At 41.3% G+C, this 57,671-nt stretch carries 48 protein-coding genes and 1 pseudogene; 27 read left to right on the forward strand and 22 right to left on the reverse strand.

The window, feature by feature from the left end:
* Nucleotides 1-246 precede the first annotated feature (246 nt).
* The 5 genes from CDG79_RS08865 to CDG79_RS08880 all read left to right on the forward strand — a co-directional run bounded on the left by CDG79_RS08865 (nucleotide 247) and on the right by CDG79_RS08880 (nucleotide 5,461).
* Nucleotides 247-2,118 (forward strand): iron uptake porin, encoded by a 1,872-nt coding sequence (locus CDG79_RS08865; protein WP_094341807.1) that lies wholly within the window; start codon nucleotides 247-249, stop codon nucleotides 2,116-2,118.
* Between the two features lie 139 nt (nucleotides 2,119-2,257).
* The gene (locus CDG79_RS08870) at nucleotides 2,258-3,412 is read left to right on the forward strand and encodes a hypothetical protein (protein WP_094341808.1); all 1,155 of its coding nucleotides are present in this window, start codon (nucleotides 2,258-2,260) and stop codon (nucleotides 3,410-3,412) included.
* A 385-nt stretch (nucleotides 3,413-3,797) separates the two neighbouring features.
* Complete coding sequence (locus CDG79_RS08875) at nucleotides 3,798-4,454, forward strand: DUF1361 domain-containing protein (protein WP_094341809.1); 657 nt, start codon at nucleotides 3,798-3,800, stop codon at nucleotides 4,452-4,454.
* Nucleotides 4,454-4,591 (forward strand): hypothetical protein, encoded by a 138-nt coding sequence (locus CDG79_RS42190; RefSeq protein ID WP_189524932.1) that lies wholly within the window; start codon nucleotides 4,454-4,456, stop codon nucleotides 4,589-4,591. Before CDG79_RS08875 ends, CDG79_RS42190 begins: the two co-directional genes overlap by 1 nt.
* Nucleotides 4,592-4,642: 51 nt before the next feature.
* Nucleotides 4,643-5,461: a hypothetical protein gene (locus CDG79_RS08880; RefSeq protein WP_094341810.1), complete on the forward strand. Its 819-nt coding sequence runs from the start codon at nucleotides 4,643-4,645 to the stop codon at nucleotides 5,459-5,461.
* A 2-nt stretch (nucleotides 5,462-5,463) separates the two neighbouring features.
* On the opposite strand, the gene CDG79_RS08885 is transcribed toward CDG79_RS08880, so the two are convergent.
* On the reverse strand, nucleotides 5,464-7,848 hold the full coding sequence (locus CDG79_RS08885) for a putative PEP-binding protein (protein ID WP_094341811.1): 2,385 nt from the start codon (nucleotides 7,846-7,848) through the stop codon (nucleotides 5,464-5,466).
* Nucleotides 7,849-8,356: 508 nt separating this feature from the next.
* Between CDG79_RS08885 and CDG79_RS08890 the strand changes: the two genes are divergently transcribed.
* The gene (locus tag CDG79_RS08890) at nucleotides 8,357-8,815 is read left to right on the forward strand and encodes an MgtC/SapB family protein (RefSeq protein ID WP_094331357.1); all 459 of its coding nucleotides are present in this window, start codon (nucleotides 8,357-8,359) and stop codon (nucleotides 8,813-8,815) included.
* An 11-nt stretch (nucleotides 8,816-8,826) separates the two neighbouring features.
* Here the strand turns inward: CDG79_RS08890 and CDG79_RS08895 are convergent, their stop codons facing one another.
* The 3 genes from CDG79_RS08895 to CDG79_RS08905 form a co-directional block, all read right to left on the reverse strand.
* A complete protein-coding gene (locus CDG79_RS08895) occupies nucleotides 8,827-9,942 on the reverse strand; it encodes an acyltransferase family protein (protein WP_094341812.1) in 1,116 nt (371 codons plus the stop codon).
* Nucleotides 9,943-10,451: 509 nt separating this feature from the next.
* The gene (recF, locus tag CDG79_RS08900; protein ID WP_094341813.1) at nucleotides 10,452-11,576 is read right to left on the reverse strand and encodes a DNA replication/repair protein RecF; all 1,125 of its coding nucleotides are present in this window, start codon (nucleotides 11,574-11,576) and stop codon (nucleotides 10,452-10,454) included.
* 104 nt (nucleotides 11,577-11,680) lie between these two features.
* Nucleotides 11,681-14,539, reverse strand: coding sequence for a cation-translocating P-type ATPase (locus tag CDG79_RS08905; protein ID WP_094341814.1), 2,859 nt, complete (start codon nucleotides 14,537-14,539; stop codon nucleotides 11,681-11,683).
* Between the two features lie 619 nt (nucleotides 14,540-15,158).
* Here CDG79_RS08905 and CDG79_RS08910 point away from each other — a divergent pair.
* Nucleotides 15,159-16,829, forward strand: coding sequence for a transglutaminase domain-containing protein (locus CDG79_RS08910; protein WP_094341815.1), 1,671 nt, complete (start codon nucleotides 15,159-15,161; stop codon nucleotides 16,827-16,829).
* A gap of 263 nt (nucleotides 16,830-17,092) precedes the next feature.
* On the opposite strand, the gene CDG79_RS08915 is transcribed toward CDG79_RS08910, so the two are convergent.
* The 3 genes from CDG79_RS08915 to CDG79_RS08925 all read right to left on the reverse strand — a co-directional run bounded on the left by CDG79_RS08915 (nucleotide 17,093) and on the right by CDG79_RS08925 (nucleotide 19,856).
* Entirely contained in the window at nucleotides 17,093-17,602 is a 510-nt protein-coding gene (locus CDG79_RS08915; RefSeq protein ID WP_223278066.1) for a hypothetical protein, read from the reverse strand.
* Between the two features lie 175 nt (nucleotides 17,603-17,777).
* On the reverse strand, nucleotides 17,778-18,542 hold the full coding sequence (locus CDG79_RS08920) for a hypothetical protein (protein WP_094341816.1): 765 nt from the start codon (nucleotides 18,540-18,542) through the stop codon (nucleotides 17,778-17,780).
* Nucleotides 18,543-19,001: 459 nt separating this feature from the next.
* The gene (locus CDG79_RS08925) at nucleotides 19,002-19,856 is read right to left on the reverse strand and encodes a PD-(D/E)XK nuclease family protein (protein WP_094341817.1); all 855 of its coding nucleotides are present in this window, start codon (nucleotides 19,854-19,856) and stop codon (nucleotides 19,002-19,004) included.
* A gap of 148 nt (nucleotides 19,857-20,004) precedes the next feature.
* Here CDG79_RS08925 and CDG79_RS08930 point away from each other — a divergent pair, with 148 nt between their 5' ends.
* Nucleotides 20,005-21,420, forward strand: a complete 1,416-nt coding sequence (locus CDG79_RS08930) for a phosphoglucomutase/phosphomannomutase family protein (RefSeq protein ID WP_094341818.1) — start codon at nucleotides 20,005-20,007, stop codon at nucleotides 21,418-21,420.
* A 120-nt stretch (nucleotides 21,421-21,540) separates the two neighbouring features.
* Entirely contained in the window at nucleotides 21,541-21,819 is a 279-nt protein-coding gene (locus CDG79_RS08935; RefSeq protein ID WP_094341819.1) for a LapA family protein, read from the forward strand.
* Nucleotides 21,820-21,892: 73 nt separating this feature from the next.
* Here CDG79_RS08935 and hrcA read toward each other — a convergent pair whose 3' ends face one another.
* Nucleotides 21,893-23,044: a heat-inducible transcriptional repressor HrcA gene (gene hrcA / locus CDG79_RS08940; protein ID WP_094341820.1), complete on the reverse strand. Its 1,152-nt coding sequence runs from the start codon at nucleotides 23,042-23,044 to the stop codon at nucleotides 21,893-21,895.
* A 432-nt stretch (nucleotides 23,045-23,476) separates the two neighbouring features.
* Nucleotides 23,477-23,809: a rhodanese-like domain-containing protein gene (locus CDG79_RS08945; protein WP_094331388.1), complete on the reverse strand. Its 333-nt coding sequence runs from the start codon at nucleotides 23,807-23,809 to the stop codon at nucleotides 23,477-23,479.
* A 157-nt stretch (nucleotides 23,810-23,966) separates the two neighbouring features.
* Here CDG79_RS08945 and CDG79_RS08950 point away from each other — a divergent pair, with 157 nt between their 5' ends.
* The 3 genes from CDG79_RS08950 to cysE all read left to right on the forward strand — a co-directional run bounded on the left by CDG79_RS08950 (nucleotide 23,967) and on the right by cysE (nucleotide 27,625).
* On the forward strand, nucleotides 23,967-25,634 hold the full coding sequence (locus tag CDG79_RS08950) for a DUF3352 domain-containing protein (RefSeq protein WP_094341821.1): 1,668 nt from the start codon (nucleotides 23,967-23,969) through the stop codon (nucleotides 25,632-25,634).
* 581 nt (nucleotides 25,635-26,215) lie between these two features.
* On the forward strand, nucleotides 26,216-26,707 hold the full coding sequence (locus CDG79_RS08955; protein WP_094341822.1) for a hypothetical protein: 492 nt from the start codon (nucleotides 26,216-26,218) through the stop codon (nucleotides 26,705-26,707).
* Nucleotides 26,708-26,860: 153 nt separating this feature from the next.
* A complete protein-coding gene (cysE, locus tag CDG79_RS08960) occupies nucleotides 26,861-27,625 on the forward strand; it encodes a serine O-acetyltransferase (RefSeq protein WP_094341823.1) in 765 nt (254 codons plus the stop codon).
* 196 nt (nucleotides 27,626-27,821) lie between these two features.
* Here cysE and CDG79_RS08965 read toward each other — a convergent pair whose 3' ends face one another.
* Nucleotides 27,822-28,406, reverse strand: a complete 585-nt coding sequence (locus CDG79_RS08965) for an Npun_F5749 family FMN-dependent PPOX-type flavoprotein (protein ID WP_094341824.1) — start codon at nucleotides 28,404-28,406, stop codon at nucleotides 27,822-27,824.
* A gap of 149 nt (nucleotides 28,407-28,555) precedes the next feature.
* Here CDG79_RS08965 and CDG79_RS08970 point away from each other — a divergent pair, with 149 nt between their 5' ends.
* Both CDG79_RS08970 and CDG79_RS08980 read left to right on the forward strand, forming a co-directional pair.
* Nucleotides 28,556-29,908 (forward strand): ATP-binding protein, encoded by a 1,353-nt coding sequence (locus CDG79_RS08970; RefSeq protein WP_094341825.1) that lies wholly within the window; start codon nucleotides 28,556-28,558, stop codon nucleotides 29,906-29,908.
* Entirely contained in the window at nucleotides 29,865-31,724 is a 1,860-nt protein-coding gene (locus CDG79_RS08980; RefSeq protein WP_223278067.1) for a tetratricopeptide repeat protein, read from the forward strand. Before CDG79_RS08970 ends, CDG79_RS08980 begins: the two co-directional genes overlap by 44 nt.
* Before the next feature lie 190 nt (nucleotides 31,725-31,914).
* Here the strand turns inward: CDG79_RS08980 and CDG79_RS08985 are convergent.
* Nucleotides 31,915-32,591: pseudogene (locus CDG79_RS08985) on the reverse strand (Uma2 family endonuclease).
* 281 nt (nucleotides 32,592-32,872) lie between these two features.
* On the opposite strand from CDG79_RS08985, the gene CDG79_RS08990 reads away from it, so the two are divergent.
* The 5 genes from CDG79_RS08990 (at nucleotide 32,873) to urtD (ending at nucleotide 38,765) form a co-directional block, all read left to right on the forward strand.
* Complete coding sequence (locus tag CDG79_RS08990; RefSeq protein WP_094341826.1) at nucleotides 32,873-34,018, forward strand: NAD(P)/FAD-dependent oxidoreductase; 1,146 nt, start codon at nucleotides 32,873-32,875, stop codon at nucleotides 34,016-34,018.
* Nucleotides 34,019-34,211: 193 nt separating this feature from the next.
* Nucleotides 34,212-35,528 (forward strand): urea ABC transporter substrate-binding protein, encoded by a 1,317-nt coding sequence (urtA, locus tag CDG79_RS08995; protein WP_094341827.1) that lies wholly within the window; start codon nucleotides 34,212-34,214, stop codon nucleotides 35,526-35,528.
* A gap of 205 nt (nucleotides 35,529-35,733) precedes the next feature.
* On the forward strand, nucleotides 35,734-36,894 hold the full coding sequence (urtB, locus tag CDG79_RS09000; protein ID WP_094341828.1) for an urea ABC transporter permease subunit UrtB: 1,161 nt from the start codon (nucleotides 35,734-35,736) through the stop codon (nucleotides 36,892-36,894).
* 31 nt (nucleotides 36,895-36,925) lie between these two features.
* Entirely contained in the window at nucleotides 36,926-38,044 is a 1,119-nt protein-coding gene (gene urtC, locus CDG79_RS09005) for an urea ABC transporter permease subunit UrtC (protein WP_094341829.1), read from the forward strand.
* Nucleotides 38,019-38,765, forward strand: coding sequence for an urea ABC transporter ATP-binding protein UrtD (gene urtD, locus CDG79_RS09010; RefSeq protein WP_094341830.1), 747 nt, complete (start codon nucleotides 38,019-38,021; stop codon nucleotides 38,763-38,765). The genes urtC and urtD overlap by 26 nt, the downstream gene beginning before the upstream one ends.
* A gap of 33 nt (nucleotides 38,766-38,798) precedes the next feature.
* Here the strand turns inward: urtD and CDG79_RS09015 are convergent, their stop codons facing one another.
* Complete coding sequence (locus tag CDG79_RS09015; protein WP_094341831.1) at nucleotides 38,799-39,392, reverse strand: Uma2 family endonuclease; 594 nt, start codon at nucleotides 39,390-39,392, stop codon at nucleotides 38,799-38,801.
* 291 nt (nucleotides 39,393-39,683) lie between these two features.
* Here CDG79_RS09015 and CDG79_RS09020 point away from each other — a divergent pair, with 291 nt between their 5' ends.
* The 4 genes from CDG79_RS09020 to urtE are packed head-to-tail and all read left to right on the forward strand — an operon-like array spanning nucleotide 39,684 to nucleotide 42,465.
* Nucleotides 39,684-40,472, forward strand: coding sequence for a hypothetical protein (locus CDG79_RS09020; protein WP_143855449.1), 789 nt, complete (start codon nucleotides 39,684-39,686; stop codon nucleotides 40,470-40,472).
* The gene (locus CDG79_RS09025; RefSeq protein WP_094341833.1) at nucleotides 40,469-41,176 is read left to right on the forward strand and encodes a HEAT repeat domain-containing protein; all 708 of its coding nucleotides are present in this window, start codon (nucleotides 40,469-40,471) and stop codon (nucleotides 41,174-41,176) included. Before CDG79_RS09020 ends, CDG79_RS09025 begins: the two co-directional genes overlap by 4 nt.
* Nucleotides 41,176-41,709, forward strand: a complete 534-nt coding sequence (locus CDG79_RS09030) for a hypothetical protein (protein ID WP_094341834.1) — start codon at nucleotides 41,176-41,178, stop codon at nucleotides 41,707-41,709. The genes CDG79_RS09025 and CDG79_RS09030 overlap by 1 nt, the downstream gene beginning before the upstream one ends.
* 57 nt (nucleotides 41,710-41,766) lie before the next feature.
* Complete coding sequence (urtE, locus tag CDG79_RS09035) at nucleotides 41,767-42,465, forward strand: urea ABC transporter ATP-binding subunit UrtE (RefSeq protein WP_094341835.1); 699 nt, start codon at nucleotides 41,767-41,769, stop codon at nucleotides 42,463-42,465.
* On the opposite strand, the gene CDG79_RS09040 is transcribed toward urtE, so the two are convergent.
* Nucleotides 42,428-43,156: a hypothetical protein gene (locus CDG79_RS09040; protein ID WP_094341836.1), complete on the reverse strand. Its 729-nt coding sequence runs from the start codon at nucleotides 43,154-43,156 to the stop codon at nucleotides 42,428-42,430. The two genes, urtE and CDG79_RS09040, sit on opposite strands and share 38 nt — an antisense overlap.
* A gap of 104 nt (nucleotides 43,157-43,260) precedes the next feature.
* On the reverse strand, nucleotides 43,261-44,043 hold the full coding sequence (locus tag CDG79_RS09045; RefSeq protein ID WP_094341837.1) for an ABC transporter permease: 783 nt from the start codon (nucleotides 44,041-44,043) through the stop codon (nucleotides 43,261-43,263).
* Between the two features lie 149 nt (nucleotides 44,044-44,192).
* On the opposite strand from CDG79_RS09045, the gene CDG79_RS09050 reads away from it, so the two are divergent.
* On the forward strand, nucleotides 44,193-44,804 hold the full coding sequence (locus CDG79_RS09050) for a DedA family protein (RefSeq protein ID WP_094341838.1): 612 nt from the start codon (nucleotides 44,193-44,195) through the stop codon (nucleotides 44,802-44,804).
* 107 nt (nucleotides 44,805-44,911) lie between these two features.
* Here the strand turns inward: CDG79_RS09050 and CDG79_RS09055 are convergent, their stop codons facing one another.
* A complete protein-coding gene (locus tag CDG79_RS09055; RefSeq protein ID WP_094341839.1) occupies nucleotides 44,912-45,469 on the reverse strand; it encodes a hypothetical protein in 558 nt (185 codons plus the stop codon).
* 131 nt (nucleotides 45,470-45,600) lie between these two features.
* Here CDG79_RS09055 and CDG79_RS09060 point away from each other — a divergent pair, with 131 nt between their 5' ends.
* Together CDG79_RS09060 and CDG79_RS09065 are read left to right on the forward strand one after the other, a co-directional pair.
* A complete protein-coding gene (locus CDG79_RS09060) occupies nucleotides 45,601-46,191 on the forward strand; it encodes a thioredoxin family protein (RefSeq protein ID WP_094341840.1) in 591 nt (196 codons plus the stop codon).
* 181 nt (nucleotides 46,192-46,372) lie between these two features.
* Nucleotides 46,373-48,559 carry a tetratricopeptide repeat protein gene (locus tag CDG79_RS09065; protein ID WP_094341841.1) on the forward strand — a complete coding sequence of 729 codons (2,187 nt, stop codon included), beginning with the start codon at nucleotides 46,373-46,375 and terminating at the stop codon, nucleotides 48,557-48,559.
* A 71-nt stretch (nucleotides 48,560-48,630) separates the two neighbouring features.
* On the opposite strand, the gene CDG79_RS09070 is transcribed toward CDG79_RS09065, so the two are convergent.
* The 3 genes from CDG79_RS09070 to CDG79_RS09080 all read right to left on the reverse strand — a co-directional run bounded on the left by CDG79_RS09070 (nucleotide 48,631) and on the right by CDG79_RS09080 (nucleotide 50,585).
* The gene (locus CDG79_RS09070) at nucleotides 48,631-49,842 is read right to left on the reverse strand and encodes a sensor domain-containing diguanylate cyclase (RefSeq protein ID WP_094341842.1); all 1,212 of its coding nucleotides are present in this window, start codon (nucleotides 49,840-49,842) and stop codon (nucleotides 48,631-48,633) included.
* A gap of 154 nt (nucleotides 49,843-49,996) precedes the next feature.
* Entirely contained in the window at nucleotides 49,997-50,311 is a 315-nt protein-coding gene (locus CDG79_RS09075) for a DUF4347 domain-containing protein (RefSeq protein WP_094341843.1), read from the reverse strand.
* Between the two features lie 43 nt (nucleotides 50,312-50,354).
* Nucleotides 50,355-50,585 carry a DUF6737 family protein gene (locus tag CDG79_RS09080; protein WP_094341844.1) on the reverse strand — a complete coding sequence of 77 codons (231 nt, stop codon included), beginning with the start codon at nucleotides 50,583-50,585 and terminating at the stop codon, nucleotides 50,355-50,357.
* Nucleotides 50,586-51,186: 601 nt separating this feature from the next.
* Here CDG79_RS09080 and cobO point away from each other — a divergent pair.
* Nucleotides 51,187-51,864 carry a cob(I)yrinic acid a,c-diamide adenosyltransferase gene (gene cobO, locus CDG79_RS09085; RefSeq protein ID WP_094341845.1) on the forward strand — a complete coding sequence of 226 codons (678 nt, stop codon included), beginning with the start codon at nucleotides 51,187-51,189 and terminating at the stop codon, nucleotides 51,862-51,864.
* Between the two features lie 8 nt (nucleotides 51,865-51,872).
* Here cobO and CDG79_RS09090 read toward each other — a convergent pair whose 3' ends face one another.
* From CDG79_RS09090 to CDG79_RS09105, 4 genes are all read right to left on the reverse strand, one after another.
* On the reverse strand, nucleotides 51,873-52,577 hold the full coding sequence (locus CDG79_RS09090) for a hypothetical protein (RefSeq protein ID WP_094341846.1): 705 nt from the start codon (nucleotides 52,575-52,577) through the stop codon (nucleotides 51,873-51,875).
* Nucleotides 52,578-53,293: 716 nt separating this feature from the next.
* Entirely contained in the window at nucleotides 53,294-54,277 is a 984-nt protein-coding gene (locus CDG79_RS09095) for an RNA polymerase sigma factor, RpoD/SigA family (protein ID WP_094341847.1), read from the reverse strand.
* Between the two features lie 555 nt (nucleotides 54,278-54,832).
* Entirely contained in the window at nucleotides 54,833-56,563 is a 1,731-nt protein-coding gene (locus CDG79_RS09100; RefSeq protein ID WP_094341866.1) for a helicase HerA domain-containing protein, read from the reverse strand.
* Between the two features lie 132 nt (nucleotides 56,564-56,695).
* Nucleotides 56,696-57,490, reverse strand: coding sequence for a glutathione S-transferase family protein (locus tag CDG79_RS09105; protein WP_094341848.1), 795 nt, complete (start codon nucleotides 57,488-57,490; stop codon nucleotides 56,696-56,698).
* Between the last annotated feature and the right edge of the window lie 181 nt (nucleotides 57,491-57,671).

Below are 57,671 nucleotides of genomic sequence, written 5' to 3' on the forward strand. Positions count from 1 at the left end.
GGGGTGCAGGGGTGCAGAGGGGAATTTCTAAATATCTGAACGCAATGCCTAAAATTTCTTCTTTCTCCCCTGCTCCTCCGCTCCTCTGCAATGCTGCTTAACTTAGTGCTATTCGGGTATGGGTTATTCCCTTCATCTTACACCCCTCAATGCAGTAACTTTTATCACTCTTTTTTCATAAATCTTCCTGATATACACCAACTTTATCTGTCAAAAGAAATATTGGTGCAAGTCAAATGAAATACCATGAGTGATATTAGTCTACTGATGGTGAGTGTGATAGCAACAGCGCCAATCTCCGCGCTCAATTTACCAGAACAGCCTGTAATTCCTACAGATAATCTGGTGCAGCAGTCAATGCCAGAAAATTTATCTGAAGTTGTCTCACCTGCTGAGATTACACCGCCTGAATTTGTGCAGCCAGATATAACTACCTCACCAGCAATCAAGCATAAGTACGAAAATATACTTAAAAAAAGTAGAGAGAAAATTCAATTCATAAGTTCCCCTAACTTACCTGAATTAAAAAAGATTCAGCCTGTAACAGAAGTTGCACAGAACCAGGAAAACATAGAAGAATTCTCTTTATCTCCTCAGTCTCCAGATTCAGACAACCCAATGTCTCAAGTCACTTCGGTGTCGCAACTTAAGGACGTGCAACCTTCCGACTGGGCTTTTGCTGCTTTGCAATCTCTAGGAGAACGCTATGGCTGCATTGCGGGATATCATGATGGGACTTATCTAGGAAACCGCAATATCAGCCGTTATGAATTTGCGGGTGGTTTAAACGCTTGCTTAGAGAAGATTAACGAAGCGATTGCAAATAATAAAATTAATACTGTTAAGAATGAAGATTTAGTCCTGCTACAAAGGTTACAGGGCGAATTCAAAGCAGAGTTGCTGCAATTACAGCAGCGTGTTGAGGCTGTAGAAGAACGAACTACTGAATTACAAGCCAATCGCTTTTCCACAACTACCAGATTATTTGGTCAAGCCATTTTTAGCGTCCAGGGAACCAATAGCCCCGATGTCGATTTGTTTCCTAGAGATGGAGTCCCTGAACGCCAGGGAAAAACCAATCTGACTTTCACAAGTAGCGCCCAACTAACCTTAGCAACTTCATTTACAGGGCGAGATTTACTCTTAACAGGGCTGTCTGCTGGTAATTTAGGTTCTAATGCCTCGTTGCTATCTACCAATATGGGGCGGTTGGGTTTCGAGTCAAATACAGACAACAATCTAGTTGTTAGTGAACTATCTTATCGATTTCTCGTCTCGGAACGCTTGGGAATTGTCGTCGGTACGGCGGGAGTGAACCCCATCAACACCTTTCGCGGTATTAGCCCTTTAGAAGGTTCTAGCGACGGCGCAATTTCTCTATTTGGTCAGCGTAACCCGATTTTAAGTATTGGCAATGGCACTAGTGGTATAGGCTTTGATTGGCAGATTAGCGATCGCATCAGTTTGCAAGGCGTTTATAGTGCAGAAATAGCCAATTATTCTGGCAACATCAACCAGGGCGGATTATTTGGCGGTAGATTTACTGCTGGCGCTCAGTTAAGTTTAGCACCCACCAACAACATCGATATCGGCGTACATTATCTTTATTCTCACTCCCCAGATGGCTTACTGGGAAGTGGTATTGGCGATTCTCAATTGATTTCGCCTTTTGCAGATGCTACAGCTTTCAATACCCAAGCCATTGGTGCTACCGTTGCTTGGCGAATTAATCCTAACTTGCAGTTAGGCGGTTGGGGTGGCTTTACTTCTTCCAAAGCATTAAACCTTCCTGGAAGTGTAGAAACTACAAATTGGATGGTGTTTGCAGCCTTTCCCAACTTGCTGCGTCCTGGAAATTTAGGAGGCGTTCTCGTCGGACAACCGCCCAAAATTACTTCGAGTACCTTACCAAATGGTTTCAATTTTCCCAACTTTTCTGATGGAGGAACAGCAGGCGGACGTAGTGACACATCAATTCACGTAGAACTTTTTTACCGCGCTCAATTAAGCGACAATATCGCCTTGACTCCAGGCTTATTCGTTATTTTCAATCCCGATCACAATGCGGCTAACGATGCATTAGTTGTTGGAGCATTAAGAGCAACCTTCCGGTTTTAATTTTGTACTGATGTAGATGTAATCAAATACGCTATTTTCATACTGGCTTATTCAGTATTAAATGCTTTTATTGCCCAATGAGAGCAAGAAAAACCCGTGCGTATTTTTTTTGATATGTGATTAAAGGAGCAAATTTTTCATGAAATTACATTCATCAACTAAATTAGGTTGTGTTGTTCTTAGCAGCAGCAGTTTAGCCGCAGTCATCATCGCTTCATCTGGAACAAGTGCTTTTGCTCAAATCACCATTCAAAGCACTGGTACATTATCAGGGACTATCCAACTTCCCAGTATTAATCCTAATTTCAATGGCAGCACGACTCGCGTTGATACAGACGACACGGGCACTTACTCGCGGAACTTAGGAACTAAAAACAATCCTAATTACGTTCCTGTATACAAGTCAGGCTATGTAAAAATAGAAACACGCAAGGATGGTAGTTTGCATTATTTTGTTGACTTTAAAGGCATTCCGATTATCTCCTTTAATGGCGTTCTGGCTTCGCCGATTCTCTCTGGCGGTGAGTTGACACCCTATAAATACCAGGGAAAATTAGCGGGAACCACATTTCAAGGAGTGGTTCAGGATGAATTTAATCTCACAAAAGCCTTATACACTGGTATTGTCACCGATCCAAACACTGGAAATCAGTATCAGGGTACTTTTGAAGTGAGTGGATATGGAGTCAGATATAGCGATCGCAATGGTGGTGCAACTCCCACAGTCTTTGATTTCAAATCGGATATCCCAGGTTCGCCAAAGGTGACATCTTTGGAAATGACTAACTCCCCCCTAGCAAGAATAACAATTAAAGTACCTGCAACTGCAACCCTCATAACTCCCACGCCAGTTGGTGGTAGTACGCCCACTCCCGCACCCGTAGTTACTGGTGGTAGTACGACTACTCCCCCGCCAGTAATTAGCGCTGGTAGTATGCCCACTCCCGCAGCCGTAGTTACTGGTAGTAGTACGCCCACTCCCGCGCCAGTAATTGCTGCTACTAACACACCTACTCCTGCACCCGTAGTTAGTGGTAGTAACACTACTCCTACACCTGTAGTTAGTGATGGTAGTGCGATCGCTTCCCCGACACCTACAACCTACACATCGGCCTCTAATTCTCCATCACTTTCCACTACACCTAATATGGAATTCAGTAACGGTAATTCCCTAGAGGTTAACCCTGCAACCCTTGTTCAAACTGCTTGTTCGCCGGATTCTACCAATAGCTGTACAATACCTGTTTCACCCAAACAAGCGATCGGCCCCCGTAGTCGAGTGCTACTGCATTAGTGATTTGAGAACTTCTTTTGCCCTCCTTAAAACAGGGGGCAAAATGAAATCAATATAATAGCCAAGACAGGCGCAACATAGTTCTTCGTGGCGTTTTTGTTGCTTAGGCTTCGTTTCGGTGGGAGATTTTACCCTGATGATTTTCTGGCTATACTAGGGATTTAAGCTGATTGATTGATAAATTTCATCCCCTAGCATGAAAGATACAAAAACTTTAAATTTCAGACATATATCAGTGTGCATTTCCTTTTAAGTGACACAAAAGCCTTGTCTGCTCTTAGAGTAAATAAATTTCCTTGGGGGTAAAAAATTTTATCAGTCAATCACTGATGTTAACACTATAGAGTGAATCTAAAACAATTAAACGTCTTCTGAGTTAGCACCTATGAAAGAAGAATTGATAGCCAGAGTTCTACAGGTTTTGCGAATTAATATGAGTTGGATGACTTGGAATTTATTTCTGGCTTTTATACCTTTGGCTTTAAGTGTGTGGTTATTTCGCATGAGGCGCGGTGGCACTTGGCTTTGGTGGCTAGGATTTTTAGTTTTCTATGCTTTCTTACCGAATGCACCTTATTTGTTGACTGATGTAATTCACTTGATAGATGATATCCGCACGATTCAATCGGTGTGGATGATTACTTTGGTACTAATTCCTGTGTATTTGCTAGTAATTCTAGGTGGATTTGAAGCTTATGTAATATCGTTAATTAATTGGGGTTACTACTTACATCGGATCGGTAAGAGCCAATGGATTTGGCGTGTTGAGTTGATTACACATTTTCTCTGCGCTGTTGGTGTTTATTGGGGACGATTTTTGCGTTTCAACAGTTGGGATTTTATTACTCAACCCGATGCTGTAATAACCAAAGGAGTAGAAGAAATTCTCGGTAAACAGCCCCTAGTAATTATTGCTATCAGCTTTGTGGTACTTGCCAGTTTGTACTGGATTATGAAACGAGTAACTTTAGGTCTTAGCCAATCAGATAGTAGAATCGGGATAAACTCAGGAAGCACAAAGTCTAACACGCCAAACATTTGATGTTCTTTCAAATTAGTCGATCGCGCATTACACGAGAAACTGCGATCGCAACCTTATTAAATGGTGGCACGGTTTACGCTGTTCCTCCAGAACAGGTTCCACATAGCACACCTGTTGTAGCAATTTACCGATATTGAACATTTTGATGGTGTTGTATAAAGTTGAATGTGCTATATACAACACCAACGATGATTACGATTCGCTCCTTTATCAGTCAATCTCTAATCGGTTTAGGTCTTTTGAGTGCAGCAGTTGTATTTACCCAGACTGCAATAGCAGAAACAATAACTGGGCAATTGGGGAATGTACGGGCAGAAATATCTTATGACAAGCCAGAAGAATATCAGTATAAAAATGTCAGGCTGAAAATTATTCGAGCGGATAAAACTATTTTGGATCGGAAGCTCCCACAAGAAGATGAATATGACAGACCTCTAGGAAATCTATCTGGAGAAGAAAATAACTTACCAGTGCAAGACTTAGACGGTAACAAAGAACCAGAAATAATTGCCGATTTCTTTACAGGTGGAGCGCACTGTTGTACTTATTCATTGATTTACCGCTACGACAGCAAATCCCAAAAGTATCTGAAAACTCGTCATGAATGGGGCAATGGTGGCTATCAACTCAAAGATTTAGATCGAGATGGACTGCCAGAGTTTGATAGCCGAGACGATCGCTTTGCTTATGCTTTTACAGCTTATGCTGATTCTGACTACCCCCTGCAAATTTGGCATTATCGCCAGGGTAAAATGATTGATGTGACTCGTGCTTATCCTAAATTAATTTCCAGTCACGCCTCAGAGCTATGGCAAAGTTATACAGAGGCACGGCAACAAGGCGATGATGGCAAGGGCTTTTTAGGTGCGTATTTAGCAGATAAATATCTGCTAGGCCAAGGACAAGATGGTTGGCAGCGAGTACAGCAAGCTTACAAAAAAAGCGACCGTACCAAATACTTCGCCGATTTACGTAAGTTTTTGCGCGAAACTGGCTACATTAAATAAAATTAATTTTTTGCGTCTTTTAATTCACGTCGGGCTGCTGCTAAAATTAGGCGTTGTTCAGCACGAGCGATCGCCTGATATGTTCGCTCGACTGCTTCCGGTTCCACGGAAATGGAAGTTATCCCCCATTCCACTAATTTATCGATAATTTCTGGATAGAGGGCTGGTGCTTGACCGCAGATTGAACAAGGTATACCGGCACTTTTAGCCATTTGGATCAGTTGAGCGATCGCACTCATAACTGCCGGATGACGTTCATTAAATACTTTTGCTAGCTCTCCTTGTTCTCGATCCACTCCGAGCAATAATTGGGTTAAGTCGTTTGTACCAATAGAAATTCCGGCTGCACCTGCTTTGACATATTCCGGTAGTAAGAACAGTACGCTTGGCACTTCTGCCATCATCCACAATTGAAATTCTGACACCTCAGTTAAAAGAGCTTGCTTAACTTTGCGATGGCAAAAGATAAATTCTTCCACAGTCCGCACAAAAGGCAACAGGAGATTCACGTTACTGTAGCCAGCTTGCTGTACGCTCGCTAAAGCTTGCAGTTCCAACTCAAATACTGCGGGATTTCGTAAATAGCTGAAAGTGCCGCGTTCGCCCAACATCGACTGGGGCGAAGATTCTAAACTATCACTCAATGATGGTAAATCTTGCGATCGCCAATCCAAAGAACGATAAAAAACTGGTCTTGGTGCAAAAGCATGAGCAAACTGCATAATCTGCTCAGACCAACGCTCTAATAATTCTGCTTTCCGACCGCCTAAAATCCAACTATTGGGATGTTGTCCGTCTAATATATTTAGTGCCATCAATTCTGACCGCAACAATCCCACCCCATCCACAGGGAAGCTTTGTACTTGTTCTATTAAACTGGGCTGGCTCAAGTTAACCAGTAGTTGGGTAGCAATCATGGGTAGATGAGAAGTAACAGGAAGATGGAGCGCTTTGGGGTTGGGGTGATTCGGAAAAAGAATATTGTCTGCTCTCAGTCTCCCACTTTCCTCCTCTCTACCTCTTTCCATCTCCTCCTTTGAGTTTCCTTTGATTCGATAAACTTCTCCTCTGTCACCATCAAGCAACAGTCGTTCGCCAGTTTGGATTAAGGTTGTGGCAGATTTTGCGTTTACTACTGCTGTGATACTTAATTCTCTGGCAAGAATAGCAGCATGGCTGGTTAATCCACCTTGTTCTGTGATAATACCAGCAACTTGGTGTAGTAATGGTAGCCAATCAGGAGCGATCGTTGGTACTACTAAAATCACTCCCTTGGGTAGTTGTTCGGGTTTCTGTTGCGAATTAGTAATAACTAGGGCAGTCGCTACAACACGTCCTCTTGCCGCCCCTAATCCCCTAATGAAGTGTCCGTGGGGAATTACAGATTGGGGAGAACTAACTTGTGTGATATAGAGCTTGCTAGATGTGGTTTGTTGAGCAATAGTCCATTTAATCGTAAAAGTTTTACCTAGTTCACTTACCAGTTGAGTTCCCAGAGCAATTATTTGTTGTAAGTATTCTTCTTGTAAAGCGTACTGTTTTTGCTGGGCTTCCTGAAGGACGTAGGTATTCAGACAAGTGCTATCTGGTGTTAGCACTGAGTTAGGCATGGGTTCCGAAAAAGCTCCAGGTACAGCATTATCCACACCATAAGCCAGCATTTTATTGCCCAACTGTTGCTCAAGCACAACCCCAGTTCCCTGTTGAATGTAGTACACATCTGGCTGGACTTCGCCTTGAGCGATCGCAATTCCTAATCCCCAAGTGGCTTCAATTTCCCATCCAGAGGAATTGGCTTTGAGCAAACCACTAGCGATCGCATTCTCAACAGGTTGCACCAAAACTGCTAAATTTACTTGTTGCAGGTTAATTCCTGCTCGTTGCCAATAGAGGAGGCTCCTGGCACGAAACATCTGGCTCCAGGTACGTTTTAATGCCCAAGCGATCGCTTCCGGTTCGCACTGACAAAATACCGACTCTAGTAAACCAGATACATTCTTTATCACTGGGGTAGCAGTTGCTACTGCCAAAGTCGGTCGAAGAATTAAACAGCTAGTTTGCCATTCCCTAGCTGCTTGGAAAATTGTACTCACCCACTGCTGCGGTACGGTCGCAGTGAGAATTTCTTGGCGTAAGCGACCAGCTACCTGCTGAAGTTGCCGCCAATTAGCGACATCTAGGTGTAACGAAGAATGGGGTAAGTCAGCCACTAGTGACTCTGAACTATTAAGATTTTCGAGAAATTGCCGCAAATTTTCTGCCGAAACAACAAAACCAGGCACCACCGGATAGCCACGCTGCATGATTCTGCTCAAGTAAAATGCTTTCTCGCCTACTTTGGTACGGTCTTGTAGTTTTATTTGGTCTAGCCAGTAGAGTTTATCCACTCAATTTGTTAGTTGTCTATTTGTAGGCACAGGCATTTCCTTCTGGTATGTTATCAGCCATAAATCCACTGACTCTCTACTAGTAGGAGTTTCCAGCATTTAGATTTAGGTTGAATTTGCTGACCTTATTTAGTGGTTAACTGTTAATTACACGATGTCTTGCTGTAATTCAACTCCTTTGTAAATCAAATATTTTCCTTCATTTCACCTCCATTGCCTGAAACAGGGGTTTAGTTGTTTGATTGAGTTGTAGATGGCGGTATTATATTTAATTATTGAGTGTATGGGTTAAATCTAGCAATTTAAGGTAGAATTTCATAGTTTATTGATTTTAAATAGTTTCTCAACTATTTAATCAAGTTAAAATTCACGTCATTTATGCAGATTGCAATCGTTGTCATAATTTGATCGCGAAAGCTTTATTTAGTTTTGATAGCAAAATATCTTATTGAAAGATAATCTCAACAATGGATATAAAATTATCTACTTCTCTACACCAGACTAAACATTGCCAAATACTTACTATCTAGAAAACAATGATTGGCTAAATATCAGCTTCAGACTATGCCTTGCATTGGTTATCGGGGCAATTATTGGCTTAGAACGCCAAATGAGTCACAAACCGGCAGGTTTAAGAACTCATACGCTGGTGAGTATGGGTTCTGCTGTGTTTACCTTAATAATTATGCAAACGGGAGAACTGCAAACTAGTCCTGATGCACTTAGCCGCGTCATTCAGGGGATTGCAGCCGGTGTAGGATTTCTCGGTGCTGGAGAAATTGTGCGCCAATCTTCTCAAGAATCACAGCGACTTGAAATTCATGGACTCACCTCAGCAGCAGCTATTTGGGTTTCGGCTGGATTAGGAATTGCTGCTGGCTGTGGTTTATGGCAGTTAGGATTGATTGCTGCTCTGCTGACTTTTTTGATTCTCAAGGTCTTTAAAAGGTTAGAAAAACATCAATAATCAAGGAATTTTTATGCCCGTGAGAACTTTTTGCGTAGCCGTCCCAATGGCAACTCTATAAAATGGTAAATCATATATGCCAATCCAACAGAAATTAATAGAGAAATTCCTGCTTGCATAAATTTATGCAATTGGGGTAAGTACATCTTCACTGTGAAAATCACAGTATAATGCACAAGGTACAAAGAGTAAGATAGTACACCCAAAAAACGCATCCAGTTTAAATTTAGCAAGGGAAATAATCCCCAGTCGGGAAAGCGAATAGCGGTAATAAAGATTGGATATAAAGCAATTCCCTGGATACTATAACGAAAGGTTTGTTGAAATTCATGGGAGCGATATAAAAATGAAAAAATAATCAAGATTACTCCTATCGGCAGCAATAAATAGTTCCATATTTTTTGAGAATAATACTGTTTATCCAGCATGGGGTTATTATTAACTGCCAATGCACAACCGAATAGAATACTATCTAATCGAGTATCTGTTGCATAGAATATCCGTTCTGAAGATGCTCCAAAACTATAAACCTGAAGACAGCGCCAGAGTAAGGTTGCTAAACATAATCCCCAAAGAACTAGCATTTGTCTGTGTGGAGTTATACGCAGTTTGCGTAGAGCTAGATAAAGTAGGGGGAAAAGTAAGTAAAAGTGTTCTTCGACAGCGAGAGACCAATATACCCCACTACCGGGAGTAGTTCCATTAGGAGAAAAAATTGTATAGTAGTTGTTATAGTGTAAACACTGAGACAAAAACGCTGGTAAACGAATTTCTCCCTGAATAAATCCTAAGACAGTTAAGGCAGCCCCTAAAAACAACACTAGGTAAAATGCGGGCCAAATACGCAGTATTCGTCTTGTATAAAAAAGCTTAAAATCAATAGTTTGATAGCGATCGTACTCTCGCCTAAGAATAGTTGTTATTAAATAGCCACTGAGAAAGAAAAATATTGTTACACCGAAGCCTCCAGGAAAAAGCTCGGCAACTTTTGCGTGGGATAAAAAGACAATTAAGAAAGCAACAGTTCTTAGCCCATCCAGAGATGGTATGTAGAATTTTGAGTGTGCATTTGCACCAGCCGCAATATCTGGATTACTTTCAGGGGAAGATGTTAAAGGTTTTTCCAAGAATCTTTACTCCTTGATGGTGCAACTAAATACAGGTGAATAATTTGTGAGATAAATAATCCAGTAAGTTATCTGACATACCGCACTTATACAGACATATTCTATTTTTTTGTAATTTTTATTATACAATACTCAAGACAAAATTGTGATATGGGAGAGACTAAAATGGAGTAAGAATACTTGTGGCAATACCACCCAAAAGTCGTTTTGTCAAAATATGAATTTTGCTCAAACGGCTATAACTCATTAAGTGCTAACGGAGATTAAAATTCCTTAGAAGCTTGTCACCCAACGAAAAACTATAGGTTTTCAACCAGAGGAGAATTATTAAGAGTAGCTCTTTTCAAGGTTGGCAAAAATGTTGGTTAATAAATTTTTTAACCTCTTATCTATGTTTTTCCTGCGTGTATATTAGTTAAATAAATTACTTTTAACCCGCAGAGGCGTAGAGTACACAGACATAAAAAGAGATTTTTGGAATCACCTTAGAAAAGACTTATTCTAAATCATTATAAATTTGGGATTATTTGTCCTGCTTTCACAAAAAGAATTTGGGAGGACTTCAACCACTGGGAATCAAAAGAACCCAAGTGAGTTGTAGTAATCAGGGTTTGAAAGCGGTCTTGAATAGCATCAAGTAATTGGTTTTGGCGGGATAAATCTAGTTCGGCAAGAACATCATCAAGTAATAACAGGGGTGGTTCTTGGACGATTTCTTCAATTAATTGTAATTCTGCTAATTTTAAGGCTAGAACCAGCGTTCGTTGTTGACCTTGGGAACCGTATTGACGAGCGGGTGTCTGGTTAATAGTTAACTCTACTTCGTCACGATGAGGGCCAACAAGAGTAGTGCCTTGGTGCAGTTCAGCAACGGTTCGCTGCTGAATTTTTGCTAAAAAAGCTTGCTGCACTTCTTCTAGATGGTTATTTTCTAAAGGAATATTAGGCATGTACTTAATTTGTAGAACTTCTGTACTGCCACTAATACTGGCGTGCCAAGCACTAGCAATGGGAGCTAATCTTTGGATGGCGCGATCGCGTCTTCTAATTACCCTAGTTCCTGTGGTAGCTAACTGTGCATCCCATACCGCTAATTCTGACTGTAAAGACGTTGCATTTAACGTCTCTACATGGCGTTTTAAAAAAGCATTTCGCTGACGTAGTACATGATTATACTGATGCAAAATGTGAGCATAAACTGGTTCTAGTTGAATTAAGAGTGTATCTAACCAATTGCGGCGACCTTCCGGGCCGCCGCGTACTAAGTCTAAATCCAAGCTGGAAAACTGTACTGCATTGAGAACGCCGAGAAAATCCATTTGACGGCGAATAGATTCACCATTGATAGCAACACTCCGGCGACCATTGCGCCGGAGTGTTAAAGTTAGGTCACTAATACCTGTTTGTCGCTCAAGGGTGGCATTAATTTGAGCTATGGCTTCCCCTTCTTGAACCAAATCGCGATCGCGGGTCATTCGGTGCGATCGCAATGTCGCCAGCAACTCCACCGCCTCCAACAAATTCGACTTTCCCTGAGCGTTATTACCTACCAAAATTGTTTTGGCAGCATTAAACTCAACCTTTTGGTCTTGGTAATTGCGAAATTGTCTGAGGTTTAGAGTTTTCAGGTACATGGTAGGGATTGAGGACTGGGGACTAGGGACTGGTTACTGGGGAATGGGGAATGGGTACTGGGGGGACAAGGAGAATAAGCAATACCCAATTCTCAATCCCCGATTTACACAGCCTTCTTGCCCATAATCCGCAAAAATATTTTCTCTGCTTCAATCCAGACAAACATTAAGGCACTGAAGCCAATACAGACCCCCAATTCTTGCATATTGAGATAGTGAGTACCAAAGAAATCTCGCAGGGGTGGGACGTAAACTAGCATCAACTGCAAAATCGTGGTGACGACCACAGCCGCTAGTACAAATATATTAGAGAAGGGATTCATCTCGATAGTCAGTCGGTTATTGGAGCGAATGGCGATCGCATGTCCCATTTGGGCAATACACAAGGTGGTAAATACCATCGTCTTCCAAGTCTCTGGATCTCCCTGATACCCAGCTGCATGAGTATGTTGATAAGCCCACCACATCAAGGCAATGCTGATAATTGCAAAGATGATGCCAATGCGAATCATGTAAGAACCTAATCCCCTAGCAAAAATACTTTCGCGGGGACTAAAAGGCGGACGTTGCATCACATCCGGTTCTGGAGGTTCCACAGCTAATGCCAAAGCTGGTAAACCGTCTGTCACCAAATTCATCCAGAGAATTTGTAAGGGGGTAAGGGGAACACCTCCCAAACCAATTAGGGGTGCGGCGGCAATTGTGAGAACTTCACCAATGTTACTTCCCAGGATGTATTTAATAAAACGGCGAATATTGGTGTAAACAACTCTACCTTCCTTGGTGGCGCTGACAATGGTGGCGAAGTTGTCATCAAGTAACACCATATCGCTGGCTTCCTTACTAACATCGGTGCCAGTAATGCCCATCGCAATCCCGATATCGGCTTGTTTGAGGGCTGGGGCATCGTTAACACCATCGCCCGTCATTGCGACAAATCGGCCCCGGCGTTGCAGTGCTTGGACAATTCGCAGTTTGTGTTCTGGGGAAACCCTAGCATAGATGCTCACCAAGTCAACGTTTTGCTCTAATTCCTGGTCACTCATCCGTTGCAATTCCTGACCTGTGAGAACGCGATCGCCTTCTTGGGCAATTCCCAAATTGGTAGCGATCGCTCGTGCTGTTAATTGGTGGTCGCCAGTAATCATCACTGGGCGAATCCCTGCTTCACGGCATTCTTGCACTGCTGCCCTGACTTCTGGGCGTGGTGCATCTAGCATTCCCACCAATCCCAGCCAGACTAAGCCTTGCTCAGATTCTTCACCTGAACCTTCCTGTGGGATTTCTGCAAGGGGTTTGTAGGCAAAACCTAGCACCCGCAAACCTTTACTCGCCATCAGGTCATTTTCTGCCAAAACTTGCTGGCGTTGTGCGTCGGTTACGGGGGCTGTGTCATTGCCCAAATGAATTTGAGTGGAACGTGCCAAGATTAACTCTGGAGAACCTTTGGTAAACATTAAATAAGGTTCCGATTGGAGAAAACCGGCGATCGCCGGATCGACACCTCTCGAAGATGCTTCACCTGTGGCGACTCCCTCCACCTGAGAAATCACGCTCATCCGCTTCCGTTCCGAGGAAAAAGGGAACTCCGCAACGCGAGGTAACTTACTATTCCACTGGTCTTTTTCGATTCCGGCTTTTCCCGCCAAGGTGACTAATGCCCCTTCTGTCGGATCTCCTAAAATTGCCCATTCACCTTGTTCTTTTTGCAATACGGAGTCATTACAAACAGCACAGGCGACTGATAGCGCTGGGATTTCTGGATATTCCTCTAGGGAGATTTTTTGACCATTTAACTGAAAGTCTCCTGTAGGAGCATAACCTTCGCCGGTGACGCGAAAGGTTTTGTCGTTAGTGAAAACCGATTGCACGACCATTTTATTTTGAGTCAGTGTGCCGGTTTTATCAGAACAGATGGTGGTTACAGAACCTAAAGTTTCTACTGCTGGCAATTTGCGAATCAAGGCATTTTGGCGCACCATTCGCTGGGTTCCCAATGCCAAGGTGACAGTAATTACAGCTGGTAAACCTTCTGGAACCACAGCAACCGCCATACTCAAGGAAACTTCCAAGAGTTCTTGGATGTTTTTAAAACCCCCGTCTTTGATGACACCACCAACGACAACGATCGCCACTAGAATTAAAGAACCCGTAACTAGGACGTTACCCAGTTGAGTCATTCGCTGCTGTAACGGCGTAGGTTCACTTTCCACGGCCTGCAACATGGCAGCAATTTTGCCTAATTCTGTTGTCATGCCGGTGTTAGTCACCAGAACTTTCGCCCGTCCTTGGACTACTTCAGTTCCTTGAAAGACAACATTAAGGCGATCGCCTAATGATGTTTCTTCCGGCAATTTTAGTGATGCCTGTTTATTCACCGCTTCGGCTTCACCAGTCAAAGCCGACTCACGCACTTGTAAATTAGACTGTTCGATCAAGCGTCCATCTGCGGCTATCTGCATCCCAGCTTCCAGCAGCATTACATCCCCTGGAACTAGCTCCTTGGCTGCTATCTCCACCAGTCTAGCGTCGCGCATGACTCGCACTAAGGGAGAAGTCATTTTTTTCAAGGCTGCCAAGGCTTTTTCGGCACGGCTTTCTTGGACATAGCCGAGTATGCCATTGAGGATGACAATTGCTAAGATAGCGATCGTATCTTTAAATGGCACTTCACCGGGCTTTAATCTGCCCTCGCGCAAAGCCATCAGGTCTAAAAACCCAGAAATTAAAGCCACGCCAATCAGCATCAACAACATAATGTTCTTGAACTGATCCAGCAAAATTTCCCAAGCACTACGGCCAGCAGTTTCTTCAAGTTCGTTGGGGCCGTATTTTTGTAATCTCTGTTCAATTTCTTGGGGTGTTAAGCCACTGTCTGCATTACTATCAAGCAGGTCTAGCGCTTTATCAACTTCTAAACTATGCCAAACGGCGGCACCTTCAGGCAGAGAATTAGCAGACATCGTGTAAGTCACAGGAAATGGTTACAAAATTCGATCATAATTTAGTGATGGCAAGAATTGCATCTTCTAAAGTTACATTAAGGCGATTGCCCAGTTGGATGAATGTATATGTAATTCTTAACATTTGTAAATTCCTCCTGTTTTGACATAGTATTATTTCTCACGAAAGAGTCGATCGGAACACATTTTACCGATAATTGTCAGTACCCCGCTCTAAAGGTGGCAATCAAGAACCACATTTAGATAGCTGACCCGCCTAAGTACTTTTTGTACTATGTTATTGGCAAGAGTTAAAGACCTACTTTGGGATGCGTGATGCCAGTCCCAAACTCTAGAACTAAATGGTTAAACATCTTTACGAGGGGTAAAGAAGTGCTGTTTGGATAGTACCGACCAATAACTTTGGCAAGGCTCACAATCCGGTCTTAGCAAGGCGCTCCCGACATATAGGGAAACGGGTAAATACTACTCCTCTGTTTACTCACCCCAATTAGGGGGAGCCACTGCTTGACTATGATTTTCCGCATCAAGCAATTGGTGTGACGGCGCTTAAAACCGCTTGAGTTATGTTTCCTCCCTACCCAAAGGTGAGGGTTTTTTATACTTACCCCAAGGTTTTATGAGTTTTGCACTCCCCACTTTGACCGTTAGCCAGATGTTTGGGCAAAGAACAATTCGACCGCTTACTGCTGCTACCTTGTGTGGCATTACTTTCATCAAAGATAGACTAATTGCCATTGACAGTATTAAAGGGCATCTACTGGAGATCGATCCCACTTCTGACAACAGCAAAATTCTTAATCCCCATCAAGTTAAAGAATTTACTGATGTCACTGGTATAGCGGTGTGGGAAGATACCCTCTGGGTGAGCCGAGAAAATAGTGTTTACTTGTGCAAGCTCAATGCTTTGGGTCTAGAACATTTTGTGACATTGCCTTATCAGGTTGATGGCGTTGCTGTTTGGGAAACAACAGTTTATGTCAGCTGCCAAAGGCTAGGCTACATTCTGATTTTTGACCGCGAAACGCGAAAAGAGATTACCAGATTTTATGCCCCAGGCGTTGGGATAGAGAATTTAGCTGTAACTCAGGAAATGCTATGGATTTGCGATCGCACCGAACAATCAGTTTACGCAATGGACAGGGCCACAGGAGAACTTCAATTTAGTGTCCTGACCCCCTTTGAATGTCCCACAGGCATTGCAATCCATAAAAATGGCGAAACAGGCAAAGAAAGTATTTACGTCGCTTACGCCACAGAGGAGCCTTATATTCGGGATAACCCCAATGCCGATCCGAGTCATGAGTTAACATTCCGCGATCGCACTTTTATTCATCCCCTGTATTATCATTACCAGCCAGATAAGCGTTACGCCCTCTCTAATGGCTATCTCATTGAAATGTCTTATGCTGAGGAAATTGCCCCCTTAGATGAGGTGTATTTACCTGATGTCGAATGGCGCATCGCTCTACCATCGGAAACTGAGCGTCAAAAAGTGAAACACGTTGAACCCATTGGTATACCCTTTACCGAAGAAGTGGTCGAAGGGCAACGCGTAGCAGTCTTTAAATTTGATTCTCTTGCTCCAGGCGAACGGCATATATTTGGCTGGAAAGCACTTGTGGAAGTTCGAGGAATTAAGTATCGCATCACACCGAGAGATGTAGAAGATATACCTGAACTTTCCCCAGAATTACAAACGCGCTACCTAGTAGATGACGACGATTTAGCAATGGATACTCCCATTGTTCGCCGTGCCGCTAGAGAAGCCATTGGTTCTGAAACCAATGTGCTGCGGAAAATGCATAGCATCCGCAATTATGTCTACGATCAGTTATCTTATGGTATTAAACCTTACATTGACACACCAGATATAGTTTTAGAACGGGGCGTTGGTTCCTGTGGCGAATATGTAGGCGTTTTACTTGCCCTATCCCGTTTAAATGGCATCCCTTGCCGCACCGTAGGCAGGTACAAATGTCCTCCCCATAGTGACTTAGTAGGAGTACCGCTACAACCCGACTTTAATCATGTTTGGCTAGAATTCTACGTCCCGAATATTGGCTGGTTGCCAATGGAATCAAATCCTGACGATGTGGGTGAAGGTGGCCCTTATCCGACGCGCTTTTTTATGGGCTTATGCTGGTATCACATTGAAATTGGCAAAGGCATCACTTTTGAAACCGTCACAAGCAAAGGTTCGCGGCTAACCAAAGAAGATATCCCCATCGGTGATTTGGCGATAAATCATATTCGATTCACAATTCTTAAAGAATTGCCACCCTTTTGAATTAGGGTATTGGGAAAAGAACCCTGAAAACGTAGGGTGTGTTACGCCGTAGGCTAACGCACCTTAAGACTCTCTGCTTAACCACAATTTTCGTCTACTTCTGAACTCTTGTTCTGATTCAAGTATTCTTCAAACAATTCAAAAAATTTCTGTAGTGCCTCAGGCTCATCTACAGAATAGAAAAGAATTATCTTAGCCCATGACTGACCTGACTTAATTCCATATTTGTCTTCAATCCATGATTGAAACCCCTCAAATTCCCTTTATGGCTCAGTTGGAGGTACGCCAACTTCTCTTCGAGCCAGACTGGTTCCTCGCAAAAGCATATCAAGTCTAGTAATTGAACTAGTTCCTAAGAACATACCTGGTCTTTTCTTTATGGCCTTTAGAATCTCGTTGTAAATATCAAATTGACGAAGCTTTGAATTATCTTTAGTAGGGCTAGATTTTTCTTCACTTTCTTGAATCTTGGAATCATCTTTGTGTTTTAGAAACTGCTCATATTCTTCAAAAAAACTATAGAAAGCATTTCTCTCACTACTACAAACGAACAAAATTATCCCAGCCCATGATTGTGAAACATTAGTTTTTTCTCTTTCTTGTATCCACTCTTGAAAACCTTCAAGTCCAGAACCTTCTCTATCCAATCCTAGATCAGTTCGAGCACCTAAATACCCATTTAAGAACGAATGAAGACGAGTAATTGATGGCTTATCTATGTAGATGACCGGATTTTCTTTTATTTCTTGGAAAAGTCTAGATAGATTATTCATATTTATTACCTACATTTGAATTTAAAACAAGTATCCTAATTTAAAAAAAATGTCTCCTTGATATTAATTACCATGATATCTTAGGTTATCCACTCACTGCTGCCTTTGAAGTAATTAAACCTTGCCAGTCAGATTTATTTAGTAATTGAATAGCCACATTCCGCTTTTATTGAGGTCAATCTTTCCTATCACGAGAGGGTGAATTATCTGGCAGTGGATCGGCACGAACCACATCGCTAATCCATCCATTCTCAATATTATTGTTAGAATAATTTGCATAATCATCCCATGTCATGGTGTCGCCAGTTGAGGATTCATAAACGACTCCACGAGTTTTATTATTACCATCTCCATCATTTAATTTAATCCAAAATACATAATCACCAGACGGAGGCTCGCTACCACCAAAATAACGACCTGGATATTGATTAGCTAAACTTATAATTGCCCCTGGTGCAGGCCGCCAACTTCGATAATGATTAGTTACAAATTTGTCGGGATAACCAGACCTCCTGTAATGAACTGTTTCGTGAAATTTATAATTATAAAGAACTGAAGATTGACCTTGTGGGCCACAAACCAAATTAAGTGGGTAAAAAGAACAATATTTTTCCTTAGCTTGATTTTGAGCCTGCTTCCAAATATAAAAAGTAGCAATAGCAGGTAAGCGCATATCCTCAATAACTGTAGTCCTAGCAACAGCTTCCACAGATGAAGTAGTAGCTCCTGTACCTGTAGTTGTGCTAATCTCTGTTGTTCTGGCAGCCTCCGCAGTATGAGAGAATAAAGCCGAACCACATTCAGGTTTAACAGCACAAGCGTCTAGATATGACAGCAATGCAAATGCAGGTTGAGGTAAAATAACTTTAAATATTAAAAGTAAAATAAAAGTCCGAATTCCAATTGATTTGTAAACAGATTTCTTTATCGTTAATCGCATTAGTCTTAACTCCTGAGATACCAAGATAAAATAGGTGAACTTTACATCTAGTTTGTCTGATATAGGACTAGTATTTGAGAGAGCATTTATAAAGTAAACCTTAAATTGTAGGGTGTGTTAAAGCAGCGCGTAACGCACCTGAAAATATGGTGCGTTACGGCTGAATTAGACTTTCTCAAACCCTCAAATTCTTACACAGCCGTAACACACCCTACTTCATATTTACTTTATAAATAGGCTCTGATTTCTGAAAAGATACGTAGGGTGTGTTAGCGACAGCATAACGCACGATCGTCAAGGGTTTGGTGCGTTACGAACTGCGTTCTAACACACCCTACAATACCTAGTTTTGTTCAAAAATCAAATATGATTCCTATAAGAGTTGAGAACAATGTCAGTAAAAGTACGATGATTTAGCAGTTATTTTTTATATTAAACCAATTTCAATAGGTAAAGCAATTAGCTATTAACTCTTAAACTTGGCAATGGATATGATTGAGTTTGCTTAACATCGGCAAATTCACAGATTGAGTTAAATGGGCAAAAACGGCAGTGAGAACCAGGATTTGGAGGAAATATTTTACTAAAATTGCTCGTTTCTTCCTGATATTTATGCAAATCGTGCTGATGCTTGTGGGCAATATTAGCTAATTCAAATTTCAAGGATTCTAATTCACTATTATTGATGCTAATTAACTCAGACTTCTTACATATTTCTAAATTATAAAATGATGCCACAGCTTCTCTTCCGGGGTAAAGATAACGAGCAGCTACCAAATAAACTAATGCCTGTCGTTTGTCAAAAGCTGACTTACCAGTTTTAAAATCTAAAATATGTAAAGTGCTATCAGACTCAATAAAAACGCAGTCCATAGCCGCGTATAAGCGAAAGCAATAATCTTCTTGTTCAACTACTATCGGTTTAGGAAAACCTTCATCACCCGGAGTTAATTGGATAATATCTTTATCCAAAAGCAACGGCGCATCGTGATACTTTTTCAAAATTTGCAGCACGCGTTGCTGGACTTGATCGCTTGAGTTAGCTAGTTTCAGTAGCTGTGCAACTCTTTCTACACCATCTGCTTGCTTTAACAGATGCCTGTGATGATGAAACTCATAAACGCCTTTTTGGGCGAGTATGCCAATCCTCTGGGGTGCAGTAGCTTGTGATAACAGCGCCTTAACTTTTGGTTCGTGTTGCCGTGCTTTGATAAACCCCCGTCTCATCTGGCAATGCCAGCGTTCTTGCCCAGTTGCTGGGGCAACTAGAGACCAAAGGTGATAACTGGCAAAAGGTCGATCGGGGGTTGACATTGCTCAGAAACAGTGAGAGAAGATACGGTGGGGAGAAGTTTAAGCTAAGGCTTTCTTAGAAAAGAACTTCGAGTGATAATTGCTGCTACACACGCTTTGCAGGAAGCTTTTATAGTACTGATTATGTACGCAGGAGCAAGTGGCAAAAATGTCCAGCAAGATAGAATTTGGCACCGATGGATGGCGAGGGATTATTGCCGATGACTTTACTTTTCCTAATGTACGAAAAGTAACAAGAGCAATCGCCACTTACTTGGAAACAGCTTACAAAAAAGATAGACCAGTACTTGTTGCCTACGATACTCGCTTTTTAGCTGACCAGTTTGCCCAAACGGCGGCCCAAGTCCTGGTAGACTTGGGTTGGACTGTGAAAATTACCGCTCGGGATTGCCCCACACCAGTAATTGCCTACAACGCCCGTCACCTAAATTCCGCAGGGGCGTTGATGTTTACTGCTAGCCATAATCCAGCACACTACTGTGGAATTAAATATATACCCGATTATGCTGGGCCTGCCACTCCAGAGATTACTGATACTATTGTGGCAAATCTAGAAAGTGCATCGGATGAGTTCCCTGGGAGCAAATCATCAGGTTCCATTTCAATTTTCGATCCCAAACCTGATTACCTGCAATTTATCTATACTCTACTTGATATAGAAAGAATCAAAAGCGCTAATTTAAAGGTAAAGTATGATGCGCTATATTCTACCTCTCGCGGCTATTTAGATGAAGTTTTACAACATAGTGGCGTTCAGCTAGAAAGTTTTCACGATTGGAGGGATGTTTTATTTGGGGGTGGAATGCCAGAACCCAAAGGAGAACAATTAGTTGAGTTAGTGAAAGCAGTAGTTCGCGATCGCGCTGATTTGGGTTTAGCCACAGATGGAGATAGCGATCGCTTTGGTATCGTCGATGAACAAGGAACTGTCCTTACTCCTAATACTGTGCTGCTAGTTTTAGCACGTCATTTAATCAAAAATAAAGGCAAAACTGGCGCGATCGTTCGTACTGTCGCTACAACTCACCTGCTGGATAATTTCGCTGCTAAAAATGGGCTGCAAATTTACGAAACACCAGTTGGTTTTAAATACATCGGCGAAAAAATGCGCGAAACTGCTGTATTAATTGGTGGGGAAGAATCAGGTGGTTTGAGTATTATCGGGCATATTCCCGAAAAAGACGGGGTTTTAGCCGATATGTTAGTAGCAGAAGCGATCGCTTATGAAGGCAAACCACTAAGTCAAATGGTAGCAGAAGCGATCGCAGAAGCCGATGGCCCACTTTACAACAACCGCCTAGACTTGCACCTCACAGGGGCGCACAAAACCGCCGTCATTGACTCCTTTACTAAAAATCCTCCTACAGAGGTAGCAGGAATTCAAGTCAAGGAAGTGGGACGTAAAGATGGTATTAAGCTGTATTTGGAAGAAGGTAGCTGGGTTTTACTGCGTCCTTCCGGTACAGAACCACTGGTGCGCGTCTATCTCGAAACCAACACTCCCGAAAAACTCACCAAAATTGCCCAAGAGTTAGAGAGTCTCATTGCTCAATTAGAAGCATAAAAAAAAGGAGTTAGGAGTTAAGAGTTGTAAATTAACAATTCTTAACTTTTAACTCCTATTAACAGTTATGAGTTCTAAATTAATAACTCCTAACTTCTCACTTCCCACTTCAATAAAAATATGAAAACTCTCGCTCCTTTTTTTACATCTCTAGTTGTAGCGGTTTGGGTAATTGCGATCGCAATTATTTCAGTCCAAAATGCCACACCCGTATCGTTAAAATTCTTAACCTTCCAATCGATTCAAATACCAATGGGTTTAGTTCTGGCTTTTAGTGCCGTTGTCGGGTTAATTAGCATGGCACTGCTGCAACCTCTCTGGGGGCTTGCTGGTATTGGCCAGGGTAATTCTCGATTAGAAGAGGATGCCGAATTTTTTGTTGATGATGAAGATTTTTGAGGTTTGAAAAGTCCCCCTTAAAAAGGGGGATTTAGGGGGATCGAGATATGTGCAACTTCACATTAAATTGGTATTAAGGATTGAAATAACTGAAGGCTTCTGAGAGGTAATCAGCAGCAGATGCCACAACTGCGATCGCACTTTCATAATCTAGGCGTGTTGGCCCCAAAACTCCCACACTTCCTACTGCTATTGAACCTCGGCGATAGGTGGAAGAAATCAAAGTACAGGTGCGGATGGGTTCTAAGGGATTTTCTGCGCCAATACGAACCGTTACCCTTGATTTCCCCGCATCCTCTGGTTCTGGTTCCTCAAATATTAATCGCCATAGTTGGTCTTGTTCTTCTTCCAGCAGGTGGATAATTGTTTGTACCTGCTGTAACTGGGAAAATTCCGGCTGGCGCAAAACTTCTGATACACCCCGAACCATAATTTGGGTTGCAGTCGGCGCAAGAGTGCGACGAGTCAATTCCGCAACTGAATTTTTCAAGAATTCCCCGTAGCGTTGGAATTCTTGATCTAGTTCACTCCAATTGAGGTTGGCTAATTCCAACAGACTTCGCCCCCGTAAATGGGTATTCAAAAAGTTAGAAACAATCTGTAACTCGCGATCGATTACCTCTGAATCCCGTTGTGTTTCTTCTGATATTGGCGACAAATCCATCAATTTGGAATGCGTCTCATAACCATCGGTAACAACAATTAACATAATCCGCCCAGCTTCAACTTGCACTAATTGCAGATGTCGCAATAGCGCTGTTGTAGTTTGCGGCATCGTAATCAAGCTAATGCAACCACTCAAGGTTGCTAAAATTTGTGCGGCTCCTTGCAGTAGGGTTTCTAAACTCCGATCTTCCCACTGGAGGCGCTTTTGCAATGCCACCTCTACTTCTCGTCCTAAAGTTTCTGTACCACTTCCCTGCGGGACGCTGCGCGAACGTGGAAGCAAGCTATGGGTAGCGTCTCTCAGAGAAGGTGTAATTAACTGGTCAACATAAATGCGATACCCTGAATCTGAAGGCACTCGTCCGGCAGAAGCATGTGGTTGGTAGAGTAATCCAGACTTTTCTAAAACTCCCATTACATTGCGAATTGTGGCTGAACTTACACCCAGATCGTACTCTTCGACCAAAGCCTTTGAACCAACAGGTTCTGCTGTAGCAATGTAGTGACGTACTGTTGCCCAAAGTATATTCTGTTGTCGATTTGTTAACTGGACTTCCATAGGATATGTTTTGCTAGAGGCAAATTTTAATCAAAGTCTGGAAAAATTTCTGGATTTGACCGAAAAAAAAGAATATTAATAATTTATTAAGATAACAAATTATAGAATTATATTGTGATAATTAATTTTAAGGTTCCCGTACAACACTTTTTAAAATTGCACTCTAAATAGAATTTAGGCTTTTGCAGCCAAAGCTGAAAATTTGGATTTATAACATCCTTCATCAGCTTATTTTTGCATTATTCTACACTGATAAAAGTATTATGGGATACGTATTTTTGCGGCGATCGCAGCGAAGATTTGGGTCGAAAAGTTCCGTAAGTATATAGCAAGTTGAGAAACTTGCTAACTTGATATAGTGATGTTTTTACAATCACAAAAGCCAGATGGAATTAATTTCCATTCCATCTGAGTAATGCACCTAAACACAAGCTAATACTGGGGAATTGAATGGTCTACTAAGATGGAGTAAGCGTCAATACCGCCAGAAATATTTTGCACATTTGTAAAACCTTGAGCAATTAGCCATTGGCACATCTGGGCAGAGCGAATACCGTGGTGGCATAATACAAGGGTTTCAGCTTGGGGATTGAAGAGGGTAGGTACTTCATCTCCCCATTCGGCAAATTTACTTAAAGGTAGGTTGACAAAGCCCTCAATGCTAGCGATCGCCAATTCTTCTGGTTCTCGCACATCCACTAGCTGTATACTTCCATCACCAGAGGAAAGACGTTTTGCCAGTTCTTCTACACTAATCTGGTTCATGGGTTGACTAAAAGAATTCCCTATAAACAGTCCTAATCTAATTTTATGGTGACAGAAAATCTCTGTCTTTGCATGAGTATCCATTCTCAAGAAGGCTGATAAATTCTGCTAGGCTTTCTGCTTAAATGGCTGTAAACCGTCTTTTTAAAGGTTTAATGTGAATAGTCAACGTTCATTTATCGGTTTTATCGTCGCAGGTGCGATCGCACTGCTAATAATTGCGATCGCTGGCTTTTACTGGTTTTTCGCCAAAAGTCCGGCTAACCTGATTGCTTCTACCTCTCAGCCGGGTGCAGCCATATTCGTTTCCAAACTTTCCCCTGCAATGGTTTCATTGCTGACTAATCCCGATCGGTTACAGGCGTTGGATCGTGAAGAGGAACTATCTAAACTCAAAACCAGTTTATTCGCCAAGAGTGGCATAGATTATAAACAAGACGTGCAACCCTGGTTAGGGAACGAAATTACATTAGCGATCGCCACCTTAGATATCGATCGGGACTCAGAAAACGGACAGCAGCCAGGGTATCTGTTAGCACTAGCAACTAAGCAACCAGAGAAAAGCCGTGAGTTTGTCGAGTTGTTGTTTTCCAAACGGGCGTTAGCTAGCGCAACCTTAGCTGTTGAACAATACAAAGGCGTAAAGCTGATTTCTGATAATCAGCCAAAAGAGGATTTGCTTGCAGGTGCGGTTGTTGGTGAAGGCTTTGTGTTGTTTGCTAACGATCCGAAAGTATTGCGAGATGCAATCAATAACGTCCAAGCACCCGATCTAAACTTGACTAGCTCCCCCGAATACCAAAAAGCTACTAAAGAACTACCTAAAGGGGGTTTAGCTGTAGCGTTCTTGAATCTTCCCGTTGTGGCAAAATGGCAAGGCTTAGAACTACCAGAACAACTTTATAACAGCCAAATTATTTCTCTGGCGTTGAATCCCAAAGGATTGCTAGCAGAAACCACCTTTTTGACTTCATCGGAAATTCTTTCTCCATCCTCGCCACTATCTAAACCTGTGGGAGCATTGCAGTATGTTCCAGCATCCGCAGGTTTGGCAATTTCCGGCTCAAATTTGAGTAATTTGGGTAACAGTGATTTAGCCAAACTTTGGAGCCAAGCAACAGCTACTATATATGGTTCTGGGGAAGATGTTGTTTCTCGGTTAGCAAAACCTTTGGTGGATGTTCAAAAACGCTGGGGGATAAACTTACCAGAGGATATTTTTAGCTGGGTACAAGGAGAATATGCCGTAGCATTGTTACCTGAGAAAGAGCAAACAAACCCTCATTGGATTTTTGTAGTAGAAAAATCCGAGGGTGTAGAACAAGGCGTTGCTCGACTAGATGCGATCGCATCATCCAATGGACTGAGCATTAATACCCTGACTATAGACAAGCAAGACAAGCAAAAAATCTCGGCTTGGACAGAGTTAACTACGGCGACTAAAAAAAGTGATGTTAAAGAGGGAGCATCTTTCACTATTGAAACAAAAGTGCGGGGATTGCATACAGCTTTAGGAAATTACGAAATTTTCACCTCTGACTTAGAAACTATGGATGAAATTCTTACAAATAAGGATAATTCCTTAATTGACAATCCCAATTTCAAAGATAGTATCGCTGCTATTCCCTTACCCAACCAAGGCTACATATATCTTGACTGGACAAAGAGCCAGAATTTGTTAGAGCGTCAAGTACCGATTCTGAAACTAGCGGAAGTTTTAGGGAAACCGTTTTTTGATAATTTGCGATCGCTCACAGTCAGCAGTTATGGAACTGACACGCGATCGCTCAAAGGTGGCGTTTTCTTCAAACTTAATAATTCCTGAGATTTTCATAAAAGCTCAAGTGCAGAAAGTTAAATAATTTTTAACTTTCTGCACTTTCTTAAATCATGATATAGGACTCCTATTTGATTTTTGAACAAAATTAGGTATGTAGGGTGTGTTAGAACGAAGTTCGTAACGCACCACTATCAAGGGTTTCGTGCCGTACTCTCCGCGATAACACCCTACGTATCTTTTCAGAAATCAAACCGGATTCCTGTATTTATGTAGAGTTACTGTAGTGTTTACTATTTGTAATTTCTGGATAATTACTGGCTGCTAACCTAAAATTGTCTACCAAGTTGCGATAAATAGTATTATTTGAAATTTCTTTAACAGCCTTGTAGTCTAGCTTTTGAATTTCATTATCCAAAATCTAAAATCCAAAATTGGTATAAATCATTAGTTTGGGAATTGTAGCTGCTGTTTATATCAAGAGAGAGCCTAGCAATTAGCTGCTTGTTTTAATAACCCTTAATTGTGGCACATTTTAATGTGGCACAACCAACTGAAATTTCACTGGAATTTTTTCATTAGAATATGTATATATCATTACTAACTTAACAGCCTGTTGGAGGGCTACTATGAAATACTGTCGCCCCCGACTTCAGTTTACCGGCGGCTGGTTGTTGGCTATACTTACCGCCATCACAGCGACTCCTGTAATCGCAGAAACAGCGAATTTTGGTACTTTCAACTTATCAGCAAACTTTAATCCAGCCCAAGGAACAGTACAGGGGTTTACAGGTGGTTCTTATTCATTGTCTGCCATCAGTAACCGCGATCGCGATCAAAAAGCATGTATAGGCTTTGCCGATCCCAATCCAGATCACATTATGGTTTTGGAAAAAGACTTTTCCCATCTGACAATACAAGTAGATAGCGGGGGAAGCGACACCACTTTAACGATCCAAGGCCCAGATGAAACTACGATTCGTTGCGGTGATGATACTGGCAAAAGTAAAGATGCTAGCGTTAGCGATCGCAACTGGAAAAGTGGCACTTATCGGATTTGGGTAGGTACATTTAATCCTGGGGTCAAGCGCGATTACACTCTGACAGTAGAGCAGCAGTAATGGGGAGAGACGCGATTAATCGCGTCTGTACAAGAGTTAGGAGTTAAGTGATTAATAACTAATGCCCAATTCCCCATTCCCAATTTTTCGGTGTAACGCCTGAGAGGATAATATGGGAGAGTAGCTTGTTGTGCTTTCCGAGGGTGCTATCTCGTGCTATCTATACTGCGTGCTGACTTTCGTATCATATTTGAACGTGACCCAGCTGCCCGTAACTGGTTGGAAGTTTTATTTTGTTACCCTGGTTTGCAAGCCCTGCTATTCCATAGGCTGGCTCACTGGCTGTATACTGTTGGTCTTCCCTTTATTCCCCGCCTGATTTCTCACGTGGCTCGGTTTTTGACTGGAATTGAAATCCACCCTGGTGCAGCAATTGGGCAGAGTGTGTTTATTGACCACGGTATGGGTGTAGTAATTGGTGAAACTGCGATCGTAGGAGACTATACGCTAATCTATCAAGGTGTCACCCTTGGGGGTACTGGTAAAGAATGTGGCAAGCGCCATCCGACTGTGGGCGAAAATGTCGTGGTTGGGGCGGGAGCGAAGGTGCTGGGTAATATCCAAGTTGGCGATAATGTCCGTATTGGCGCTGGGTCTGTTGTTCTAAGGGATGTTCCTTCAGACTGCACTGTAGTCGGCGTACCTGGGCGGATTATATATCGTTCTGGAGTCAGGGTTGCACCTCTGGAACACAGTAATTTACCAGATTCGGAAGCTGAAGTAATTCGGGCTTTAGTAGACCGGATTGAGGCACTGGAAGAACAAATACAAGCTCTTCAGCGCGTCAATTCTTCAGAAAAAACTCCGGTTTTAGTGGGTTGTTTAGCTGCCAAAGAAGATGAGCTAACTCACGATACTCGCTGGTGCAACCTCAAGGATAAGACAATCCAGCAATTTCTAGATGGTGCTGGCATTTAGTTAAACTCAAAGCTTAAGGGCTAGGGCGTGTTTTCAAACTACTCGTTTAGCCTCATAATTTTTTAGATCCCCCCAACCCACCTTAAAAAAGGGGGGCTAAGAATCTCTTAAAGTCCCCCTTTTTTAAGGGGGATTTAGGGGGATCTAAGACTTTGAAAACACTCACTAGGGTCATATCATTTTGACCTTGACCAAATCACGGATTAATCGCTTCACTAGACCACTCTTGCTGGTCATTACGGCAGTAAAGCCATCGATTTTGGGGTTCGCCGCGTAATTCTAAATGGTCTACTTGCGCTGGGTCGAGTAGCAGTAGGCAAAAATTAGGTACTGGCTGCACGGGGTCGGGTGCTGGTGGCGCAAAAGCTTCTGGGGTTTCAACTCTGGGTTTACCAGGATGAGGCCAAGCAAACTGTAAACGTGCAGCATCACTCAATTCTTGCCAGATTGCGGTTCGGGCTGGGTGTAATTCCTGGTGAGAATCATCACTGCTGACTAGGGTCAAATCGCCATTGATGCGGAATTGTTCTCGTGTACTGGGGAAGTACCAGCAAACTTCTGCCCAAGGTTGTTGCTGTATCTGGTCGGCTTTAGCGCTACGGATATCGGTGATAAATCTTAGCTGGTTTGTATCTTCTAGAAAGCCGCGAAAGACTAGGGTACGATTAGCGGGGCGACCGTTTCGCTGCACCGTTGCTAGTTGCAGGTAACGGGCATAAACAAGGCTGCGGTTCCGATGGAGTGCATGAGCGATCGCACCTCGCCAAGGAGCAAGAGACATTATACAATTCTGTTGATAATCTAAGGCCAAGTATTCCTGAACATACTACCATTTAGCGCCAGTGATTTCTAAAAGTTCTCTAATGCTAAGAAGCTTTAAGATTCCACTGCTGTAATATATATGTAAATTCTTAATATAAATAACATCTAATGAGTTCCTTACCCCCTAATCGTGCTAATACTCTCAAAGCTGCTTTTCGTGTTTGTGATGTAGCTCCTCTAGTTACTAGTAGAGATATTGAACGTTATTATGTTAATTTATCAAAAGTTCGCAAGACAGAGGCAATTAAAAAAATTAAAACTCGCTTAGATTTTCTTGAACCCGCAGAATTTTGTAGCCTTCTCTTTACTGGACACCGGGGATGCGGTAAAAGTACAGAATTAAGAAAGATTCAGCACGAATGGGAATCTCAATATAAAGTTATTTATATTGAAGCGGATGCAGAACTAGACATACTAGACGCAGAATACACAGATTTATATTTGGTAATTATTAAAAAAGTTGCTGATGTTCTATACACATCAGAATTAAATTTTGATAGAAAACTTTTAAATAATTTTGAGTCTTGGTTTAAAGAAATTACTCAAGAAACTGAACAAACAGTTGAAAGGTCGGTAAGTATTGGTGCTGAGGGTGAAGCAGGAATAAAGATTCCTTTTATATCAAAGCTCTTGGGTAAAATACAAGCTCAAATTAAAGGTGGTGACAAACAAAGAAAGACTGTTCGCCAGAATTTACAAAAAGATATTGGCCGTTTACAAGCTGATATAAATTTGTTGTTAGATGATGCTTTTGTCAAACTTAAATCCAAATACCCAGAATATGAAAAAGGATTTCTAATTATTTTTGATAACTTAGATAGGGTTCCTCCCAATGTAGCTAAACATTTATTTTGTGATTATTCATTTCAATTACAAAGTCTACATTGTACGATTATCTATACAGCGCCAATTTCTATAGTCTATTCTGAAAATAATTTGAGTAATTTCTTCGACACGCCTAATATTGTGCCGATGGTCAATATATATGAATTTGAACAAGACAAAAATGAGCTAGATTATAATGATGAGGGTATAACAGCAATTGCGAGTTTAATTGAACAAAGAGTTGAAGTAGACGCAGTGTTTGAATCGCGTCAACTATTAGTAGATTTAGCGAAAGCAAGCGGCGGCCACATCCGTCAATTGATGCAAATAGCATCACAAGCATTTCTGACAGCAGCAACTCGTGAGCATCAAAAAGTTACTGCCGATGATATTATTTATTCGATTAAGCAAGAGCAGTTTAATTTTGAGCGGAGTATCCCAACAGAATACTATTCTGCTTTGGCTGCGGTATATATTAATAAGGATGTTTCTAAAGATGAAATCGGCAGATTAATGCTGTTCAGTCTTTGGGTTTTTGAGTACAACGGCAAAAATCGCTGGAATTATGTTAATCCAGTTGTGAGGCAAATCCATGCTTTCCAAGAAGCAGTCAAATCAGCTACAAGTAACCCCTGAGTTGAATTTAAAAAAAGAAACTTTTGTGCAAATAAATCAGCAGTCATTAGCGGAACTCTTAACCTTTATTGACTTTGCTGATACTCAGTTAACGATTGGGTTCGTTGCTGTTAACTTTGCTGAAGATAGAAATACTTTAATTGAAATCCTCAAAAATCATCCTCAATGTGATGATATTCAGTTTGAAATTCTTAATTTTGCCGATCCTAATTTGCGCTTTTTAAGGGATGAGATTGTTCGAGATTTAAAAGAAGTTGATTTAGAACCAGAGAAAAAATTAGTTTTAATTGCGATCGGTTTAGAAAAGTCTATTGGCTTGTCTGGGGAATATCCGCCTGTACTGCAAGACTTGAACTTTGTGCGAGACGCTTTTAGTGATAGCGTTCCTCACCCTGTACTGATATTTTTGCCAGATCATGCACTAATGCGTTTGGCAAAATATGCCCCGGATTTTTGGGCATGGAGAAAAGGAGTATTTTATTTTCAAACAGTCGAGTCTACTCAAGAGTTGGCTATTGAAAAAACTATTCAGTCTGAGAGAATATTAGGAAGTTTAGATTTACCAGAAAGGCAAGAGCGGATTGATTTACTTGAACGCTTGCTAATGGAAGAATCAACTGATATACGCACCCGCATTACTATTTTGCAGGAGTTAGGGGCAGCTTATAAGAGTATTGCTGAGGTAGAAAAGGCAGAATATTTTTTGCTAAAAGCTTTGAAACTGACTGAAGAAGATGAAAATTTAGCAGAAATCAAAGCCAGTGTTCTCCACGAACTGGGTGACACATATCATGATTTAAGAGAATGGGATAAAGCGATAACATTGCACGAACTAGCAGGTATCTACGCCAACAAAGGGGATGTGGATAAAGCGATCGCACTTTACAATCAGTCTTTGGAAATAACACAACGCATTGGTGATGTCCAAACCAAAGCGGTGACATTGCACGAACTAGCAGGTATATACGCCAATAAAGGGGATGTGGATGAAGCAATCGCACTTTACAATCAGTCTTTGGAAATAACACAACGCATTGGTGATGTCCAAACCAAAGCGGCGACGTTGCACGAACTAGCAGGTATCTATGCTGACACAGGGGATGTGGATAAAGCTATCACACTCTACAACTGGACTTTGGAAATAAATGAACGCATTGGTGATGTCCAAACCAAAGCCGCGATGTTGAGTAATCTGGGAATTCTTTACGCCAACAAAGGGGAAGTGGATGAAGCGATCGCAGTTTACAATCAGTCTTTAGAAATAACACAACGCATTGGAAATCTCCAAGGTAAAGCGGCGACGTTGAGCAATCTAGGAATTCTTTACGCTAATAAAGGAGAAGTAGATGAAGCGATCGCACTTTTCAATCAGTCTTTAGAAATAACACAACGCATTGGAAATTTCCAAGGCAAAGCGGCGACGTTGCACAATCTAGCAGGTATCTACGCCAAGAAAGGGGATGTCGATGAAGCGATCGCACTTTTCAATCAGTCTTTGGAAATAAATGAACGCATTGGTAATGTCCAAGGCAAAACAACGACGTTGAGCAATCTGGGAATTCTTTACGCTAACAAAGGGGAAGTGGATGAAGCGATCGCACTTTTCAATCAGTCTTTGAAAATAAGAGAACGCATTGGAGATGTCCAAGGCCAAGCAATGACTCTGTGGTGGTTAGGACATTTGGCAGAACAGCAGGGTGAATACACTAAAGCGATATCTTATTTGCAACCAGCTTTAGAGATTTTGCAACGATTGAAGTCACCCGATGCTGAAAGGTTGAGTGCAAGTCTTGATAGGATAATTCGTAATTCGTAATTCGTAATTACTGAAAGATTTTTGTCTCACGCAGAGGCGCACAGAAGAATACAAAAGTGTAATTTAAGTAAATGAAAACTGCTGTAATGAGTCTTTGATACTCACCGACGAGTGTCTGAACTTCATTCGTGAACCTCAGAGCTTCGTTAATGAACCTTTGAGCTTTGTTCGTAAACCTTTGACAGCTATTTTAGGTGAGAGAATCAGGATCTACACCGAGCGATCTTAATCTTTCTGCTAATAATTGGGCGCGTCTTTGAGCAAATTTTGCTTGTTCCTCTGGTGTTAAAAGCCTTTCCCCTTGCTGGTTATACCAATACAACCACTCACGTGTAATACCTAAATAGGTTCCTCGCTCTATACCAATTCCTAAACCAATTTCTGGTAGCCAAACGGGATTACCATCATGTAATTCATAAGCATTATTAACTAATTTATAAACTTCTAAACGCGGCTTACGACGACGAAATGGGTTGTAGACTACATAATACAAAAACCCTAACCTTGCATACTCTGCTTTTTTGGTCGAATACTCACCGCGATAAGTTTGCGAAACTACTTCCAGCGCCAATATCGGTAGTTTCTTCTCTTCCCAAAGCACATAACTAGGACGGAGATTTCATCATAAAATCGCTCTACACCTAAACTCAAAAATCCATCTGGCACGATTGGGGGTAAATCTGGATCGTAATAAACACCCATATCTACACCAAAAAACCAATCCATGCGTTCTGGCCAAGCCATCGCTAAGGTAGCTTTGAGTAAACCGGGAATCAAATCTTGTAATTCATTATCCACAGGGGTATCATCAGAGTCTGGTAGTTCCTCAGATGAGGGCAAACAAGCTAATGGATCGTAATTTAGCATGATGGGTTTACTGTTTTTCGGTGATTAGTGCATCTTTATTTTATTAATGAATCTCGATCGCAATTCAAGACAGAGAATCAGAATCTAAGTAGATGGGCATAATTAAACTTAAGATGTCATTGCGAACGCGAACAGCGTCTCGCAGAGAGGAGGAACAAAGCAATCCAAGTCATTGCGATTGCTTCGTTCCTCGCAATGACAGAACATATTATATTTATTTACGCCGAGCTATTTACACCAAGCGATAGACTCTTTAGTAATTCGTAATTCGTAATTTATATATGAAAACCTATGACTGGATTGTGGTTGGCGGTGGAATTGCGGGTGCTGCACTCGCTTATGAATTAGTCAAAACAGGTTTTGCTGTACTTTTGTTGGAGCAATACCAAACACCACAGAATGCAACTCGCTATAGTTATGGTGGGCTTGCTTATTGGTCGGGGAATACGCCACTAACTCGGCAATTATGCGAAGATGCGATCGCGCGTTACCATATCCTATCTCAAGAGTTAGACGCTGATATTCAGTTTCGGGAATTAGATTTATTACTTACTATTTCAGCCGCTAATGACCCAGAAGCAACGGCTGCATCATATAATGATTCTGCCATCCCACCCCGTTTACTCAGTGTCGAAGAAGCTTGTGAGTTGGAACCACAGCTAAATCGAGAGGCGATATCTGGTGCTTTAACTGTTAAACACGGTCATATTCACCCAGAAAAAACATCACTTGCTTACATCCAAGCCTTTCTGCGGGCTGGCGGTGAAATGCAGATTACCCAAGTTTTGCAAGTACTGCAAGATGGTGTAAAAACCACAACTGCAACTTTCCACAGTGCGAACGTTGTCATCTGTGCGGGTGGACTCAGCCGCCAACTACTAAAATCTGCTGGTATTCCCGTCAAGCTGTATTTTACCCATGCAGAAATCATTGAAACCCCATCTGTGGATGTGCAGTTACGCACCTTAGTTATGCCAGCGAATCAGGAACGTTTTCAACTAGAAGCTGAATCTACTCAAGTTGATGAATTGTGGGATGAAGTAGGTAATGAGTTAGTAGCACCAATTTTAGATGCGGGTGCGATTCAATTTCAAGATGGTAGTATCCGCATTGGTCAAATTAGCCGTGCGATCGCAGATCCTCATGCCAAGGTAAACTCAGAAGCAAGTGAAAAGTGGCTGCGAAAAAGTGTTGGTCAAGTTTTACCAATATTGGGAAATTTACCAGGAACTTGGCATCATTGCTTGGTGGCATTTAGTAGCGATCGCCAGCCGTTGATTGGTACTATCCCAGGATTTGACACCATTCATTTATTCTGGGGATTTAGCACTCCTTTGGCGATTATACCACCTTTAGCAAAGCGCTTTGCTAACTTTGCTTCTGGCAAGAAAGATGAAATTATTCTCCAGCTATCTCTGCATCATTGACAATAATTTCAGAAGACCGAGCTTAACAAAGATTAACATTGCAAAGTTATTTTTTTGTTACAAAAATTAGACATTTTGTATAAGCAGTAACTTTTTACTAGTAAACTATCGCACTATCATCACATTTTAAAGTTTGATATTGTCAGCTTTCTATTAAGTTAGTTGATTCATCAAGAGGAAAATTCATCAAGATATGAGAAGACAATTTAACAGACGCAAGTTTTTAATCTACGGTTCTCTAACTTTTGGAAGCAGCTTTTTTATCAAAGCTTGCGCGAATAATTCCCCAACTGTTACAGAAAGTCCAGTCGCGTCTCCTGCTGCAACTCCTGCTGCGGCTACTGCTGGTAACACCATCAAAGTAGGTATTTTGCACTCTCTGAGTGGTACGATGGCTATTAGTGAAAAAAGCGTTGTCGATGCTGAAAAATTAGCAATCAAGGAAATTAACGCTGCTGGTGGTATCTTAGGTAAACAAATTGAAGCAGTTACCGAAGATGGTGCTTCTAACTGGGATACTTTTAGAGAAAAGGCAACTAAGCTAATAGATCAAGATAAAGTCGCTGTAGTTTTTGGTTGCTGGACTTCTGCTAGCCGTAAAAATGTGAAGCCAGTATTCGAGAGCAAAAATCACATGCTCTGGTATCCCGTGCAATATGAAGGACAAGAGTGTTCTAAAAATATTTTCTACACTGGTGCTGCACCAAATCAACAAATTGAGCCATCTGTTGATTGGTTGTTGAAAAATAAAGGTAAAGAATTCTTTTTAGTTGGTTCTGACTATGTTTTTCCCCGCACTGCCAACACAATTATTAAAGCCCAATTAGAAGCTTTAGGTGGGAAAACAGTTGGTGAGGATTATTTACCTCTAGGGAATACAGAAGTTACACCAATTATTACTAAAATTAAGCAAAATTTGCCTAATGGTGGCGTGATTTATAACACCCTAAATGGTGATAGCAATGTTGCTTTCTTCAAACAATTAAAAGGGGCTGGATTGACACCAGAAAAATATCCCTCTATGTCTGTAAGTATTGCTGAAGAAGAAGTCAAAGCCATCGGTGTAGAGTATCTCAAAGGTCATTATGCTGCTTGGAACTATTTCCAAACAGTAGACACCCCTGCTAATAAGAAGTTTGTTGCAGCTTTCAAGAAAGAGTATGGTGAAAATCGGGTAACAAATGACCCAATGGAAGCAGCATACATCGCCGTTTATTTGTGGAAGCAAGCAGTAGAAAAAGCTGGGACTACAGACATAGCAAAAGTCAGTGCTGCGGCTTATGGTCAAACTCTAGATGCACCTGAAGGTAAAGTGACAATGGGTGCCAATCATCACATATCCAAAATTGTGCGGATTGGTCAAGTTAGACAAGATGGTTTGTTTGATATTGTTTATGCTACTCCGACAGCAGTTGAACCAGTTCCTTGGAATCAATTTGTAAAAGAGACTAAAGGATTTGCTTGTGATTGGTCTGACCCGGCGAAGGGTGGTAAGTACAAGAAAACCTAAATAATTCGTAATTCGTAATTCGTAATTCGTAATTCGTAATTCGTAATTCGTAATTCGTAATTCGTAATTCGTAATTAACGATTATGAACTATCAGAAATAAGTAGGGTGTGTTACGGCTTTAGCCTAACGCACCATCTTAGATAGTTGTACGTTAGTTGCTCAATACCATAAGGTAATTCTAAATAACGCTGATTAGGGGAAAAAGTGTTAGCAGGATTCTTAGAAGCTGTATTTAATGGCATTAGTATTGGCGCTGTATTATTGATTGCGGCGTTGGGACTAGCCATTATATTTGGATTGATGGGTGTCATCAATATGGCACATGGCGAGTTGATGATGTTTGGGGCTTATACAACATTTGTTGTTCAAAATGTATGTAAGCAATTGGGTGGGGTGTGGTTTGAAGTCTATATATTTTTGGCTTTGATTATTGCTTTTATTTTCACGGCTGGTGTGGGATTAATTCTAGAGAAAGGCGTGATTCGTTATCTCTATGGACGACCATTAGAAACTCTCTTGGCAACTTGGGGAGTAAGTTTAATTTTTCAGCAGTTTGTTCGCAGTGTAAATTGGGTATTGATAATTGGAATTGCCATATTTTCTCTGTTATTTTTTGGAGGTTTAGGGATTTTGAATTCCCGCACAGATTTGGGAAGAGTTCGTAACTGGATTGTGACAGTGATATTTTTACTATCCTTAGGAGTGACAATCACAACGGGCAATTTATTAAGCAAAACTTATCAGCTAGCAGTAACTCAACCTTGGTTTGGCGCTCAAAATGTGGATGTAACAGCGCCTACTTGGTTACAAGCGGGGATATCTTTAGGTGGTGTGCAATTGCCCTTTGCTAGGTTATTTATTATCGCTTTAACGATAATCTGTGTAGCAGGAATTTATTTATTTTTACAACGTTCTAGCTGGGGTTTAAGAATTCGCGCTGTGACACAAAACCGGAGTATGAGTGCTTGTTTGGGTATCCCAACTCAAAAGGTTGATGCAATTACTTTTGCACTGGGTTCTGGTTTAGCTGGTGTGGCTGGATGTGCGATTAGTTTACTCGGTTCGGTGGGGCCCAATACGGGACAAAATTATATTATTGATACTTTTATGGTTGTTGTTGTTGGAGGTGTGGGTAATTTAGCTGGGACGATTGTGGCTGCTTTGGCTATTGGTACGGCTAATTTTTTAATTGGTTCTGGGACTCTGGCTTTGTTGTTTACTCCTGTTAAGCCTTTGGCTGATTTGTTTACTTTTTTTGCAACAACGAGTATGGCGAAGGTAATGGTATTTGCGTTGATTATTGTGTTTTTGCAGTGGAAGCCTGGGGGGATTTTTCCGCAGAAGGGACGTACTGTTGATGTTTAAACGAACCGCAGAGACGCAGAGGGCGCAGAGAATGAGGAGGAGGGGAGGAGGGTTATTAATTGAGGTGGGGGTGGTGGTTGCGATCGCACTCTTCCTTATAATTGTTATGCCACTGGTGCTGTCGGAGTTTCGCCTGAATTTGTTGGGGCGATTTTTGTCGCTGGCGATTGTGGCTTTGGGTATCGATTTGATTTGGGGGTATACTGGTTTATTAAGTTTGGGACATGGTATTTTCTTTGGTTTAGGTGGATATGCGATCGCAATGTACCTAAAACTGCAAGTCCCGACTGGAGAATTGCCTGATTTCATGGGGCTTTATGGGGTTACAGAACTTCCCGCTTTTTGGAAACCTTTTTATTCGTTTCCTTTGACAATAGCTGGTGTTGTACTAATTCCAGGGTTATTGGCGGGATTGTTGGGATATTTGGTTTTCCGTAATCGCCTCAAGGGAGTTTATTTTTCTATCTTGACTCAAGCGGGAACTATTGTATTTTTCAACTTCTTTAACGGTCAACAACAATTTTTCAATGGTACAAACGGACTGATAGATTTTACAACTTTGTTTGGGGCAACGGTCAGCGATGCCAAAACGCAGTTTATTTTCTACACGCTGACGGTAGTGTTTCTCGCAGCCACCTACGGGATTTGTCGCTGGTTGACAACTGGACGTTTTGGCAGATTGTTGATAGCGATTCGTGATGATGAAAGTCGGGTAAGATTTTCTGGCTATGACCCTACAGATTTTAAGGTGGTAGTGTTTGCAGTTTCAGGTGCGATCGCAGGCATAGCAGGAGCATTTTACACTATTCAAAGTGGTTCTGTCTCACCCAGAGCAATGGATATTGCTTTTTCTATTGAAATGGTGATTTGGGTAGCTGTAGGGGGACGTGCTACTTTAATTGGGGCAATTGTGGGAACTTTGTTAGTAAATTATGCCCGCACTTTTTTAAGCGAACAATTTGCTGAAATCTGGCTATTTTTCCAAGGCGCACTATTTTTGATAGTCGTCACAGTCCTTCCTGACGGCATAGTGGGATGGTTGCGTAGTCAGAATATTTCTCTTTTCAACCGCCGTCAAGAAATTTCTACATATCCCACCTTGGAAGAAGACCCGGAAGTGCAACATGAACGCGAAAATATTGGAAACTGAAAATGTAACTGTTAGTTTTGACGGTTTTAAGGCTTTAAACCAGCTTAACTTTAGTATGGACGTGGGTGAATTACGAGTAGTAATTGGCCCCAATGGTGCGGGAAAGACAACATTTCTGGATGTGATTACCGGGAAAGTGCAACCAACCGTTGGGCGAGTTTTATTCAAAGGTAAAAATCTGCGTTCTTTACCTGAATATAAAATTGCCCGATTAGGAATTGGGCGCAAATTCCAAACACCCCGAATTTACTTAAATTTAACACCCTGCGAAAATCTAGAAATTACCAGTAATAAGAATAAAAATGTCTTTTCTACTTTGTTTGAACCTTCTAACGCTGCTGAAAAGAATAATATTAAAGGATTGTTAGAAACCATCGGTTTAACTCCAAAAGCTGACATCAGAGCAGGTTTACTTTCTCACGGAGAAAAGCAACGTTTAGAAATTGGAATGTTAGTAGCACAATCCCCTGATTTATTACTTGTTGATGAACCAGCTGCGGGTTTAACAGATGAAGAAACTTATAACATTGGCGAACTGCTTTTAGCACTAGCGCAAAGTCATTCCATTTTAGTTATTGAACACGATATGGAATTTGTGCGTCAAATTGCCAATAAAGTAACGGTGTTACATGAAGGTTCGGTGCTGTGCGAAGGAAATTTTGAGGAAGTGCAAAATGACTCTCGTGTGATTGAGGTTTATTTGGGAAAACAAGAAGAATAAAAAACTCAATTGTACTTTCTATTCACCTGGTAATTATGGTCTATTTGCGCTGTTGAACACCTGCTCTACTGTTAGCGCCCAATCAGCAATTACCACTGATTCCATGCAAGTTGCACCTGTAAATATTTTATCTTCATACTGCCCGTCCACCCACTGACAAATAGTAATTTGTTGTATCTGTGGGTCAACAATCCAATACTCTAATATTTCCCTAGCAGCATACTCTGTCCGCTTATAGCGATAATCACGAACACTGTTTGCTGTTCCCGGAGAAACAATTTCAATTACTAGCGCAGGCGGCGGCATATCACGGGTGAGGGTGGCACGAGTAGCACCGATAAGGGCAGCATAAGATTCTTCTGTGTGAACCATTAAGTCAGGTAAACGACATCTCGCCCGTCGCCCCGCCACCTCAATTTCTGTATCTTTGTGAGCAACTAAATAAAAGGCGAAATGTTTTAGTAGTTCAATAAATAGAAATCTTGCCAGATTGCTATTTTCCTGACTTTCTGGTGGCATCTCGACTAGTTCTCCATCCACCAACTCATAGCGCGTGTCTGTACCATTGTCATAGGTAAGATACTCCTCAAAGGTCAGCAGTTTTTGGGTTTTCGTCGTTTGGGTCATTTGCTTTGCTTTCTTACCCTATACAGACTACCACATACTATAATGAGCCGAACCGGTTTAGAATATTAGTGGAGAAAAGCTATAATTGCCCTAGCTTTAGTTGAAATCGTTTATTTCTTAAAGACGTTCCACGTGTAATCTATTCTACTTTCTGCTTGTAAAAATTTTGTTTGAGAATCCTGTTTGCTTATTAAATATTCAATTAACTTGTTTACCTAGCGTTTGCAGCAAGGTACATTAGAGTTAGTGACTATAGGAAAGTGTAGGCGCTTGTGAATGCTAAAGCCTTGAGTGTTTAATGTCTATATGTCTGAAGCAAACATTGCTGATCGTTTTGACCTTACAAAATGGAAAACCGAAAGTCTAAGGATGACAGCGTTCCTTAGTCCAGGATCTCCGATTACCCAACAAAATTGGTGGGAAGAGATTTGCGGCTCTCCTCCAGAAGTTAGAAGTTCTCAGCCAAGAACAGGAGTACAGCAGGATGAAGGTTCATTTGAAGACGGGAATACACAAGGGAGATTAATTCTTGCTGTTCAGCCTTCCCGAATTGATTGGTTACTGGCTCTAGAGGTAGATCCAACTAGTTTTGACTTACCGTCTGTTATATCGTTTTCAGAATCAGTAAACTCTTTTGCAGAATTGATGAATCGCTGGCTCAATGTAAGCCCCAATCTGCAAAGAATAGCTTTTGGTGCCAACCTATTACTTCCTTTTGAGGATGTAAAACAAGCATACGAATATCTACCTGCCTATTTTCCATTGAATAAACTTGACCTTAAAAATGCACAAGATTTTAATTACCGAATCAATCGGCCTAGAAATGTTGATGATATCCCTGATTTAAAGATTAATCGTCTTTCTAGTTGGAGTGTAATGACTTTCACTACATTTCAATTTACAAATGTAGGGAGTTACACTTATTCCTCAAATCCATCCAATGTTGCTATTCGTCTAGAGTTAGATATCAACACTAGTATAGATTTCTCTGGTGAACTGTCTAAAGATAAGTTACCAGAAATCTTTGCTCAATTGGTTGAATATGCAAAAGAAATTGCTCTCCAAGGAGATATTTTATGAATTACGATACTACCACTTTGACGGGTTACGATAATTCAACAGATATAACAATAGCTACTTATTCAGATAGGATAAGGTCAGCAAATATAGTTATTTCTTCTACAAAATCTGCTGTTAATTTAACCAGTAAAGCAAAACAATTTACTTTTATTCAAAAAGTGATAGGAGCGACTAAAGATCCTAAAATAGAGCAAGATCCTAAAATAGAGCAAAATACGCTTATCTATCTAAAGTATTCAGAAAATTCTACTCAGCATGAATTAAATAATCGTTGCTCAGAAATTATCTATTCAGAACTAGAGACTTTATTTATAACTGGCAAAGAAGAGTATTTTGAAGACGGTTTTGAAAGTAATTTTTCAAGAGGTTTGGTTTCTTGTGTCCAAAAGTATGGAAATGATGCGATAAAAGCCATAACTTTTTTTATTGTCTACGAAAAAATTAGTCCTGAAGTTGCATCTGAAGCTTTACGCTGGCTAGGTGAAATTAATCACCCTGAGTCTTATAAATTTCGGCTATGGCTCTTAGAGCGGAGTCTTAACTGCCCATCTTCGAGAGTGCGAGATGGAGCTATTTTGGGGTTGTCATATTTAAATGATCCTCATGCTATTACTTATCTTGAGCAAGCTATAGAACAAGAAAAAATTATGGAACTTCAGGAAGATATGAAACAAGTATTAGCACAACTTAAAAGGGAGAGTTAGTGTCATTTTTACTGAGAAAGGTGCGTAAAAATAAATGGTATAAAACTGAAACTATTGCTTGGTTATTACCGGGGGAGTTTCAATCTGATCCTTTAGGTGACTTAGCTACAACAGGAAATAAATTATCTGTTTATCGTGTTGAGGATGATTGCTCAAATTTAGAGCGTGTAGTAGCAGCCCTCGCAGCAAATTGCGATAAAATCGCAAATTTTGACTATGTTCTATTTCAAGAAACAATTCTCAAAGAGATTGGAATTAAAAGTGAGCAGACAAAAGGTGAAACCCCTGATGAAACAGTTAATAATTGCCATCTTGACCTTATAGAACTTTCTGCTTTTAGATTGGTAGACTTGGCTAAACAGGTGCTAGATAGAGGGGAAGTAAAGCGTTTTTTAGTCCGGGAAGTTACTAATTTTTTAGCAGACAGCATTCAGAAAGGGTACATCAACAAAGCTAAAGTATCCTTAAATCCGAAAGACAAAGAAAAAATTGATAAACTTATTCAGTCTAATTCAACGTTTAATAGCGATTAATTATTACCGTAATTTGCTCAATGTTTAATCTCCCTCTCTGCGTCTTTGCATGAACTAATGCTAAAAATCTCTAACCTTAACGTTTACTACGGCGAAAGCCATATTCTCCGCAATGTAGATTTAAGCGTACCATCTGGGCAAATGATCTGCCTGATTGGACGCAATGGCGTAGGCAAATCTACACTACTCAAAACAATTATGGGTTTACTCAAACCCCGTAGCGGTACTATTAACTTAGCTGGAGAATTAATCAACTCGAAATCTCCCGACCAAAGGGCAAAGTTAGGAATTGGTTATGTCCCCCAAGGGCGAGAAATTATCCCCCGTTTGACAGTAAAAGAAAATCTGCTGCTGGGGTTGGAAGCTAGACGCAAACCAATAAAAAAAGCAGAAATTCCAGAGGAAGTTTTTAGCTTATTCCCGGTGTTAAAAACTATGCTTTCGCGGATGGGTGGTGATTTGAGTGGAGGACAACAGCAACAATTAGCGATCGCACGTGCTTTAATGGGAGAACCTCAATTACTTGTCTTAGATGAACCCACTGAAGGTATTCAACCCTCAATCATCCTCGAAATTGAAGCCGCAGTCCGTCGCATTGTCGAAACGACAGGTATTTCGGTTTTATTGGTAGAGCAACATTTGCACTTTGTCCGTCAGGCTGATTATTATTACGCTATGCAAAAAGGCGGTATTGTCGCCTCCGGTTCCACCACCGAACTCAGCCAAGATGTGATTCAACGCTTCTTAGCTGTTTAATTTGGGATATTTCTATATCAATTGTGTCAGATGCAATCAAGTCTGCTGCTTCTTGTAAAAGCTCATGCTGTTCCTTTTGAATTACTTCCAAGCGACTAGAAATTTCTGCTAATCGTTGTTGTTTATTTGGTTGAAAATTTTCCGGTGGTAAAGCTGGTAGGATATCAGTTGTTTTAGTAGCTGTAATTTGTTGAACAGCAAAACTACCAACTTTACTTAAAGATAAAAAACCAACTTTAATCAAAGCCTGAAGCAATTTTAACGGGACTTGGAGTATTGACCAACTAGCTGTTTCAAGCAAGCGCACAATTGCTTTGATGATGCTCCAGATGATAGCGATCGCAAACAGCAAAATCACTATACTAATAATTGGGTGATTAGTCGCCCAACCTAATATTTGAACTAACCTAAAAAATATCGGGTGTTGTGTCAGCCAATCACTTACAGAAGATGTCATTGCATCTTTAACCGCTCCCGATGTTGTACTTTTAAATTTCTCAGCAGTTTGCCAAGTTTGCTCTAAACTTGTTGTAACTGTATCAGTTGTTGTAGTTGCTGTTGTCTTCAAAGACTCTCCAACTTGCTGTGCTGAGTTACTTAGAGAGTTAACGCTTCCACCTACAAAATCTTTCACATTTTGCAAGCGTTGTAAAACTCCATTAGGCAAATGTATGTCTATTTGGGATTCCATAAAATGTTATAAATCCAAATCACCTTGACTTGCAAGTTGCAATTGTTCTTCCATAGGTTTTTTGAGTACTTCTGGATGAGAATTTGATTACTTTTCATATTTCTCTAACTCGAAGCACTAGTATAAAACCGCAACGCAAACCGCCAAAACCAAGTAGAAGCAAAAAACAGCGCTACTGCTAATATAGCCGCACCTATTAACCAGCTAATTTCACTCCGACCCAGTAATGCCTGGGCTGGGACTGTAGTTAAAAAGGCTACTGGCATTACAAAGGTGAAGAAAAAGCGGTAAGCAGTGGGATATGCAGCAATAGGATACCGTCCAGCTTCAAGCAAACCACGCAGTACTTCGGTAGCATTGTATACTTTTATGAACCAAATACTCGTCGCTCCCAGCATAAACCACAGGCTGTATAAAATCACGAAGCTGAACAACAACGGCACTATACCAAGTAGATAGCCGTTTATCCCTACACCAAGGCGTTTACCTGCATAGCCAATAATAATACAACCAAAAATTATATCCGGTAGTCCCCAAGGTGAAAGGGTATGAGTGGAAAGCCAAAACTGACTGCGGATAGGTTTTAACAATATAAAATCTAAAGTGCCTTCTTGGACATGGCGGACAATGCGATTCAAGTTCGACGCTAGAAAAGTCGCAGAAAATCCCTGTAGTAAGGTAAAAATTCCTAGAACTACTAAAGCTGCTTCCCATGTCCAGCCACTAAAAGTATAGCCAGTGCGGTAAAACAAGAATAGTCCAAAGAGGCTGCCAACAAGATTTCCCAAGCTGCTGAGGGTAGTTATGAAAAAGTTAACACGATACTCCAACTCAGCTGCGATCGCAGCACCCCAAAATAATCTTAGTACTTTCAAATATCTTCCCATTTTGCACCTGTAACCCAAAATGTGCCATCTGTCACTATATTTCTAAAGATTACACAAGAACTTTACGTAATTTTAATATTACTTTTTATTCAGGAAAATTGCTGAACGTTAAGATATTTTAGGCTTATTGTTTAACGGTAAAAGATTTTATGCATTTAAATTTACCAGACCTAATTACAAAAATTGGCTACTTTGGGGTATGGGCAATTGTCTTTGCGGAATCTGGCTTGCTAATTGGTTTTTTTCTGCCAGGAGATAGTTTACTATTTACTGCTGGATTCCTCGCGTCTGTTCCAGAACCCGTATTTAACATTTGGGTTCTGATTTTTGGTTCTTTTGTTTGTGCAGTCCTTGGTGATAATGTTGGCTACACTACAGGATACAGATTTGGCAGAAAGTTATTTCAGAAAGAAGATTCATGGTTGTTTCATAAAAAACACCTGGTAAAAACCCAGAATTTTTATGATAAACATGGCAAAAAAACTCTAGTTTTGGCGAGGTTTACACCGATTATTCGCACTTTTGCGCCGATTGTGGCTGGGATTGGTGCAATGCATTATCGGACATTTCTTTCTTACAACTTAATTGGTGGCTTTCTTTGGACATTCGGCATCACTATCTTAGGATTTTTCTTAGGAAAATCTCTGCCACCTGAACAGGTAGATAAGTATTTGTTACCAATTATTGGATTAATTATAGTTATTTCTTTACTGCCATCAATTATTCATGTAATCCAAGAAAATAGAACAAATAAAAGTTGAAATATCTTTTGGATTTACTAAGTAAACCAAGTTTTAGAATCTTTCTCTATGTGTTCTCTATGGCTCTGTGGTTCGTTATTTAATCCAAGTATTGTGAGGTTGACATACTAGGGATTAATCGCAGAATTAGCCATTTTTATTAAAGAAGTGCGATCGCCTGCTTTCAACCCAACAACATATTGCACACCCTGTTGTCTCCAAGTCAAGGTAGCATCTGAGCAACCAGCACCACAAGTAAAATCTACAAAATAGCCAGTGAATCCCTTAGCTAAGGATACACGTTTCCCAGTCAAACCGGGTGTTTTGCGGGTTACGGCTGAAGCCGTAACCACACCCAAACGACAAGCAGAGGCCCCATAACAATCGGGACTGAAAGCCAGTAAAATCTCGTAGTTTTTTTGCGTAGCAGTTTCTATATTTGCGTAAATTGGATTTTCCCCATCCGACTCAGGAATAAACTTCGGCAATAAAATCTTAATTTGAGTCTTTTGCTTTAATTTGGGCAGGATAGATTTAAAGACTGGGTGTGGCTGGGTTTTAATCTGCTGGGCTATTAGTTGGGACTGGTTATTTATATTGGCTATGGCTAACTTCTGAAAGCTGCTAACGCTGACTAATAAAAATACGGCACACACAGCACTGATATTTCTGAAGCTGAAAATCATCTTGGAAAACCTATTTCATCTAAAGTCCTTATTTGTAATACCCATTTTGAGGATCGAATTACGTATTAAAGAGCGCTTGGAGTCAGCTAGACTAAAGAAGAAAATACTTAATAAGTTTTAATAATTCTGTTATGAGTACTGATTCACCTGTTAATTCCCCAGATAAGCCTGAATCTCCATTCGGGAAGCGTTTGAGAAACTTCTTAATTGTAATGGTAGCGATCGCTCTTAGCGTTGCCCTCGTCTTAGGATTGCGAACTGAAACGACCTCGGCAACCTTAGCCAAGTTAAGCGATTCATCTACACCCCTAGAAGTAGCTGTCAGCAACGGCAAACCATCTCTAGTAGAATTTTATGCTGATTGGTGTGCTGTCTGTCAGAAAATGGCACCAGATATCATTCAACTGGAAACAGAGTATGCTGACAAGATGAATTTTGTCATGCTGAATGTAGATAATACCAAGTGGCTACCAGAGATGTTGAAATATCGGGTAGATGGGATTCCCCATTTTGTATTTTTGAGTCAGCAAGGAGAAACCATCGCCCAATCGATCGGCGATCAGCCCCGCACAATTATGGCTAGCAATTTAGAGGCTTTGGTTACAGGTTCATCTCTGCCTTATGCTCAAGCTAGCGGCAAAGTTTCCAAATTTTCAGCCCCAGTAGCACCAACGGCTAATCAAGACGATCCCCGCAGTCATGGCAGCCAAGTAGTAAATTAGCACTTTGGAAGCATGGGGTACGAGTGTAGAAAAAGAGCGATCGCGCACCTTATTGTACAGCATCATATCCATTTGCTCTTTTTAGCTAAACCGATTGCACAAAGAGAGATTTAACATCTGCGCTCGCCCAGCCTAACACGATCGGGTTTTGACTGTTGAGCCATTTCGCCAATTCAGACCCATGCACCTTTTATTAAGAATCTTTCCGATTTTCAGCCTTGCGATCGCAACTTCCTTACCCTTTTCATTGGTACAAGCACAAACCTCCAATCAAACCTGCCAAGCTTTGTTGAGCAACGAGCGCAGTTATATCAACTGGTATCCGGTAAAGCCATTGTCCGAAACTGTTGCTACAGATGCAGTGGCACGTAAACTCGATGAACTCCAAGGGATCGCAATATCACCCAGTTCCTTAGATTTAGCCATACAGAGGGAGTTAGGACAATGGTTGATCGAGAAGCCAGATCCAGGGCCGCCTGACACAGGTTCTCCAGCCCGAATGGATGCATTGCTCAAAGCACTACCCAAGACTCAGAAACCTCAACTCACTGCCATTTTCGACCAATTAGCAAATCGGATTGAAAAGTTGCCATCGTTGACTTTACGGGCAGAAATGACTGGCAAACTAGCAGGCTATTACCAACAGTTACAGGGCGATGACCGCGCGGCTCTACTTCTCAACCAAGCGATCGCCAAGGCATTAAAGTCTACCGATATGCAAGGCCGCGCTGCTCAATTAACCAAGCTTCTTGATGCAGTTGTCGAGCTTGGACTGTCCAAAGCTATTGTCCCACAGTTGCCGCAAATTGAAACCGTTCTTTCTCGTAGCGCCCCAAGTTTATCTTTAGCCCGCGTTTATGCTGATACCAACCAATCGCAAAAAGCACTTCTACTTGCCGATCGTGTTGCCAAAGCTACCCCCGCAGGACAAATCGTCAATTCAGACCTGATTGCGCTGTATCTACAATTAAATCAGCTATCACGAGCCAACCTTTATTTTAAAAGAAGCTCTCCTGAAGATGATGCTCCCTACGGACGTTTAGCTGCTGCTTACGATCGCGCTAAACAGACCGAACAGGCTGATAAAGTCTTTAAGGATGGATTTAGTGGGCTGCGAAGGGGGCTAGCAATCAATCACTTTTTGTCCGCCTACTTAAAAGCTGGGGGCAATCCCGACCGCCTTTTTACGGGGCTGCCGACACTTGAAGGAGTGGGAATCATCGATTTGGGTAGCGACTATTTGTTGCCAGCCGCAGGCGAATATCGCCGCCGCAACCAACCGGAAAAAGCCTCCAAAGCGATCGCCCAATTCGTGAAACTTGCGGCATCTGGAAATTTGCGTCTTGACGATCTTCTGATGACAGCCATTAGGGATGGCAATCTCTTAGAAGCCAAAACAGCTTTTGAGCAATTACTTACCCAGAACGCATTTGCCAAAGTGGAACCACCTATTAACTTTGCAGGTGAAATTAATGCCCTAGATGCGATCGCACCTTTTGTTCAACGCTTATCAAAAAACCCTGAGCGCCGCATTGAGTTACTCCAATCTCTGGCGATCGCTTATGCTAAACAGAATCAACCCGACAAAGCCATCTCTATTGCAGAGCGGATTCCGCGTCGAAGCCCAAACTATTCTTCTGCAATTGATACATTGGCACAGGTTGCCACAGTATTTGCAAAAAGTGGGCAAAAAACTCAAGCTCAGATGATATTTGCGAAAGCTTTAAGTTTGTCATCAAACATTAAAGAAATTGACACTCGTGCCCAAGCTTATGCAGCAATTGCTCGCGCTTATACTAATGCTGGAGAAACAGCCTCTGCGGAAACGACTCGTCAAACTGCTGTCAAATGGGCTTTATCCTTACCTACCGATCCCAATGTCGTCTCTATGCCGTCCTTAATCTTGCAACAGTTTTTGAATACCAATCAAGTCGAAGCAGCCTGGAAAACGCTCCAGGAGATTTCTAAGGATGGTTACAAAGACGCAAGCATTGGCAATCTGGTATCTACAGCGTTAGCAGTGGGTAATTTATCCATTGCCCAGCAAGCGGTTGATTTACAGTCTAGCTACGCAGCGCCAGAATTATTTGTAGAGCAAGCATCTCAACTTGCTAAAGCTTACCTCGACCGCGATCGCCCTGAAGAAGCAATCAAAATACTCGAACGGGCTGTAAATGTTCTCAATAAGCAAAAGCAACCTAATGTCAGCCTTCTTCTACCAATTGTGCGACTTTATGCAAAAGCTGGACGCATTGATGTTGCCCGTCAGTTGATGAGCAAGTTTCTGTATCCTATTTCATCTAACGATCTTTCTTGGCGACAAGAACTTGAGCAATATGTCAATTGCCACGAGAAAGCTTTTTTATAAAACACCTAAATCTATTTTCTAATGGTTATGAGTATTTTAAAACCGAGTTTCCGCAACAAGCCCCATCCCCTTTATCGAATAGATTCTCGCTTCAGACGTTTATGAGCGTACATTAACTCGTCAGACCTGGCAATTAGTTGTTCTAGTGACATATTGCTTTCTGGTGAGTAACGCTCTATCCCCATACTCATCGAAAGTTCATAGCTACGGTTTTGCTGTTGATTAAAGTTGGCAATATTTGCTTGTAGATACTCTTGAATGCTATCTGCATCCTTAAAGTAGCTGGAGATGAAAACAATGAACTCATCTCCACCCAAGCGAGCAACAATATCCGAGTTCCGAAAACTTTGCTTGAGTAATTGACCAGCATCAATAATCAAGGCATCTCCTATCTCATGACCAAGGGTATCGTTAACCTGTTTTAACCCATCTAAATCAATGAAAATAACCCAGCACAACAATCTCATCCGGTGAGCAATTTTTAACTGTTGTTCAGCCATCACGAAGAAACCACGTCGATTATGCAAACCTGTTAGATCGTCGGTCAGCGATAACTGCCTTCCTTCTATCTCTGATTGTTTGCGGTTGCGAACTTCCTGAATGAGTTCCATCTGAGCGATCGCTTGCCGACTTAGGCGGCGCAGTGCATCTAACTGCTGGTAACTTAGCTGACGAGGAACGGTATCCATGACACATAACGTTCCGACAGACAAACCATTGGGCGTAACTAGTGGCGCACCAGCATAAAAACGAATTTTGGAATTACCTCTGACTAGAGGATTGTTAGCAAAGCGATCGTCCTTGATAGTGTTGGGAATTACTAATATATTCTCTGGTTGCAGAATGGTATGAGAGCAAAAAGCCGACTCTCTGGGTGTTTCCCTAACTTTTAGTCCAATCTTAGATTTAAACCATTGGCGATCGGCATCTACTAAACTAATTAAAGCAATTGGAGTCTTACAAATATAGGCAGCCAGAGCAGTTAGGTCATCAAATGCTTGTTCGGGTAGGGTATCCAAAATATTGTAGCCCGCCAATGCTTTGAGCCTTTCTGCTTCATTTTCAGATAGAGGAACAGTTTGGGTTTTCACAGATGAATGCCTGAGCCTTAGCCAGAAAAGTTTGGTACGCTGGAGATTTTGCAATAACCGCAGGGTTAACTTTCCAGCATCAAGGCTGTGTGATATAAACATCTCTGCAATGAAAATTAGCATTCGGTTGAATATACAGAAATATTGTATTGCATGATGTTCTTCATGCCTTTGGTTTGCTCTATTGTTCATATCACCCTAACTTTCACTGTGCAAATTCCCTGAGTATGTAGATGCTTACAAGGTCTTGTGCCCAAAGCCAGGTTAAAAATGATCGAGATCGACTAAAAATTATCAAAACTTATTATACTGTCAGTGTTACCGTAAAAACTTGATATTTTTAATACTACCAATTTGTATAGATGCAAAGGGTCAATTTGCCAGTGTGGAAGTTGGCAGAATCTGGGTCAGTAACAGTTGTATCTGATTCTGCAATCAGTATCTCAGGGGCATTTTCAGTGTAACTAGCAGCATTCCCTGTGAGATTGGCAGAAGCAGCAATGCTAGCTGTTGTCAGTTTGTGCAACTTTTGAATGAATTCTTCCCCAGCGTCTCCAGCAGCAACGTTACAGCCGTAGAGTAACAGAGATGGAGAAACGCAGAGATGGGAAGACCAGGTTTGTAGTTCCTGAGTGTAGCATTGCAATGTGCTGAGGATAATTTTCTCTCTCTGGAGGAATTTCCCTTAACATATCAGGCTCGAATTAGTCTTTATAGGACTCCAAAATCCCACTGCGAATCATTAGTTGTGGCCAAAACAACACAAAAAATCCCATCCATGTCACTACAGGGATAGAAACAAGTACTGTTAGCCAGATAGTTTTAAATAGCAACCAGCTACCACTAATTAGTGTTACACCCGTCAAAACTATAGACCAGGGCTGACACCACCAAGGTTTGTAATTCCAAGGATTTATAGGCTTTTGTTCAGACATTAATTTTATTTAATAAAACTCAAAATTTCCCTTTAACCATTTTTAGGGTAAACGATCTACTCGGCTTCCAAAGTTGAATGCGATCGCTATTAATATTATCAAGGTTTTGGTAAAATTTGTGAGAAATATATACAACAGTGCTGATTTACAGACAGGTTGAAGGTTATCAGACTGTTTGTTAATTGACAATTGGTCTAACCTCGATTCCTAAAACCCTGGTTTTGCGTTGTTTTCCCACTCTGCAATAAATTGCGGGCTAATCGGCTTTGTTCTTCAAGATGGTTGGTAAATAGTTGGTAGTTTGCTGTTGAACGCTTCACCTTCAACCACTTGCGATTGGAATATACTGATAAAGTGCTTTAATGAACATATTAAATTATTTAAAATAGTAATATTAAATTCAAATTATAAGTCCAGCTTTTATATCATATAGTTTTACATACTTGTCTGCAAATCATGTAAAAAAAGCTAACACAGGAGAAATATTTTTCTATAAAATCTTACTGGACGTATTCAATTATGTGATTTAGCTAGAATCAAATTATAAATAGAATTTCGATTCATTGGCAAAAGTTTTAACAATTATTTCTAGAAGAAGTTGATGAAAAACGATACACCACAAGAATTAAACCAAGACCAAGAAATTGGACGCTTGATTGATGAGGTAATGTCTTCATCTCTGACTGATGAACAGTACCGCAAGAAGATGCAGCGGCGCAAAGAAGTACAAGACAAGCGTATAGCAGAAGCTGTACCCGAAAAAGGATTAATTATTGTAAATACTGGTAATGGTAAAGGTAAAACTACTGCGGCTTTAGGGATGGTGTTACGATCGCTAGGTCACGGGTATAAAGTAGCGATTGTTCAATTCATCAAGGGAAGTTGGGAACCTTCAGAAAAAAGGGTTTTCAGCTATTGGGAAGACCAAATAGAATTTCATGCAATGGGCGAAGGCTTCACTTGGGAAACTCAAGACCGCGATCGCGATCTTGACAAAGCTAGCGCCGCCTGGGAAAAATCATTAGAATATATTCGCAACCCAGACTTTCATGTGGTGTTATTAGACGAAATCAATATCGCCCTCAAAATGGCTTACTTACCATTAGAGGACGTTTTAGCGGGTTTGGCACAAAAACCAGCTAACAAACACGTTATTCTCACAGGCAGAGGCGCACCGGCTGGTTTAATTGAGCGTGCTGACCTCGTAACTGAAATGACCTTAATTAAGCACCCTTTCCGCGATCAAGGCGTTAAAGCGCAACCAGGAATTGAGTATTAACTTAAAGATTATTTACACATTTGCAACGTGCGGCGATCGCTAGCTGTGATGGAATTTAATTGATAAAAGTCTTGCAGAGCCACTGAGTAAGGATAACTGCTGAACTCATCTTCACTGACTTGAGGCAGTCTATTGTTTGCAGCTACCTGATTTGACTGAACAGAATTGGCTTCATTTGACGAACTATTAACCGTCATCGCCAACTCTCCCGATTGGCTAAGTGTACCCTGAAAACAATTAAACTCTGAATGAGGCATATACAACGCACCAGTTATCTTGTCCTGCTGCTTTTGAAATATAATGTAACCTTGACCAAGCTGGTTTGATTTTGGGGATTGACCATAGAGATAAACCCCATCTTTTACAGGAAAATTCACTTTTGGTAAAACTTCTGCGCCTGTAGCTCCCTGAGAATCTGGAACCAGTGCTGTGGTTGTAGGAAGTGTTTTTCCGCTCTTATGCATAAAAACCCCTCTCTCTCCAGCCGCCGCTCTCTGCTGACTTCTTTCTTCTCTAACTCTTCTGAACTGAGACAAAAGGGAGTTTTCGGAGATTTTGGTTTTCTGAATCTGAGCCGATGATAATGGAGAATCTGTAATCGGTACAACTTGAGTCTGCTTGCCTATAAAGCCCAAACCGAGAAGTAAGCCTAAGCCCGCTAGGGAAATTCCCCACTGGCGGGGAGATAAGAACTGATAAAGGTTGTTAAGCACCCTACTTCTCCTGTTAAAAAATCAACTAAGTTTTTTAGAACTTACTTAAACTATAACCAAGTCTTAATTGTCAAAGACTTAGTTCACGACTTATATTACTATTGTCCAAAAAAGAAAACTGTCAAAAACTAAAGTTTTTATTTTATCTAGCTCAACAATCTTAGATTACCATCAGTTAGAGTCAGTGAGCGATCGTGACAAATGAAAGCTCTGTAGTCAGGGCTGAAGCCTTTACTACAGAGCTATTTAATTAACTTTATATTGCTTAATATAACTTAATTTATTCTTAATTCAATAGATTCATCCCATTGGGTGAGGTTAATCAGAAATTAAATCTTCTCAATCAACATCAGTTGTGTGGCATCTTGTTTTTTACTTTTTAATGAATAAAAATACTATAGGAATCATATTTGATTTTTGAAAAAATATAAATATAAGTATTTGTAGGGTGTGTTAGCAGGGAGAGTACGGCACCATCCCAAGCTGATGGTGCCGTACTCTCCCTGCTAACGCAACGCCAGTGACGCTCCTGCGTCGCTACCGCTACGCTAACGCTCAAGTCGGGAAACCCGCCCACGCGACTGCCTCCCCTACGTAAGATTTCAAAAATCAAATACTAGTCCTAATATTTTTCCTGCCCATCGGCATAAAAAATCGCCCCCTGAATTTAGGAGGCGCATCAAGCTTTAGAGACGCGAAATCCCGCGTCTCTATATTTAACTAGCAATGTATTCTTGGACATTGGCGCGACGGCGACGCAGATGAGCCAAAGCCTGATGCTCTAACTGGCGGACGCGTTCGCGGCTGAGATTCAATCTCTCACCCACTTTCGCCAATGACATTTCATTACCATCTTCTAAACCAAAGCGTAGAGCTAAAACTTCTCGCTGTTGCGGGGTTAGTTCTGCTAGTAGGTTGTTCAAGTCTTGGCGTAAGAATTCCTGGTTGGTGTAATACTCTGGTGATGGGCCGCCATCTTCGAGCATTTCTTGCAACTCAGTATCCTGATTATCGCCAACTTTAACATCCAAAGATACTGGTTGACGCGCCATGTTCAGGTACTCGCGAATCTGAACAGGTTCTAGTTCTAGTTCTTTAGCAATTTCGGCTGGAGTAGGCGATCGCCCCAAGGTTTGAGCCAACTCACGCTGTACTTTCTTGATTTTGTTGAGTTTTTCGGTAATGTGAATCGGTAAGCGGATAGTACGCCCTTGTTGAGCGATCGCGCGGGTAATAGCTTGGCGAATCCACCAGTAAGCGTAAGTCGAGAACTTATAACCCCTCATTGGGTCAAATTTCTCCACACCCCGCTCTAATCCTAGTGTTCCTTCCTGGATTAAATCCAGAAATTCCATATTTCGCTTTTGGTATTTTTTCGCAATAGCAACGACCAAGCGCAAATTCGCTTCGATCATTTTTTGCTTTGCCCGCTTACCTTGGGCTACAGTTTGCTGTACTTCAGTTTCTGATAATTGAACCACGTCAGCCCACTCTGACATATCCGGTTCGCGTTGCAGTTTCTTCGCCAAAACCTCTTTGGCATCGATGAGCGTCATCATTTGTTGAACCTGCTTCCCAAAGACAATCTCTTGTTCGCGGGTTAGCAGTGGTACACGACCAATTTCTCGCAGATAGGTTCGCACCATATCAGCCGTGAATCTGGTGTTGAGGTTTTCCGTTTGGGTATTGACAGTAGGCATTGGTGCGTTGTCCTCTACTCCGTAAATAAAATGTATGTTTTCTTACTAAAATGGATGGATAAAGGTAGTAAATCTATCACAAAATATCAGGAGCTACTAAAAACAATTATCAATTGATACAGACGTTGTTAAGACGGTAAGCCCCTAAGATAGGTTCCCCTACCTTCCCTAAATTGTTCAATCTCTTATAAGCACACTGGTTATTTTTGAGAATTATTTTTTAGGTAGTTAATGACAGCAACTAATAAATCCGAAGTCGTTATGAGTTCCACTTACTTTATAGTACGATAAATCAGGCAGATAGTAAAGTATCTTAAGATAAAGCTTTAAATTATAATTCAAAATTACTCGTTTAGAAAAAAAATTTAAGCTTCCTTGAAATTACTGACTATATCTATAGTGACCCCAAAAACCCCTCTTCTGTTGCCAAGAACTAGCCGGATAACCGAACTTATTTTCCTGTGAGGATGGGGGATGTTACGAATTGGGGATTTGTCATTTGTCATTAGTCATTGGTCATTTGCAAAGGACAAAGGACAACTGACAAATGACTATCTAGAATCCTAAGTCAGCTTTGGCGAGTTCAGCCGCAGCGAATACTTCCGCGTCAGGTTTTTCTTCCCAGGCTGGCTCACCAATTTCTTCGTAAAAAGTTGCGTCGTAAGGACGAGTACGTACTACTACTGGCATGGGAACGGCATGACCCAAAATTAAAGCTTGTTGCTTAGAGTCTAACTTTGCCAATACCGATCGCAGTCCGCTACCACCAGATACACCCGTAAAAATCGCGTCAATGTCTTTTTCGTCATTAAGCAAAGCGGTAATCCGAGTCCCAATCTGGGACATAACCTCATTATCAATACCCGATGGACGTTGATCGACTACCAAAAGAGTGACAAAATACTTTCGCAGTTCGCGGGCAATAGTCCCAAAGATAGTGCTTTGTACCACTCCTGGATCTAGGAAACGATGCGCCTCTTCAATGGTAATCATCAACGGCGTGGGGCGATCGCTAGGATTTTTGCTTTGCAGAAATTTATCTGCTTTTTTGACGTAATGCTCGTGGATACGTCGGGTGATCATATTCGTCACCAACATATAAGAGAGCATATTAGACTGGGAACCAAATTCTATCACAACATTCTTCCCAGATTCCAGACATTGCACAATTTTACTAATATAATTCTGGGGGCAAACCGCTCGCATATACTTCAAGCTGTCCATCCGCAAGAGTTTGCGCTGCAATGCCATAATCGAGCCTTTATGTCCGCGCTTCTCGTCGCAAAACATCTCGATTTCATCATTAGTCATGTTCAGCAGTTGGACAATCCAAGACTTGCCAAACTCACTATATAGAATATTGGCGTTATCCAAGGCTGCGTCAGAGAGTCCTAAATCTCGGCTACATAACTTAATATCTTCAACTTCAATTTGCTCGTAACTCAAGTAAAGTTCTTGAGCATCACGTACACCCCGACGCTTTGTCGATTCCGGGTCGAGGGTGTAAACTTCTACTTTGCTGGGAAAAAGTTGTTTTAAACCCTTAACAGTACTGACGTTCTTCCCTTCTGCGACAGCTTCCCAACCATACTCAGAGTGCATATCAAAAATCAAATTCACAGCCGCACTTTTACGGATAACGCCAGCTAAAAGTAACCGCGTGAGAAAGGATTTACCAGTACCAGATTTCCCAAAAACCCCATTACTCCGTTCCACGAAGCGGTTTAAATCGATACAAACGGGCACATCCATATCCAAAGGTTTCCCGATGGAAAAATTGCGCCTTTGGGGGTCATCTTCCCAACCAAATACGCGGCGAAAATCGTCAACACTGGCATCGTAAACTTGACTAAAGTGACTAGGAATAGTTTTAACAGGCAACAATTCCATCGTCGTGCTGGTTTGTGGCACAAATGAAGCTAAACCCGTCACTGATGGGATAAAGGGATTTGCCGATTTGCCATTTGTTGGGGAGAAAGATTCTTCAGTTTCGGGAGTGAACATCAACATCGGCGCGAGGTTGATAGTACCATAAGTACCACTTCCGGCTAAAACATCTCGTAAAAAAGTGTCTTCCCAACTGGGGGGATTAGCAATAATTCGGGCATTAGCTGCTCCTAATGCTACATCTGTCAGCATACAAAAAAAGCGCGATCGCATCCCTTGCACAACAAGAAACTTACCAACCCGCATATCTTCCACAGAAATGTCAGGATGCAATCGTACTTCTAAACCTTCAGTTAGAGAACCTTGAATGACCGAACCTAATGGCTGTCCCGAATTCATCTGATTAGTCATTTGTCATTTGTCATTTGTCATTGGTCATTGGTCATTGGTTATTGGTTATTGGTCATTGGTCATTTGTCATTCTCCACCCTGTGCCCCATACCCAATGCCCCATGCCCAATGCCCAATTATCTAATCAATCTGAATCGAAGTTGGCGCACCTCCTGCGGCTGAGGTGCTACTGATTAATGGTTTACGGAATTGAGCGTAAATGCGATCGCGCCAGGTAAAGAATGGTTCATAATCTATATTCTCTGAAAAGATTGGCAATCCTTTTCCTCTAATAGAAGCTGGTAAATCCAGATAGGGGCCAGGGGGGAACTTGAGCAATATCGATAAGCCTGCTACTGACAAGTCAGCTAAAGTCGGCTCATCTCCAGTTAAATAAGGACTATCTGCCAATAATAACGTTAGCGCTTCCAAGTCTTGTTTTAAAGATGCGATCGCTGATTGGATCGCATCTGGACTATAACCTACCCCAAAACCCAACACTGTCAGTAAGTCAGTGGGTACTCCTCCAACTAGACTTTTAAATATATCTGGTGTTGAGGTCGGTAATAAAGACTTGCGGAAATTTTGATCTTGACTTATGGCTGCAAATAGTGCCTTTCGACCTTTGATGCCTATAGATTCATCCGCCCATTCTTCAATCAATAAAGTTAAACCCCGTTTTTTGGGATCTTGGGGTATTATCGGGCGATCGGGATACTCTAAGTCTAAATACTTAGCTATCTCCGTAGAATCCGCAATATATTTATTCCGATCCTTTAACACTGGCACTTGTTTCTGACCAGTCAGCCGGAACAGTTCTACTTGTCCAATTCCAGGCGTAACCTCTATTTTGCGGTAATCTAGTCCTTTAAAATCTAGAATTAGGCGCACTTTCTCTGAGTATTGAGATAGTTCCCATTGGTATAATTCCAGCATGTTGTATACCTTATAACTGGTCAACTTCTTAAACTTTACAATTGTATCTTTAGTTAAAGTAATTTTTCTTTACATTAGCTGCTTTTTGTCTACCTAATTGAGATTATGATTGAACTTATGCTTGATTCTCAACAAAGTTATGCATTTAAAAGGTATTATTTTCTGTATAAAACATCAAATC

Source organism: Nostoc sp. 'Peltigera membranacea cyanobiont' 232 (assembly GCF_002245985.1).
Taxonomy (GTDB): domain Bacteria; phylum Cyanobacteriota; class Cyanobacteriia; order Cyanobacteriales; family Nostocaceae; genus Nostoc.

Excerpts from the sequence above, each read along its gene's own strand:
- CDG79_RS08865 (WP_094341807.1), top strand. The coding sequence starts at position 247 with ATGAGTGATATTAGTCTACTGATGGTGAGTGTGATAGCAACAGCGCCA.
- CDG79_RS08870 (WP_094341808.1), top strand. The coding sequence starts at position 2,258 with ATGAAATTACATTCATCAACTAAATTAGGTTGTGTTGTTCTTAGCAGC.
- CDG79_RS08875 (WP_094341809.1), top strand. The coding sequence starts at position 3,798 with ATGAAAGAAGAATTGATAGCCAGAGTTCTACAGGTTTTGCGAATTAAT.
- CDG79_RS42190 (WP_189524932.1), top strand. The coding sequence starts at position 4,454 with ATGTTCTTTCAAATTAGTCGATCGCGCATTACACGAGAAACTGCGATC.
- CDG79_RS08880 (WP_094341810.1), top strand. The coding sequence starts at position 4,643 with ATGATTACGATTCGCTCCTTTATCAGTCAATCTCTAATCGGTTTAGGT.
- recF (WP_094341813.1), bottom strand. The coding sequence starts at position 11,576 with ATGTACCTGAAAACTCTAAACCTCAGACAATTTCGCAATTACCAAGAC.
- CDG79_RS08905 (WP_094341814.1), bottom strand. The coding sequence starts at position 14,539 with ATGTCTGCTAATTCTCTGCCTGAAGGTGCCGCCGTTTGGCATAGTTTA.
- CDG79_RS08910 (WP_094341815.1), top strand. The coding sequence starts at position 15,159 with ATGAGTTTTGCACTCCCCACTTTGACCGTTAGCCAGATGTTTGGGCAA.
- CDG79_RS08915 (WP_223278066.1), bottom strand. The coding sequence starts at position 17,602 with ATGAATAATCTATCTAGACTTTTCCAAGAAATAAAAGAAAATCCGGTC.
- CDG79_RS08920 (WP_094341816.1), bottom strand. The coding sequence starts at position 18,542 with ATGCGATTAACGATAAAGAAATCTGTTTACAAATCAATTGGAATTCGG.
- CDG79_RS08925 (WP_094341817.1), bottom strand. The coding sequence starts at position 19,856 with ATGTCAACCCCCGATCGACCTTTTGCCAGTTATCACCTTTGGTCTCTA.
- CDG79_RS08930 (WP_094341818.1), top strand. The coding sequence starts at position 20,005 with ATGTCCAGCAAGATAGAATTTGGCACCGATGGATGGCGAGGGATTATT.
- CDG79_RS08935 (WP_094341819.1), top strand. The coding sequence starts at position 21,541 with ATGAAAACTCTCGCTCCTTTTTTTACATCTCTAGTTGTAGCGGTTTGG.
- hrcA (WP_094341820.1), bottom strand. The coding sequence starts at position 23,044 with ATGGAAGTCCAGTTAACAAATCGACAACAGAATATACTTTGGGCAACA.
- CDG79_RS08945 (WP_094331388.1), bottom strand. The coding sequence starts at position 23,809 with ATGAACCAGATTAGTGTAGAAGAACTGGCAAAACGTCTTTCCTCTGGT.
- CDG79_RS08955 (WP_094341822.1), top strand. The coding sequence starts at position 26,216 with ATGAAATACTGTCGCCCCCGACTTCAGTTTACCGGCGGCTGGTTGTTG.
- CDG79_RS08965 (WP_094341824.1), bottom strand. The coding sequence starts at position 28,406 with ATGTCTCTTGCTCCTTGGCGAGGTGCGATCGCTCATGCACTCCATCGG.
- CDG79_RS08970 (WP_094341825.1), top strand. The coding sequence starts at position 28,556 with ATGAGTTCCTTACCCCCTAATCGTGCTAATACTCTCAAAGCTGCTTTT.
- CDG79_RS08980 (WP_223278067.1), top strand. The coding sequence starts at position 29,865 with ATGCTTTCCAAGAAGCAGTCAAATCAGCTACAAGTAACCCCTGAGTTG.
- CDG79_RS08990 (WP_094341826.1), top strand. The coding sequence starts at position 32,873 with ATGAAAACCTATGACTGGATTGTGGTTGGCGGTGGAATTGCGGGTGCT.
- urtA (WP_094341827.1), top strand. The coding sequence starts at position 34,212 with ATGAGAAGACAATTTAACAGACGCAAGTTTTTAATCTACGGTTCTCTA.
- urtC (WP_094341829.1), top strand. The coding sequence starts at position 36,926 with ATGAGGAGGAGGGGAGGAGGGTTATTAATTGAGGTGGGGGTGGTGGTT.
- urtD (WP_094341830.1), top strand. The coding sequence starts at position 38,019 with ATGAACGCGAAAATATTGGAAACTGAAAATGTAACTGTTAGTTTTGAC.
- CDG79_RS09015 (WP_094341831.1), bottom strand. The coding sequence starts at position 39,392 with ATGACCCAAACGACGAAAACCCAAAAACTGCTGACCTTTGAGGAGTAT.
- CDG79_RS09025 (WP_094341833.1), top strand. The coding sequence starts at position 40,469 with ATGAATTACGATACTACCACTTTGACGGGTTACGATAATTCAACAGAT.
- urtE (WP_094341835.1), top strand. The coding sequence starts at position 41,767 with ATGCTAAAAATCTCTAACCTTAACGTTTACTACGGCGAAAGCCATATT.
- CDG79_RS09040 (WP_094341836.1), bottom strand. The coding sequence starts at position 43,156 with ATGGAATCCCAAATAGACATACATTTGCCTAATGGAGTTTTACAACGC.
- CDG79_RS09045 (WP_094341837.1), bottom strand. The coding sequence starts at position 44,043 with ATGGGAAGATATTTGAAAGTACTAAGATTATTTTGGGGTGCTGCGATC.
- CDG79_RS09050 (WP_094341838.1), top strand. The coding sequence starts at position 44,193 with ATGCATTTAAATTTACCAGACCTAATTACAAAAATTGGCTACTTTGGG.
- CDG79_RS09055 (WP_094341839.1), bottom strand. The coding sequence starts at position 45,469 with ATGATTTTCAGCTTCAGAAATATCAGTGCTGTGTGTGCCGTATTTTTA.
- CDG79_RS09060 (WP_094341840.1), top strand. The coding sequence starts at position 45,601 with ATGAGTACTGATTCACCTGTTAATTCCCCAGATAAGCCTGAATCTCCA.
- CDG79_RS09065 (WP_094341841.1), top strand. The coding sequence starts at position 46,373 with ATGCACCTTTTATTAAGAATCTTTCCGATTTTCAGCCTTGCGATCGCA.
- CDG79_RS09070 (WP_094341842.1), bottom strand. The coding sequence starts at position 49,842 with ATGAACAATAGAGCAAACCAAAGGCATGAAGAACATCATGCAATACAA.
- CDG79_RS09080 (WP_094341844.1), bottom strand. The coding sequence starts at position 50,585 with ATGTCTGAACAAAAGCCTATAAATCCTTGGAATTACAAACCTTGGTGG.
- cobO (WP_094341845.1), top strand. The coding sequence starts at position 51,187 with ATGAAAAACGATACACCACAAGAATTAAACCAAGACCAAGAAATTGGA.
- CDG79_RS09095 (WP_094341847.1), bottom strand. The coding sequence starts at position 54,277 with ATGCCTACTGTCAATACCCAAACGGAAAACCTCAACACCAGATTCACG.
- CDG79_RS09100 (WP_094341866.1), bottom strand. The coding sequence starts at position 56,563 with ATGAATTCGGGACAGCCATTAGGTTCGGTCATTCAAGGTTCTCTAACT.
- CDG79_RS09105 (WP_094341848.1), bottom strand. The coding sequence starts at position 57,490 with ATGCTGGAATTATACCAATGGGAACTATCTCAATACTCAGAGAAAGTG.